54 protein-coding genes, 1 tRNA gene and 4 pseudogenes (2 of these 59 cut by a window edge) are annotated in these 55,851 nt (G+C 71.7%); 32 read left to right on the top strand and 27 right to left on the bottom strand.

Features of this window, described 5'->3' with window-relative positions:
* The 5 genes and pseudogenes from M2302_RS14405 to M2302_RS14385 form a co-directional block, all read right to left on the bottom strand.
* Positions 1-1,414: the 5' portion of a glycogen debranching N-terminal domain-containing protein gene (locus tag M2302_RS14405; RefSeq protein ID WP_280838393.1), read on the bottom strand. Its footprint begins 620 nt before the window's first position; the window shows 1,414 of its 2,034 coding nt (coding positions 1-1,414); the start codon lies at positions 1,412-1,414; its stop codon lies off the left edge, out of view.
* Positions 1,411-1,788 carry an SCP2 sterol-binding domain-containing protein gene (locus tag M2302_RS14400; protein ID WP_280838392.1) on the bottom strand — a complete coding sequence of 126 codons (378 nt, stop codon included), beginning with the start codon at positions 1,786-1,788 and terminating at the stop codon, positions 1,411-1,413. The genes M2302_RS14405 and M2302_RS14400 overlap by 4 nt, the downstream gene beginning before the upstream one ends.
* Positions 1,789-1,909: 121 nt before the next feature.
* A pseudogene (locus M2302_RS14395) lies at positions 1,910-2,041 on the bottom strand (IS3 family transposase); the annotation flags it as partial.
* Positions 2,042-2,513: 472 nt separating this feature from the next.
* On the bottom strand, positions 2,514-3,113 hold the full coding sequence (locus tag M2302_RS14390) for a hypothetical protein (RefSeq protein ID WP_280838391.1): 600 nt from the start codon (positions 3,111-3,113) through the stop codon (positions 2,514-2,516).
* Positions 3,091-3,372, bottom strand: coding sequence for a hypothetical protein (locus M2302_RS14385; RefSeq protein ID WP_280838390.1), 282 nt, complete (start codon positions 3,370-3,372; stop codon positions 3,091-3,093). Before M2302_RS14385 ends, M2302_RS14390 begins: the two co-directional genes overlap by 23 nt.
* Positions 3,373-3,463: 91 nt before the next feature.
* On the opposite strand from M2302_RS14385, the gene M2302_RS14380 reads away from it, so the two are divergent.
* Both M2302_RS14380 and M2302_RS14375 read left to right on the top strand, forming a co-directional pair.
* A complete protein-coding gene (locus M2302_RS14380; RefSeq protein WP_280838389.1) occupies positions 3,464-4,834 on the top strand; it encodes a cytochrome ubiquinol oxidase subunit I in 1,371 nt (456 codons plus the stop codon).
* The gene (locus M2302_RS14375; protein ID WP_280838388.1) at positions 4,831-5,859 is read left to right on the top strand and encodes a cytochrome d ubiquinol oxidase subunit II; all 1,029 of its coding nucleotides are present in this window, start codon (positions 4,831-4,833) and stop codon (positions 5,857-5,859) included. The genes M2302_RS14380 and M2302_RS14375 overlap by 4 nt, the downstream gene beginning before the upstream one ends.
* Before the next feature lie 161 nt (positions 5,860-6,020).
* On the opposite strand, the gene M2302_RS14370 is transcribed toward M2302_RS14375, so the two are convergent.
* Both M2302_RS14370 and M2302_RS14365 read right to left on the bottom strand, forming a co-directional pair.
* The gene (locus tag M2302_RS14370; RefSeq protein ID WP_280838387.1) at positions 6,021-7,196 is read right to left on the bottom strand and encodes a zinc-dependent alcohol dehydrogenase; all 1,176 of its coding nucleotides are present in this window, start codon (positions 7,194-7,196) and stop codon (positions 6,021-6,023) included.
* Positions 7,193-8,113: an SRPBCC family protein gene (locus M2302_RS14365; RefSeq protein ID WP_280838386.1), complete on the bottom strand. Its 921-nt coding sequence runs from the start codon at positions 8,111-8,113 to the stop codon at positions 7,193-7,195. The genes M2302_RS14370 and M2302_RS14365 overlap by 4 nt, the downstream gene beginning before the upstream one ends.
* 753 nt (positions 8,114-8,866) lie before the next feature.
* On the opposite strand from M2302_RS14365, the gene M2302_RS14360 reads away from it, so the two are divergent.
* On the top strand, positions 8,867-9,043 hold the full coding sequence (locus M2302_RS14360) for a hypothetical protein (RefSeq protein ID WP_280838385.1): 177 nt from the start codon (positions 8,867-8,869) through the stop codon (positions 9,041-9,043).
* Positions 9,044-9,393: 350 nt separating this feature from the next.
* On the opposite strand, the gene M2302_RS14355 is transcribed toward M2302_RS14360, so the two are convergent.
* The gene (locus tag M2302_RS14355) at positions 9,394-10,503 is read right to left on the bottom strand and encodes a hypothetical protein (RefSeq protein WP_280838384.1); all 1,110 of its coding nucleotides are present in this window, start codon (positions 10,501-10,503) and stop codon (positions 9,394-9,396) included.
* 290 nt (positions 10,504-10,793) lie between these two features.
* Here M2302_RS14355 and M2302_RS14350 point away from each other — a divergent pair, with 290 nt between their 5' ends.
* A complete protein-coding gene (locus M2302_RS14350) occupies positions 10,794-11,804 on the top strand; it encodes a mechanosensitive ion channel domain-containing protein (RefSeq protein WP_280838383.1) in 1,011 nt (336 codons plus the stop codon).
* Between the two features lie 167 nt (positions 11,805-11,971).
* Here M2302_RS14350 and M2302_RS14345 read toward each other — a convergent pair whose 3' ends face one another.
* Positions 11,972-12,184 (bottom strand): hypothetical protein, encoded by a 213-nt coding sequence (locus M2302_RS14345; protein ID WP_280838382.1) that lies wholly within the window; start codon positions 12,182-12,184, stop codon positions 11,972-11,974.
* A gap of 104 nt (positions 12,185-12,288) precedes the next feature.
* Here M2302_RS14345 and M2302_RS14340 point away from each other — a divergent pair, with 104 nt between their 5' ends.
* The 3 genes from M2302_RS14340 to M2302_RS14330 are packed head-to-tail and all read left to right on the top strand — an operon-like array spanning position 12,289 to position 14,554.
* Positions 12,289-12,684, top strand: coding sequence for a GntR family transcriptional regulator (locus M2302_RS14340; RefSeq protein ID WP_280838381.1), 396 nt, complete (start codon positions 12,289-12,291; stop codon positions 12,682-12,684).
* Entirely contained in the window at positions 12,681-13,580 is a 900-nt protein-coding gene (locus M2302_RS14335) for an ABC transporter ATP-binding protein (protein ID WP_280838380.1), read from the top strand. The genes M2302_RS14340 and M2302_RS14335 overlap by 4 nt, the downstream gene beginning before the upstream one ends.
* Positions 13,577-14,554 (top strand): ABC transporter permease subunit, encoded by a 978-nt coding sequence (locus M2302_RS14330; RefSeq protein WP_280838379.1) that lies wholly within the window; start codon positions 13,577-13,579, stop codon positions 14,552-14,554. The genes M2302_RS14335 and M2302_RS14330 overlap by 4 nt, the downstream gene beginning before the upstream one ends.
* 92 nt (positions 14,555-14,646) lie before the next feature.
* Here M2302_RS14330 and M2302_RS14325 read toward each other — a convergent pair whose 3' ends face one another.
* Positions 14,647-15,564 carry an NADP-dependent oxidoreductase gene (locus tag M2302_RS14325; protein WP_280838378.1) on the bottom strand — a complete coding sequence of 306 codons (918 nt, stop codon included), beginning with the start codon at positions 15,562-15,564 and terminating at the stop codon, positions 14,647-14,649.
* A 128-nt stretch (positions 15,565-15,692) separates the two neighbouring features.
* On the opposite strand from M2302_RS14325, the gene M2302_RS14320 reads away from it, so the two are divergent.
* The gene (locus tag M2302_RS14320; protein WP_280838377.1) at positions 15,693-16,526 is read left to right on the top strand and encodes a TetR family transcriptional regulator; all 834 of its coding nucleotides are present in this window, start codon (positions 15,693-15,695) and stop codon (positions 16,524-16,526) included.
* A gap of 393 nt (positions 16,527-16,919) precedes the next feature.
* On the top strand, positions 16,920-17,273 hold the full coding sequence (locus M2302_RS14315; RefSeq protein WP_280838376.1) for a cupin domain-containing protein: 354 nt from the start codon (positions 16,920-16,922) through the stop codon (positions 17,271-17,273).
* Between the two features lie 43 nt (positions 17,274-17,316).
* On the opposite strand, the gene M2302_RS14310 is transcribed toward M2302_RS14315, so the two are convergent.
* Positions 17,317-18,282, bottom strand: coding sequence for an SDR family NAD(P)-dependent oxidoreductase (locus M2302_RS14310; RefSeq protein WP_280838375.1), 966 nt, complete (start codon positions 18,280-18,282; stop codon positions 17,317-17,319).
* 85 nt (positions 18,283-18,367) lie between these two features.
* Here M2302_RS14310 and M2302_RS14305 point away from each other — a divergent pair, with 85 nt between their 5' ends.
* The 3 genes from M2302_RS14305 (at position 18,368) to M2302_RS14295 (ending at position 21,260) form a co-directional block, all read left to right on the top strand.
* Complete coding sequence (locus M2302_RS14305) at positions 18,368-19,279, top strand: AraC family transcriptional regulator (protein WP_280838374.1); 912 nt, start codon at positions 18,368-18,370, stop codon at positions 19,277-19,279.
* A 194-nt stretch (positions 19,280-19,473) separates the two neighbouring features.
* Positions 19,474-20,406: an SDR family oxidoreductase gene (locus tag M2302_RS14300; RefSeq protein WP_280838373.1), complete on the top strand. Its 933-nt coding sequence runs from the start codon at positions 19,474-19,476 to the stop codon at positions 20,404-20,406.
* A 20-nt stretch (positions 20,407-20,426) separates the two neighbouring features.
* Positions 20,427-21,260: a helix-turn-helix transcriptional regulator gene (locus tag M2302_RS14295; RefSeq protein ID WP_280838372.1), complete on the top strand. Its 834-nt coding sequence runs from the start codon at positions 20,427-20,429 to the stop codon at positions 21,258-21,260.
* 808 nt (positions 21,261-22,068) lie between these two features.
* On the opposite strand, the gene M2302_RS14290 is transcribed toward M2302_RS14295, so the two are convergent.
* The 3 genes from M2302_RS14290 to M2302_RS14280 are packed head-to-tail and all read right to left on the bottom strand — an operon-like array spanning position 22,069 to position 24,652.
* Complete coding sequence (locus tag M2302_RS14290) at positions 22,069-22,632, bottom strand: GerMN domain-containing protein (protein WP_280838371.1); 564 nt, start codon at positions 22,630-22,632, stop codon at positions 22,069-22,071.
* Entirely contained in the window at positions 22,629-23,984 is a 1,356-nt protein-coding gene (locus M2302_RS14285; protein ID WP_280838370.1) for a HAMP domain-containing sensor histidine kinase, read from the bottom strand. The genes M2302_RS14290 and M2302_RS14285 overlap by 4 nt, the downstream gene beginning before the upstream one ends.
* Positions 23,981-24,652, bottom strand: a complete 672-nt coding sequence (locus M2302_RS14280) for a response regulator transcription factor (RefSeq protein ID WP_280838369.1) — start codon at positions 24,650-24,652, stop codon at positions 23,981-23,983. The genes M2302_RS14285 and M2302_RS14280 overlap by 4 nt, the downstream gene beginning before the upstream one ends.
* 194 nt (positions 24,653-24,846) lie before the next feature.
* Between M2302_RS14280 and M2302_RS14275 the strand changes: the two genes are divergently transcribed.
* From M2302_RS14275 to M2302_RS14245, 7 genes and pseudogenes are all read left to right on the top strand, one after another.
* The gene (locus M2302_RS14275; protein WP_280838368.1) at positions 24,847-25,227 is read left to right on the top strand and encodes an STAS domain-containing protein; all 381 of its coding nucleotides are present in this window, start codon (positions 24,847-24,849) and stop codon (positions 25,225-25,227) included.
* A gap of 22 nt (positions 25,228-25,249) precedes the next feature.
* Positions 25,250-25,603, top strand: a complete 354-nt coding sequence (locus M2302_RS14270) for a hypothetical protein (RefSeq protein WP_280838367.1) — start codon at positions 25,250-25,252, stop codon at positions 25,601-25,603.
* Positions 25,600-26,199, top strand: coding sequence for an STAS domain-containing protein (locus tag M2302_RS14265; RefSeq protein ID WP_280838366.1), 600 nt, complete (start codon positions 25,600-25,602; stop codon positions 26,197-26,199). Before M2302_RS14270 ends, M2302_RS14265 begins: the two co-directional genes overlap by 4 nt.
* The gene (locus M2302_RS14260; RefSeq protein ID WP_280838365.1) at positions 26,196-26,483 is read left to right on the top strand and encodes a BON domain-containing protein; all 288 of its coding nucleotides are present in this window, start codon (positions 26,196-26,198) and stop codon (positions 26,481-26,483) included. The genes M2302_RS14265 and M2302_RS14260 overlap by 4 nt, the downstream gene beginning before the upstream one ends.
* A 121-nt stretch (positions 26,484-26,604) precedes the next feature.
* Positions 26,605-26,916: an STAS domain-containing protein gene (locus M2302_RS14255; RefSeq protein ID WP_280838364.1), complete on the top strand. Its 312-nt coding sequence runs from the start codon at positions 26,605-26,607 to the stop codon at positions 26,914-26,916.
* A gap of 254 nt (positions 26,917-27,170) precedes the next feature.
* Positions 27,171-27,299: a hypothetical protein gene (locus M2302_RS14250; protein WP_280838363.1), complete on the top strand. Its 129-nt coding sequence runs from the start codon at positions 27,171-27,173 to the stop codon at positions 27,297-27,299.
* A gap of 106 nt (positions 27,300-27,405) precedes the next feature.
* Positions 27,406-27,589: pseudogene (locus M2302_RS14245) on the top strand (hypothetical protein).
* A 67-nt stretch (positions 27,590-27,656) separates the two neighbouring features.
* On the opposite strand, the gene M2302_RS14240 reads toward M2302_RS14245, so the two are convergent.
* Complete coding sequence (locus tag M2302_RS14240) at positions 27,657-28,229, bottom strand: hypothetical protein (RefSeq protein WP_280838362.1); 573 nt, start codon at positions 28,227-28,229, stop codon at positions 27,657-27,659.
* Positions 28,230-28,637: 408 nt separating this feature from the next.
* Complete coding sequence (locus M2302_RS14235) at positions 28,638-29,900, bottom strand: hypothetical protein (protein ID WP_280838412.1); 1,263 nt, start codon at positions 29,898-29,900, stop codon at positions 28,638-28,640.
* Positions 29,901-30,183: 283 nt separating this feature from the next.
* Between M2302_RS14235 and M2302_RS14230 the strand changes: the two genes are divergently transcribed.
* From M2302_RS14230 to M2302_RS14220, 3 genes and pseudogenes are all read left to right on the top strand, one after another.
* Positions 30,184-30,675 (top strand): hypothetical protein, encoded by a 492-nt coding sequence (locus tag M2302_RS14230; RefSeq protein WP_280838361.1) that lies wholly within the window; start codon positions 30,184-30,186, stop codon positions 30,673-30,675.
* Positions 30,676-30,786: 111 nt separating this feature from the next.
* Positions 30,787-30,975: pseudogene (locus M2302_RS14225) on the top strand (aminopeptidase); the annotation flags it as partial.
* Positions 30,976-31,910: 935 nt separating this feature from the next.
* Positions 31,911-32,402 carry a hypothetical protein gene (locus tag M2302_RS14220; protein ID WP_280838360.1) on the top strand — a complete coding sequence of 164 codons (492 nt, stop codon included), beginning with the start codon at positions 31,911-31,913 and terminating at the stop codon, positions 32,400-32,402.
* A gap of 4 nt (positions 32,403-32,406) precedes the next feature.
* Here the strand turns inward: M2302_RS14220 and M2302_RS14215 are convergent.
* Positions 32,407-32,490, bottom strand: a tRNA-Leu gene (locus M2302_RS14215).
* A 234-nt stretch (positions 32,491-32,724) separates the two neighbouring features.
* On the opposite strand from M2302_RS14215, the gene M2302_RS14210 reads away from it, so the two are divergent.
* The 5 genes from M2302_RS14210 to M2302_RS14190 all read left to right on the top strand — a co-directional run bounded on the left by M2302_RS14210 (position 32,725) and on the right by M2302_RS14190 (position 43,211).
* Positions 32,725-35,838 carry a tetratricopeptide repeat protein gene (locus M2302_RS14210; protein ID WP_280838359.1) on the top strand — a complete coding sequence of 1,038 codons (3,114 nt, stop codon included), beginning with the start codon at positions 32,725-32,727 and terminating at the stop codon, positions 35,836-35,838.
* 218 nt (positions 35,839-36,056) lie between these two features.
* Positions 36,057-38,618 (top strand): fibronectin type III domain-containing protein, encoded by a 2,562-nt coding sequence (locus tag M2302_RS14205; protein WP_280838411.1) that lies wholly within the window; start codon positions 36,057-36,059, stop codon positions 38,616-38,618.
* Between the two features lie 33 nt (positions 38,619-38,651).
* Positions 38,652-39,650: a MoxR family ATPase gene (locus tag M2302_RS14200; protein ID WP_280838358.1), complete on the top strand. Its 999-nt coding sequence runs from the start codon at positions 38,652-38,654 to the stop codon at positions 39,648-39,650.
* A gap of 13 nt (positions 39,651-39,663) precedes the next feature.
* Positions 39,664-40,812, top strand: a complete 1,149-nt coding sequence (locus M2302_RS14195) for a DUF58 domain-containing protein (RefSeq protein ID WP_280838357.1) — start codon at positions 39,664-39,666, stop codon at positions 40,810-40,812.
* Between the two features lie 86 nt (positions 40,813-40,898).
* A complete protein-coding gene (locus M2302_RS14190; RefSeq protein WP_280838410.1) occupies positions 40,899-43,211 on the top strand; it encodes a transglutaminase domain-containing protein in 2,313 nt (770 codons plus the stop codon).
* Positions 43,212-43,372: 161 nt separating this feature from the next.
* On the opposite strand, the gene M2302_RS14185 is transcribed toward M2302_RS14190, so the two are convergent.
* Entirely contained in the window at positions 43,373-44,164 is a 792-nt protein-coding gene (locus tag M2302_RS14185) for an SDR family oxidoreductase (RefSeq protein ID WP_280838356.1), read from the bottom strand.
* Positions 44,161-45,141: an LLM class F420-dependent oxidoreductase gene (locus tag M2302_RS14180; protein ID WP_280838409.1), complete on the bottom strand. Its 981-nt coding sequence runs from the start codon at positions 45,139-45,141 to the stop codon at positions 44,161-44,163. Before M2302_RS14180 ends, M2302_RS14185 begins: the two co-directional genes overlap by 4 nt.
* Before the next feature lie 310 nt (positions 45,142-45,451).
* Between M2302_RS14180 and M2302_RS14175 the strand changes: the two genes are divergently transcribed.
* The gene (locus M2302_RS14175; RefSeq protein ID WP_280838355.1) at positions 45,452-46,375 is read left to right on the top strand and encodes a DUF1028 domain-containing protein; all 924 of its coding nucleotides are present in this window, start codon (positions 45,452-45,454) and stop codon (positions 46,373-46,375) included.
* 163 nt (positions 46,376-46,538) lie between these two features.
* Here the strand turns inward: M2302_RS14175 and M2302_RS14170 are convergent, their stop codons facing one another.
* Positions 46,539-47,219: a maleylpyruvate isomerase N-terminal domain-containing protein gene (locus M2302_RS14170; protein WP_280838408.1), complete on the bottom strand. Its 681-nt coding sequence runs from the start codon at positions 47,217-47,219 to the stop codon at positions 46,539-46,541.
* Between the two features lie 108 nt (positions 47,220-47,327).
* Here M2302_RS14170 and M2302_RS14165 point away from each other — a divergent pair, with 108 nt between their 5' ends.
* Positions 47,328-47,768, top strand: coding sequence for a YbhB/YbcL family Raf kinase inhibitor-like protein (locus M2302_RS14165; protein WP_280838354.1), 441 nt, complete (start codon positions 47,328-47,330; stop codon positions 47,766-47,768).
* On the opposite strand, the gene M2302_RS14160 is transcribed toward M2302_RS14165, so the two are convergent.
* The gene (locus M2302_RS14160; RefSeq protein ID WP_280838407.1) at positions 47,769-48,656 is read right to left on the bottom strand and encodes a phosphatase PAP2 family protein; all 888 of its coding nucleotides are present in this window, start codon (positions 48,654-48,656) and stop codon (positions 47,769-47,771) included.
* A gap of 83 nt (positions 48,657-48,739) precedes the next feature.
* Here M2302_RS14160 and M2302_RS14155 point away from each other — a divergent pair, with 83 nt between their 5' ends.
* Positions 48,740-49,411 carry a DUF3159 domain-containing protein gene (locus M2302_RS14155; protein WP_280838353.1) on the top strand — a complete coding sequence of 224 codons (672 nt, stop codon included), beginning with the start codon at positions 48,740-48,742 and terminating at the stop codon, positions 49,409-49,411.
* A 300-nt stretch (positions 49,412-49,711) separates the two neighbouring features.
* Here the strand turns inward: M2302_RS14155 and M2302_RS14150 are convergent, their stop codons facing one another.
* Genes M2302_RS14150 through M2302_RS14140 form a run of 3 tightly spaced genes read right to left on the bottom strand, consistent with a single transcriptional unit; the run spans position 49,712 to position 51,412 of the window.
* Positions 49,712-49,849, bottom strand: a complete 138-nt coding sequence (locus M2302_RS14150; RefSeq protein ID WP_280838352.1) for a glycoside hydrolase family 48 protein — start codon at positions 49,847-49,849, stop codon at positions 49,712-49,714.
* A gap of 4 nt (positions 49,850-49,853) precedes the next feature.
* Positions 49,854-51,002 (bottom strand): transposase, encoded by a 1,149-nt coding sequence (locus M2302_RS14145; RefSeq protein ID WP_280838351.1) that lies wholly within the window; start codon positions 51,000-51,002, stop codon positions 49,854-49,856.
* Entirely contained in the window at positions 50,999-51,412 is a 414-nt protein-coding gene (locus tag M2302_RS14140; RefSeq protein ID WP_280838350.1) for a hypothetical protein, read from the bottom strand. Before M2302_RS14140 ends, M2302_RS14145 begins: the two co-directional genes overlap by 4 nt.
* Before the next feature lie 23 nt (positions 51,413-51,435).
* Between M2302_RS14140 and tnpA the strand changes: the two genes are divergently transcribed.
* Complete coding sequence (gene tnpA / locus M2302_RS14135) at positions 51,436-51,867, top strand: IS200/IS605 family transposase (protein ID WP_280838349.1); 432 nt, start codon at positions 51,436-51,438, stop codon at positions 51,865-51,867.
* 49 nt (positions 51,868-51,916) lie between these two features.
* On the opposite strand, the pseudogene M2302_RS14130 reads toward tnpA, so the two are convergent.
* A pseudogene (locus M2302_RS14130) lies at positions 51,917-52,675 on the bottom strand (cellulose binding domain-containing protein); the annotation flags it as partial.
* Between the two features lie 861 nt (positions 52,676-53,536).
* On the opposite strand from M2302_RS14130, the gene M2302_RS14125 reads away from it, so the two are divergent.
* Positions 53,537-55,030 (top strand): GH1 family beta-glucosidase, encoded by a 1,494-nt coding sequence (locus M2302_RS14125; protein WP_280838348.1) that lies wholly within the window; start codon positions 53,537-53,539, stop codon positions 55,028-55,030.
* A gap of 124 nt (positions 55,031-55,154) precedes the next feature.
* Here the strand turns inward: M2302_RS14125 and M2302_RS14120 are convergent, their stop codons facing one another.
* On the bottom strand, positions 55,155-55,568 hold the full coding sequence (locus M2302_RS14120) for a roadblock/LC7 domain-containing protein (protein WP_172894634.1): 414 nt from the start codon (positions 55,566-55,568) through the stop codon (positions 55,155-55,157).
* An 8-nt stretch (positions 55,569-55,576) separates the two neighbouring features.
* Positions 55,577-55,851 carry the 3' portion of a nitrate- and nitrite sensing domain-containing protein gene (locus tag M2302_RS14115; protein WP_280838347.1) on the bottom strand. 2,269 nt of this gene lie beyond the right edge of the window, so the window shows 275 of its 2,544 coding nt (coding positions 2,270-2,544); its start codon lies off the right edge, out of view — the gene reads right to left on this strand; it ends in the stop codon at positions 55,577-55,579.

Raw genomic sequence — 55,851 nt, 5'->3', positions numbered from 1 at the left:
TGAGGTCGGCGGCCTCTCGCTCCAGCCGGTCGGCATACGCTGGGTCACCCCAGAACCGTCGGGCCAGCCGGGCACCTCGGAGCTTGGCGTCGTACGCGTAACCCTGCAACTCGCAGGTCGCTCGCGGGAATCCCGGCAGCTGGCCATCGTTGTAGGAGATCGAATCCCAGGAGTCCTTCCAGCCCTGGTTTACCAGGCCGCTCTGCTCGTTGCGGCGCTGATACCAGACGTAACCATTGCCCATGATGTCGGCGTACGTGTCGAGCCAGGCGAGCGCGGCACGTGCCTCGTATTCGAGCTCGTGCACCACGGCGTCGTCACCGGTCCAGCGCTCGTACTCGTCGAGCAATATCACATAGAGCGGGGTGGAGTCGGCGCTGCCGAAGTATGCCGTGTGCGGCTGCTCCTCGAACACGGCCGACTCCCCGTAGCGGAACTCGTGCAGGATTTTCCCCGGCTCCTCCTCGCGGAAATCGTCCAGCCGGCTGCCCTGTGGAACTGCCAACGCGAACAGCGTCGCCTCGGCGAGCTCCGGCAGGAACGGCAGCGCCTGCAGGCTGGTGAGGATGCTGTCCCGACCGAGGACCGTCATGAACCACGGCAGGCCGGCGGCCATCAGTGTCCGGATCCGCCCGCCGGAGACCAGCGGTGTATAGCGCAGCGAGGCGAGATCGATGATGCTCCTTCGATACGTCCTCAACAGCGGCTCGAAGTCGCACACCAGAGTCGGTGCCTGGTCCCGCCAGTGCTGCAGATCCTCCCGCAGCTTCCGCTTTGCCCGGCTGATGGGTTGGCCACGCAAGCTCAGGCGAACCTCCTGCCCATCCGGGCCTAGCGTCGCCACACGCAGTTGGGTGACCCACTTCCCATGCGGTTCGAGTCGGATGGCAAAGGTCAGCCCATTCTCATCGATCTCTGCTGACGCACTGGACGAGATCACCGTCTCTCGGCGGAACGTCTCCCGGTCGTAGCTCAGCCGCAGGCACCCGTCGTCGATACGCGCGAAATACCTGCCTTTCTTTTGTCGCATGTCCTTGATCTCGAACAGATCGGCGAAATCGCTGCCCACCTCCAAGCGGACAGTGAGATCGACGAACTTGTTTTCGTGATTGAGAACCGTCAGCTCCTCGTCAAAACCTGCGCCAACCGAACGCTGACGGATCACTGTCACCTTCGCGTCGACGTAGTGAGTCGGGGCGCCCGGAACGAGATAGAACCGCGTCTCGAAATACTGAAGATCATTGACAGCGAGTGCCGTCAGTCGCTCGCCATTGATACTTAGATGCCATCTCGACAAGAACCTGGTGTCAAACGAGAACAACCCGGTGGGCAGCGACGGCGACGCATCAATGTCGCCATTGCCGTCGCTGATCACGAAAGTATTGCCATCCAGGATACTGACCAAGTCGCTCATCGTGCCAGGCTCCCGGGCCCGCCGGCCAGATTTCGTGGGTCACGTGCCCCAACAGGCCCTGGAAAGAGCCGTTCGAAGGCGCGGAACAGGTCCGTCCTTCCCGCGATGTAAATCCGATATCCCAACCACGCCACCATCGCATTCCCCTCGCCCCTGACAAAGCGGCAGAACAATGTCTTGTCAGCCCGGATGAGACAGTCGGCGTCACGCTTCTCCCGCGATACGCCCATGCCGCCATCTTTGATGTCGACGAACCAATATTCAATCCGCCCGTCCGCAACCAGATCGCAGCGGATAGTGCCCGTGATCTTCCTAACCGCCGTGTCATGCCGCAGGGTGAGCGCGCTGAAGAACTCCGCAATCGGGTCTGCCATCCGCCATCCCCTCCGCCCGCCTCGATCCGATAACCGTTAGTCAAAATCACCTCACCAACGGTAGCGTGGATCACTCGCAGCGGGTGAGATTCGGGCAGGACCAGCGCCGATGATTGTCGGCACGCAGGATGCGGTAGAGGGTGGAGATCGAGGCCAGGCAGGCGGCTTCATCGAGCAGCGTCGCGAATACCTCGGTCACGGTGGTGTCGACGAACCGGTCGCTGTCGAGCACCGCCAGGACGTGGGCGCGTTCGGTGTCGTTCGCCGCCCTCGCCGACCCGTCAGCCGCGCCTACTACGAGCCGTAGCGACCCTGCCCAGCAGCTGACAGTCTGCCCGCAGAGGCCGCTCCGGGCCGGCGACTGCCCACCAGGTGACCTTGGGAGTCCACCAACTCTTTGGGAGCGGGCAGCGCGAAGGCATCGCTCAGCTTCGACGGTAGATCTTCATGTGCTCGCACTCGCCGTCGGGGTTCTCAGCGGCTCCGACCAGGCCCACCGCCGCCAGCACCTCGCGGACACCCGACCGGCACAGCTGATGACCGACTTACAGAATTGGCACTATGCGCGCGTACCGGTCTGCTGGCGGGCCTCCTCGCTGGGCCCGCGCCCCGGCATGCTTTTTCTTCCTTGCACTGACGTCGTCTCTCCAGGAGGTCAAAGCTCCTGGCGGCGAAGTCCGTTGCGTCTCTTCCGGCCGCCTGTTTCGTGGTAGAGCCCATCCGCGTCAGCTCTCTGATGTTGTCGGCAGTCTCATAGATTTCCGCTTGCTGCAAGCGGCCATATTTTCGACGACCCAGCAGTCAATTGCGGGTGGTTGAGCAGCCGGGCCGGGCTCAGCGGGACGAGCCGGCCCGCCGTGGCGGTCAACGCGCCGGTACTCGGCCACGTCCGCGGCCAGGTGCAGGCTGGACTTCGTGTACAGGTTTACCCGGCCGGTCCCGGAAAGCGGGACGACGACCAGGTTCGGGATGACCTGACCGGCCGTCTCGATGTTCAGGTTGGAGGCCATCGGCCGGGGCTGGTCCGCCGGCCACACGGTGACGTAGCCACCGGCTGCGGGGACGACCGCCGTCACGTTCAACGCCACCGCGGTCGCACCGGTCGCCGGTACGCCCCCGCGCCCGGTGACCTGGAGAGTGATCGTCGCCCCTGCGGCAGGCTTGCCGCCCGCGCAGCCGCTCAGCCGGTCGGGCCTGGTGTCCAGGATCCGGGCCGGCTGGAGCCCCACGAACCGGGTCGTGCCGGCCGGCACCACCACCTCGGTCGCCCCCGGCCCCGCATCAGCGGCGGCGAACGTGCGGTCACCCGAGTACCGCGCGCCCACCCGCCAGGCCGGACACGGATGCCGCCCCCTTGCCGCCGGTCAGCTCGACCCGCGCCCCGTACATCGCCCCGTCCACGGTGAACCGCGTGGTGCCCGAGGGCACGTCCGACGGGTGCGCGCCGGTCACCGTGACGCACTCCGGGGCAGTAACGCTCACTGTCACGGCGAGCGGGTCGCGGCGGGGCTTGCGCTGGAACACGACCTGACCGCCCCGCATGTCGGTGGACAATCCCTCCCCCACGTCAGCCACATTGTCCATGATTCTGACTATTTGTTTGATAAGCGTTGCTGGATGCGAAAACTACCCGTTGGATGACGTGGGGTCGACACACGAGGAAGCGGGAGCCTCAATGCTCACGGAGTTTCTGGCTCAGGACGCTGTCCCTGCGGACCTGATGGCGGCACGGGTGCAGATGGCGCTGTCGCTGGGTTGGCACATCGTGATCGCCTCGTTCGGTGTAGGCATGCCCGCCGTCACCGTGTTCGCCGAATGGCGTGGCTTGCGAACTGGCGACGCGGTGTTCACCCGGCTGGCGAAGCGGTGGGCCAAGGCGATGGGTGTGCTCTTCGCCGTCGGCGCGGTGTCCGGGACGATTTTGTCGTTTGAGATGGGGCTGCTGTGGCCTGGTCTGATGGGCCGCTTCGGTGACGTGATCGGGCTGCCGTTCGCTCTGGAGGGCATCGCGTTCTTCGTCGAGGCGATCTTCGTCGGTGTCTACCTGTACGCGTGGGACAAGGTGCCGCCCCGTGCGCACCTGTTCGCCGGCCTGCCGATCTGCGTGGCGGGGGTGGCGTCGGCGTTCTTCGTGGTGTCGGCGAACGCGTGGATGAACCAGCCTCGCGGTTTCGACCTGGTCTCCGGCGAGGTCACCAACGTCCGGCCCTGGGAGGCGATGTTCAACCCGGCTACCCCGCCGCAGACCGTGCACATGATCGTCGCCGCGTTCATGGTCACCGGTTTCGGCATCGCCAGTGTGTACGCGGTGGCGATGCTGCGCGGTCGACGCGACCGTTACCACCGGCTCGGGTTCGCCATTCCGTTCACTCTCGCGGCTCTGCTCACCCCGGTGCAGGTGGTGGTGGGCGACTGGGCGGCACACTTCGTGGCCGAGTACCAGCCCACCAAGCTCGCCGCCATGGAGGGCCTGGCTGAGACGCAGGCCGGAGCGCCGCTGTCCCTCGGCGGGGTTTACGTCGACGGGGAACTGCGCTACGCCGTCGAGGTGCCCAACGCCCTTTCACTGCTGGCGAAGTGGGACCCAGACGCGGTGGTCATGGGCCTGGACCAGGTGCCCGACGACCAGGAGCCCCCCGTGACGGTCGTGAAGTGGGCGTTCCAGCTGATGGTCGCGATCGGGTTCGGGTTGCTGGGCCTGTCGCTCTGGTGGGCGCTGGCCTGGTGGCGACGCCGGGGCCCGCCCCGCTCGCCCTGGTTCCTGCGTGCCGCCGCGCTGGCCGGGATCGCCGCCGCCGTCGCCGTGGAGGCCGGCTGGGTGGTCACCGAAGTCGGCCGGCAGCCGTGGATCGTCTACGGGGTGCTGCGTACCGCGGAGGCGGTGAACCCGGCGCCCGGGTTGGCCACCGGGCTGGCGCTGGTCGCCGGCGTGTACCTGCTGCTCACTGTGGCGACGGTGCTGGTGCTGGTTCGGATGGCCCGGCATCGGGATGCGCCGGTCGCCCCGCAGGAGGGCGTGCCCGAGCCGGTGGACAGCCCACGATGACTGTCGCCGACGTCCTGCTCGGAGTCCTGTTGGCCGGCCTCACCCTGTACACCCTGCTCGCCGGTGCCGACTTCGGCGCCGGGATCTGGGACCTTCTCGCCGGTGGCACCCGCCGCGGCGCCGCCCGCCGAGAGTTGATCGCACACTCCATCGGCCCGGTGTGGGAGGCCAACCACGTCTGGCTGATCCTGGTGATCACGCTGTTCTGGACCACCTTCCCACCGGCGTTCGCCGCGTTCGCCTCCACCCTCTACATCCCGCTGACCCTGGCCGCGTTGGGCATCATCGGCCGCGGCGCCGCCTTCGCCTTCCGCAAGGCCAGCCACACTCTCGTCGAGCAGCGCCTCTACGGAGCCACCTTCGCGATCTCCTCGCTGGCCACCCCGTTCTTCCTCGGCACCATCGTCGGAGCGCTCGCCTCCGGTCGGGTGCCACCTGGGATCGCCGAGGGCGACATCTGGCGTAGTTGGCTCAACCCCACCTCGATCTACGCCGGTCTGCTGGCGATCGGCGTCTGCGCGTACCTCGCCGCGGTCTACCTCATCCACGACGCCCGCCGCGCCAACGCCGACGTCCTCGTCGCACAGTTCCGCCGCCGCGCCCTGGCCACCGGCGTACTGGTCGGGGCGGCCGCCGTCGCCGGGCTCGCCGTGGTAGCCGCCGACGCACCCGACCTGTTCGCCGACCTACGAGGACGCGCGCTGCCGCTGGTGCTGCTCTCCCTCGCCGCCGGAATCGTGTCGCTGGTGCTGATCACCACCGGTCGCTACCGCCTCGTGCGTGTCACCGCCGCACTCGCCGTCGCCGCCGTGCTGTGGGCGTGGGGGGCCGCCCAGTACCCGGTCCTTCTCTCCCCCGACCTGACCGTCGCCGAGGCAGCTGGCGACCCGACCGTTCTCACCACCGTGCTCGTCGTACTCGGCGTCGGCGCGCTGCTGCTCGCACCGTCCCTGCTCTGGCTGTTCAGTATCTTCCAAACCTCCCGGCGGCACGCCGACACCTCGCCACTGAAGCGTGGAACCTGAGCCGGCGTCGACGTTTAGCCCCGGCGGCGCCTGTGTCCTGCTCCGCCTTCAAGGCAGCGGCCTGGTTGCGAATGCCGGGCGGGCACCCGCAGACCAGCGCCTCCGGATAGGCGCCGCATCCGGCCACCGTGTGCGCCGCGGTGGCCGGGTGCGGGTGGTCGTCAGGGTTTGAGGACGACCTTCTCGCAGTCGTCCTGCTTGTTCTTGAAGATCTCGAAGCCGCGTTCCGCCTCGTCGAGCGGCAGGGTGTGGGTGATGACCCGGGTCGGATCGATCTCCCCGCGCTCGATGCGCTTCAGCAGCGGCTTCATGTAGCGCTGCACGTGGCATTGCCCGGTACGCAGGGTCAGCGCCCGGTTCATCCACGCGCCGGCCGGGAACTTGTCGAGGAAGCCGCCGTACACGCCGATCACCGACACGATGCCACCGCTGCGGCACGACAGGATCGCCTGCCGCAGCGCGTGGGGGCGCTCGGTCTCCGAGCGGACCGCCTGCTTGACCCGGTCGTAGGCGTGGACGTGCGCACTGCCGTGGCTGGCCTCCATGCCGACCGCGTCGATGCACTTGTCCGGTCCCCGCCCACCGGTCAGTTCCAGCAGCCGGGACCGCACGTCTACCTCCTCGAAGTTCACCGGCGTGTGGCCCGCCCGTTCCGCCATCTGCAGCCGGTACGGCTCCTTGTCGATGGCGATGACCTTCGCGGCGCCGAGCACCCGGGCGCTGTCCATGGCGAACTGGCCGACCGGGCCGGCGCCCCACACCGCCACCACGTCGGTGGACTGGATGTCGCACATCTCAGCACCCATATAGCCGGTGGGCAGGATGTCGGAGAGGAACAGCACCTGCTCGTCGGTCAGATCGGACTCGATCTTCAGCGGACCGACGTCGGCGAACGGCACCCGCGCGTACTGTGCCTGACCGCCCGCGAAGCCGCCGGTCAGGTGCGAATAGCCGAAGATCCCGGCGACCGGGTGACCGAGGATCTTCTCCGCGATCCCGGCGTTGGGGTTGGAGTTCTCGCAGCAGGTGTACAGCTCGGCGGCGCAGGCGCCGCACGCGCCGCAGGCGATCGGGAACGGCACGACGACCCGGTCCCCGATGCGCAGCCGATCCGGATCGACGCCCGGGCCGACCTCGATCACCTCACCCATGAACTCGTGACCCACGACGTCGCCGTCCTGCATCGTGGGCACATACCCGTCGATCAGGTGCAGGTCCGAGCCGCAGATCGCGGTGGAGGTGATCCGTACGATGGCATCGCGCTTGTTCAGGATCTTCGGGTCCGGCACGTCACGGACCTTGACTTTGTTACGGCCCGCCCAGGTGTTCGCCCTCACGCGGCTGCTCCCTTCGCGAGCTCGGAGTCCGACAGCGGTTGCGCCGGACGCTGCGGGAACTCCTTGCGGGCCCGCTTGCCCCACGGGGCGCCGTCGGACCGGACCACCTCGCCGGTCTCCAGCACCTGCTTGAGCCGGCGTAGGTCGTCGTCGAGCTGCTGGTGCGGTTCCTCGCCGAAGTACTTGGCGACCGCCTTGCCGACCCTGCCGCCCGGGATGTCGTACGTCAGGACGACGTGCACCTCGGTGCTCACACCGTCCGGGACGGGCACGAACCGGACCGTACCGGCGTTCAGCACGTCGGCGTTGCCGGTCGACCGCCACGCGATCTTCTCGCCGGGTGCCTCGTCGACGATCTCCGCGTCCCACTCGACGTTCTTGCCGAACGGGGCGCCGGCGGACCAATGGCTCGTACGGTCACCGGTGGCCTGGACCTCCTCGAGATGCGCCATGAACGTCGGGAGGTTCTCCAGATCGCGCCAGAACGCGTAGACCTCCGGCGGGGGTTTGCGAATGGTTGTCGTGGCTGTCAGCTCCATGGATCCTCCTTTGCGTGAGCCTCGTACCGCCGGCATGGAGCCGATCTCCTTCGCCCGGGTGGCCTGCACGGCGGTCAGCAGGTCCACCACCGTGATCCCGACGACGGCGCCGGTGACAGCGACGAGCCGCCGCCGGCGCCGCCCGCCACGGCGGGCGATGGCCATTCCGAGCGAGGTCAGGTCCATCGCGTCGCCCACGACCCGGGTCCACGCCCAGACGCTCTTCCGCCGGCTCGTCAGGAGCCCGGCCGCGTGTACCAGCTCCCGCGCCCCGACGAGCGGCACCACCGCCCGGGACGTCGGGGAGTCGTCCACGCCGCTGATCCGGCGCACCGTGTCCGGCGCCGCCAGCTGTGCCACGCCCAGACCGAGACTCATCCAGCCGAGCCCGCGCCCCGCCGCTGCACCTCGTCCTGCCTGGCCTTCACCGCCTCTCGGGTTGCCAGTCGAGTCACGGTTAGCCTCCGTATCCGATCGCACCCAGCCGAGCGTCCCGGTCCACGGCGCCCGGGGGCGCGGCGCATTGGGGCCGGGGTACCCCCCGGAAACCACCTGAAGCCGCCAATCGACCGCTGCGTGGAGACTGCACCGCCGACCCGGGCCGGCCGGACGGCGTCCGGAGGGGCACTCATCGTCACGGCAACCGGCCGGCGAACGCCGGGACCGGCTCCCACCACGCGGACGGATGTCCCCAGGGAAAGGTGCCCGTCGGCGAGCTCCACGTAGTCACCGTCGGCTGCCTGCCCGGCGCGGCGGCGGCCCCAGTCCCCGCTGCTCAGCACATCGTCACGGCCGCGGATCACCAGCACCGGTACAGCCAGCCGGGCGACCGGGTCGTCGATCACGTACCTGCGGTGCACCTACACCAGGTGCGCCAGCCGCCGGAGGCCGCCCGCCGCCATCCGGGTACTGCGACCGGAGCAGCCCGGGAACCTCGCCGAGCCCGTCGCGGAGGCACCGCACGCCCAGCGGGGTTCAAACCCTGGCAAATGAGGAGTTTCGGGCGTCAGGCGTAGGTCGAAGATCGATACCTGTGCGCTTGTGCGGTGTGGCAGCGTGACATGAAGAAGGGCCTTCGGTACGAGCAAAGGTGACTAAACCAGCAGCTCGACGTTGTCGAGGTACCGCGGCGTGGGCAAGCATGGCAAGGATGAGTGGCGGTACGACGGCCCCACCTGGCCGAGTGCGACGGCCATGCTCTCCGACGTCGCCAACGCCCTGGCCAACGGCATCGAGATCGGGTGCCGACGCGCCGTAATCGCGGACGGTCGGCTCGACTGGCCCCTCAGCTGGCAACCCCCGCGGTGAATGCGGTTCTGGCACAGGAAGTGTGGAGGTGCATGGCGCCAACCTCAATCGCCTCACGATGCTATGCGCAGGCGTGGAGTTCCGGCGCCGGATGTAGGTAAGTTTGAGCGCCAGCAAGGTCTTGCCGATGCCGATGTTCGTGAGTTCTGGCGCCATGTCTGGCTGCGGCAGTTACGCCTGCCTCGGAACGGACTTTCCTCAAGATTCGCCACAAGGCTGAGGATCTTGTCAAGCGACACTTCCGGCGGGCGGTGGCGACGTTGAACGGCCTGTGCTGGGCAGAAGGCCACTCCCTCGGGCGGTTCGGTGCCGACTCGGGGCATGCGCTGGCTTGACCCGCCCGCGGTGGCTTACACGTCCTTCTCGTCCCGCCAGCCGCCGGGTTCGGGATGGTAGCCGTAAGCGGCGGCCCGCACCGTGTCCTCGTTCTCCAGCCCGGAGCCGATCGCGCCGCCGACGGTGGCCAGCGAGCTGGTGATCCAGGCGAGCGTCAGGTAGTCGGTGAAATCGACCGGCCGCTGCAGGGTCTGTTTCAGCACGGATGTGTCGATCAGCAGCGCTGCGGCGAGCACCGTTCCGGCGAACAGCACCAGGTAGGACACCGCCGTGGCCAGAGTGAGGGTGAGGATCGTACCCAGGTTGAACAGCCGGGCCAGCTCAGCCGGTGTCTCCCGGTCGGGTTTCTCCCATAGGTCGTGCGCGACGATCAGCCAGGCCACCAACGCGGTCAGCCCGAGTACCATGATCACGGCGAGCCGGAGTCCGCCGAGCGCATCGCCCATCTGCCAGATGGTGTCCGTGGTGAGCGCGAACGCGGCCGTGCCGAACGCGCCGACCAGCAGCTTGGACAGGCCCAGCAGGGCGCGCCCCGGGCGGTTGGCCTTGACCATTCCGGTCAACAGCCGCACCCGGCCGGTCAGCCGCGAGGCGACGTAGCGCAGTTCCCCGGCGTCGGCCTCGCCGACGACCCGGTGGATGGCGGGAACCCGGCTTGGCATCTCGGCCGGTGCCCAGCCGGCCGGCGGCACCCGCTGGTCGGAAGCGTCGGTGAGTAGTCGGCTCACCAGATCCGGAACGGCCGCGCGGGCTGCACGCAGCTGGCCCAGTCCCAGCGCGGGCAGGGACACCATCGCGACTCGGCGCCGGGCGGAGGTCTGCGCGACCAGCGGCACCCGCTCGGTGTGCAGCGGCAGGTCGGTCAGGCAGATCGCGACGTCCCACCGGTCGTCGGTGCGCCGTTGGGCAAGATCGTCGAGCAGCGCGTCAACGCCGCCGTCGCGGCGCGGCGCGACCTCACCCCAGCCTTCCCGGACGGTCCACCGCACGTCCGCGTCCACCCGCTCGGAGAGCCGGCCGGCCAGCTCGGCGGTGAGCCGCGCGGCCACCCGGGCCGGGTGGTCCGGCGGGGTCGCCACCAGTCCGACGACGATCTCCGGGCGGTGCTGTTCACTGTGCGTCATCGGTGCTCCTCACCGGTAGCCGGGCTCGTCGTAGGTCTCGTCCGTGGCGGCCCACCCTGCCGGCACGCCGGCGGGCGGCCACCGGCCTTCGACAAGGTGATCTACAAGCAGCGCAACGTCGTGGAGCGCTGCTTCAACCGGCTCAAGCAGTGGGTGTCGCCGGACGTCCGTCACGGCCGTCTGGCATTCCCGATATCCGCCGCTTGCCACCGGATCCGATGACACCCTGAAGCGGGGAGTGCGGTCGAGCTCAGGAGAGGCGGCATCGGGATCACGGTGAACGGCTTCTGATGCGTACCGCGTTGATCGTGTTGGCCGCGCTGACGGCGGCCGTGGTCGTGGACCTGGTCACCGGCGTGCTGATCCGCCGGGCTGCCCGTGGCCGCTACAAGTGGCTGCTGGAGCCGCTGCGGCACGCCTGCCGCCGCCCGGCGGCCGCGGTCCTGCTGGTCGGGGCGCTGTACTACGCGCTGCCGCCCGGACCGGCCGAGTGGCAGCGTTATCTGCGGCACACCATCCTGCTGGTCCTGATCGCCCTCAGCTCGTGGCTGGTGATCAGGACATTGAACGTCGTCGAAGCGGTGGCGTTCAGCAAGCTGCCAAGCGATCTGGTCACCAGCCGGCGGATCCGGCGGGCCCGGACCCAGATCCGCCCCGTGCGGCGGCTCACCGTCGCCGTGGTTACAGTCGTCGCAATCGGCCTGATCCTGATCACCTTCCGGCCGGTACGCCTCGCCGGCATCTCCATTCTGACCTCGGCCGGCGTGATCGGCGCGGTGATCGGCCTCTCCGCCCGAACCGCGCTCGGCAACGCGTTCGCCGGCATCCAGATCGCCTTCGCCGACGGAATGCACGTCGGCGACGTGCTGGTGGTGGACGGCGAATGGGGCCGGGTCGAGGAGGTGAAGCTGACCAACGTGGTGATCCGGCTCTGGGACGACCGGGTACTCATCCTGCCGACCACATACTTCACCGAGCGGCCGTTCCAAAACTGGACCCGGAACGAGTCCCGGGTGGTCGGCAAGATCCAGATCCATGTCGACCACACCGCCGACCTGAACGACCTGCGCCGGGAGGCACGCCGACTGGTCGAGTCCTCACCCCTGTGGGACCGAGACCAGTGGGTGCTCCAGATGGTCGACGCCACCCCGCAGACCGTGGTCATCCAGGTGCAGGCCTCAGCCGCGGACGGCGCCAGCGCCTGGGACCTGCGCTGCGACCTACGCGAGGGACTGATCCGCTACCTGCGCGACCAGCACCCCCAGTGGCTGCCCCGCACCCGCAGCCAGTACCAGCCCTGACCGGCGGGCCGTGTCGGGCGCCAACCGGCCCCCGCCGAGTACACCGGCTGCCTGCCGGGAGTGCGTACGCCGGGAAGCGCCAGCGTGTACCCGGTGATGTTGCGAGGATCGGTGCTGCCGCGTCGGAGTCGGACCAGCGCCCCTGCTCGCGTAGCCGGGCGAAGAACTCATCCTCGGATCCGGCGGCGGCCACGCCCCCCTGCGCACGCGCCGGCGCAGTTCGTCGCGGGGCGTCTGAGCCCGGCCGGTACGCGGGCGTGCCGGTCGGTTTCGGCGTACCAGGCGAGCCGGCCGCCGAGCACCAACTCGACGGCCAGGTCGAGGCCGCCGTACCCGGTGCACAGTGATCCGATGAGCGGCCCGGTGGGACGGCCATTCAACCTCCCTCCCCGGATCCGGTGCCGCGGTCGTGCGGGCGCGTCGGCTCTCTTGACCGCCAACTTACTGCTTTACTATGGTACTAGGAAAGCAGTAAGGGGCTACCGTGTTCGTCTTCCGGCTCGACACCCACTCCGGCGTGCCGCCGTACCTGCAACTCGTCCAGCAGGTCCGCCAGGCGGTGCTGCTGGGCTTTCTCCAACCCGGTGACCGCCTCCCGCTCATCCGCGAGGTGGTCGAGGACCTGGCGATCAATCCGAACACCGTCGCCAAGGCGTACCGGCAGATGGAGCAGGAGAACCTGGTCACCGGCCGGCCCGGCCAGGGCACGTTCGTCAATGAACAGCAGTCGGCCGTGATGTCGGCATCGACGTACACGTCGCTGCGCCGCGGCCTGGCGACCTGGTTGCGCCGCGCCTACGCGGCCGGCCTCGACGAGCAGGCGGTCAACGCGCTTTTTACTTCCGTCCACCAGCAGACGAGGAATGAGGACGTGGCGTGACAGGGACCGAGTTCGCGCTGCGCACCGACGGTGTGGGCAAGCGGTACCGGAGGGGCTGGGCGCTGCGCGACTGCACCCTGGCCCTGCCGGCGGGCGGCGTGATCGCCCTGGTCGGGCCGAACGGCGCGGGCAAGACCACGCTGCTGCGCCTGGTCGTCGGGTTGCTGGCACCGAGCACCGGCACGGTGGAGGTCCTCGGCCACGACGTCACCGCCAGCACCCCGCAAACTCTGTCCCGGGTCGGGTTCCTGGCCCAGGACCACCCGCTGTACAAGCGCTTCACCGTCGCCGAGATGCTCCGCTTCGGCCGGGCCTGCAACCTGCGGTTCGACCAGGGGCTGGCCGAGCGCCGGCTGGCGCAGCTGGGCATCCCGCTCGACCGCAGGGCCGGTACGCTCTCCGGCGGGCAGCAGGCCCAGGTCGCGTTGGCTCTGGCCCTGGCGAAGCGGCCGGACCTGCTTGTCCTCGACGAGCCGGTGGCCAGCCTCGACCCGCTGGCCCGGCACGAGTTCCTGCAGGTCCTCATGGGCGCGGTGGCCGAAGGCGGGGTGACCGTCCTGTTCTCCTCCCACGTCGTGCACGAGCTGGAGCGCGTCTGCGACCACCTGGTCGTGCTTAACCACGGCCGGGTCACGCTCACCGGTGACATCGACACCCTCCTCGCCGAGCACCGGCTGCTCGTCGGCCCGCGCACGGCCACCGACCTCGACCGGGCCGGCGCCGTCGTGGAGGCCGTCCACAGCGACCGGCACACGACCCTGCTGGTACGCGACGGCGCGATCCCGGCGGCGCCTGGGTGGCAGGCCCAGCCGGTCGCGCTGGAGGACCTGGTGCTGGCGTACCTGCGCCGGCCGTCCGAGCCGAGCGCCGCGGTCACGTCGGGGGTGGCGGCATGACGTGGTTGATCTGGCGCCAGCACCGGACCGAGGTCTGCGTCCTGGGTTTGCTTTTCGGCATGTTCGGCATTGCCCTGCTCGTGCTCGGGACGCAGGCCCACGACCTGTTCCCCGGCGGTCCCGCCCGGTGTGCGGGAGAGGCCGGTATCAACGAGGCCTGCGCGGCCTCCTTCCGCCGGCTCGACGAGGAGTACGGGTACGTCGAGAACCTCCTGGCGGGCTTCTATCTGGTCCCCGTCGTCATCGGTGCGTTCCTCGGCGCGCCGCTGCTCGCGCGCGAACTGGAGGACGGCACCTGGCAGCTCGCCTGGACGCAGGCCGTGCCGCGGATGCGCTGGCTGGCGGCCAAGCTCGCGGCACTGGCCGGCGTCACCGTCACGCTCACCGGGATGTTCACCGCGGTGCTCACCTGGTTCCGTCAGCCATTCGACGCGTGGGAAGGGCGGTTCCAGTACGACGCCTTCGACCTGGAGGGACTTGTTCCGGTGGCGTACGCGCTGTTCGCGTTCGGCGTCGCCACCGCCGCGGGGGCGATCCTGCGGCGCAGCCTGCCCGCGTTCGGCGTCGCGTTCGGGGCGTTCCTCGCCGCCCGGATGCCGGTGGCGCTGTTGGCCCGTCCCGCGTACGCCACGCCGCTCACCACCATGGAGCCGGTCCCCGTCGGCGGCTCGAAGGACCAGGCGGGGCACCGGCCCGTGCCCAGCTTCGCTGACTGGATGATCGAACACGGCTACGCAGACGCCACCGGGCGCAGGCTGAGCTGGACCGAGTACTACGAGCTGGAGGGCGCCGCCAACCGGGCCGGCACCAACCTCAACCAGTTCCTGCACGCGCGGGGCATCCAGCAGTTCGGGGTCTACCACCCGGCCGACCGGTTCTGGACGTTCCAGCTCATCGAGGCGGCCCTGTTCATCGCCGTCGCGGCGGTCCTGATCGGTGTGGTGGTGTGGCGGGTACGGCGCCGTATGATCTAGTGCCCTGACCACAAACGTTCGGCGTCGGGTCGGGTGTCGATCTCGTCACTAGGGCGTCAGCATGACGGCGCTGTTGGCCTATTCCAGGGCGCTCAGGGGCGCACGCGAATGACGGTCTTGCCCTTGCGCCGCTCGGTCGGTTTGAGCGCGGGGATGGCGTCGTCGAGAGTCGCGACTGTTCCGATGTGCGTGCGAAGGCGCCCGTCTCGCACCCGGTCGACGATCTCCACCAGCTGAGTCGGAACGGACTCGACGACGAAGTCGACCGCTAAGCCGTCGACAGGGCGAGCCCCAACAGGTCCGACCACCGACACCAGCGTCCCGCCAGGCCGGATGATGCTCGCCGAGCGCCTTTGGATATCACCGCCGATGACATCGAAGACCAGGTCGACCCCGCCGATGTCGTCGAGATCCTCGTGGTCGAGGTCGAGGAACTCGTTCGCGCCGAAGTCGAGCGCCGCCTGGCGGTCCGCCGCCCGACCGGTACCGATGACGTAGGCGCCGAACTCCCGGGCGAGCTGCGTCACCACTGACCCGACGGCGCCGGCGGCGCCGTGTGCGAGGACGCTCTGCCCCGCCTGAAGACGACCGTGCTGGAGCAGGCCCTGCCACGCGGTCAGGCCGGAGATCGGCAGACTCGCACCCACCGTGAAGTCGACGTTCCCCGGCAGCGGCGCAAGGTTGCGTGCCTCCACGGCCGCGTACTCAGCCAGCGTTCCATCGCGGTGCCAGTCCGTGATCCCGAACACCCGCTGCCCGAGCGAGAGTCCCGTCGTGCCGTAGCCGAGGGAGGAGACCACTCCGGCGAACTCGTGGCCGATGATCGCCTGGGCGCGATCGTGACCGGAGCGATCGACCCACGTCGAAGGCCACTCCCACTCCGCGGGGACGAAGCCCGACGCGTGGACTTCAACGACGACGTCGTTGATCGCCGGCGTCGGCTCAGGCCGCTCCGCGAGTGTGATCCCGGCTGCTTCTGCGGCCTGATCCATCGCGACGATTGCCTTCATGGGTGCCTCCGTATATCTCGTGCTCGTCGGCTCTGTGCGCCCGCTTTTTGGGCCTGCTAGCCCACTAATGGCAGCCAACACGACGCGAATGTGGGCTGTCAAGCCCAATCCGGGTTATCGTGTGTGTCATGGAAGCCACAACGGAAGCTCGGGTGCGGCAGAAGCTCACGGACAAGGGGCAGGCGACCCGAGCCCGCATCCTCGAGCACGCCGCGGAGCTCATCTACACCAAGGGCGTCCACGCGACGAACAACGAGCAGCTCCGTCGCGCGGCAGGCATCAGCGGGTCACAGCTCAACCACTACTTCCCGACCAAGGAGAGCCTTGTCCTCGCGGTCATCGAGTGGCAGGCCGAGCGCGTCCTCACGTTCCATCGCAGTGAGCGGTTTACCCACTTTGAAAGCCTCGACTCCCTTCGGGAATGGGCGGGCTTCTACATCGCCTACGAGCGCTCCTACCAGGAAGGCTGCAGCCTCGGCTCGCTCGCCAGCGAGATCATCAAGACGGACCTTGACGTTCGCACGGAACTCGCGAACGCGTTCGAGCAGTGGAGAGACATCTTCCGAGATGGACTCGAACGGATGCAGAGGCTCGGCCGCATCAGCGTTGAGGCGGATCCCACCCGACTGGCCTATCTCCTGCTCTCCGCCTTTCAGGGCGGCATGCTCCTCGCCCAGGTCGCCCGCGACATCGCCCCGCTGAAAGACACCCTGCGGGCAGCCATCGACTACGTGCAGACATTCGCGGTGCCCCCTGCTGCCGGCGCACTCGAAGATCTCACTGAGGCCCAGCGCAAGCAGCCCGGCCGGCCCCGCAAGCTCGACCCGAACCAGTTCGCCACGGCCCGGGCCGCTCTCGCCGCCGGCCAACCGGTCGAGCAAGTCGCAGCGGCCTTCGGCGTCAGCCACGCCACCCTCTACCGCCACCTCGCCGAACACGACGACGAACAAGCCTCCCCCTGAGCAGCAGCGATCAGGGCTGGCCGTGCTCGTTTTGCGGCTGGTGACACGATCCTTACCGGCACCCCCACTCCCACTGATGGCTGCGCAACGGCGGCGGTCACCGCGCCCTCGGCGACGTCGAGCAAACCCGCCAGCACCTCCTGCGCATGACCGCACCCTGACCGACATCCGGTGGGCCGGCGCGAGCGTGGGCGTCGAAAGTTCACCGCCACGGTGGCCGCCGCCACACGCGGCCAAGTCCTGATTCCGGTCCCTCCGCGCGCTCGCTGCGGGCGCTCGCCCGGTTGGCCGCACCCGAGCGGCCGATTCCGTCGGACAGCTTCGGCGAATCGCACTAGAGTCGGCCGCATCTGGACACTTCGGCGCAACGCGCCGGGAATCCGGAGGAGCACCATGTCCCAGGACCCCGGTGCCGCGTCCGCGTCCGGCGTGAAGCGCACCGAACTGCAACGCCATCCGGCCTCGGTACCGGGCAAGCTGATCGTGCAGACGCTCTTCGAGATCCCGGTCGGCCTGGCGTCGGGGAGGCACAGCCACCCCGGCGAGGAGGTCGGCTACCTCTTCCACGGCACCGTTGCGATGGAGTTCGACGACCGGCCGACGTTCACCATCCACGCCGGCGAACCGTTCCTGATCCCGCCGCACACCATCCACAACGCCCGCAACATCACCGACGACACCACCACGCGGATGCTCTCGACGTACCTGGCCGACGAGAACGAGCCGCTGGTCACCCAGTACCACTGACCGGTGCCCGACCGTACGCAGCAACCAGGCCGCCGTCGGCTGTTCAGCGGCGGGCGAGCAGCCCCTCGGCGTACGCCCAGAGCCGGTCGGCCGCGGTCGGGTCCACCGCGTGCTCGGCCACGCCGGTCATCGGCTCGGGTCCACCCGGCACCACCTCGGACTCCTGGTTGTCCTCGAAGTACCGCCCGGTGACCCCCTCGAGCAACGGCGAGGCAGCCAGCAGCACGGTGGTCGCCGCGCCCTGCTCCGGCGTCTTGTAGTGCGGCAGGTCGATGCGGTTGCCCGCCTCGTCCAAGACCCCGAAGGAACGCAGGGCCTCGTCGGAGAGGTGGCGTTGCAGGTTGGTGTTGATGACCCCCGGGCTGAGCGCGTTGGCGGCGATCCCGTCCGATGCCCAGCGGCCTGCGATGCCGACGGCAAGCAGGGCGCCGGCCGTCTTGGACTGGCTGTATGCGGTCCACGGGTCGTACGGGCGCCGGTCGAACTGCGGGTCGTCGAAGTCGACACCGGCCCGCAACTGGGCGCCGGAGCTGACCACGACCACCCGGGCAGAGCCTGCGGCCCGCAGGTTGTCGTGCAGGCCCCGGGCCAGCGCAAAGTGGCCCAGGTAGTTGGTGGCGAGCTGAAGTTCCCAGCCCTCGGGGGTGAGCTGCCGGTCGGAAATCGCCATGATCCCGGCGTTGGCCACCAGCGCGTGCAATGGGCCCTCCCAGCCGGCGACGAAGGCGTCGACCGAGGCCAGGTCGGCCAGGTCCAGGGCGGCGGCACGGACACTGCCCCGCCCCGATCCGGAGAACTCCTCCACCAGATCTGCGGCTCGGGCCGGGTCCCGGGTGGCCACGGTGACCTCCGCGCCGGCGCCGGCGAGGGCCCGCGTGGTCTCTAGGCCGATGCCGGAGGCGCCGCCGGTGACGATCATCCGCCGTTCGGTGAGGTCGACGCCCTCGACGATCTCGGCGGCGGTGGCCCGGGCGGTGAACGGGGTGCTCAGGCGAGCGGTGCTTGTCATGACGCCAACGCTACGAGCGACCCACCTGGACTGCCTATACTCTGGGGTCCGTCACTCTTTAGCGTACGTCCAAGGGAGGGTTCGGATGGACCCGTTGGAGGACGTGCTGTCGCTGCTCGAAGCGAACGTTCACCTGTCGTCGGCCATGTCCGCCGGGGGCCGGTGGGCGGTCCGGTTTCCGCCTCCGGCCGGCGTCAAGTTCAACACGGTGAGCCGGGGCCGTTGCTGGCTGCGGGTTGACGGCGTAGGCGATTCCATCCACCTCGGCGCGGGCGACTGCTTCCTGCTGACCCGGCCGCTGGCGTTCACCCTCGCCAGCGACCTGGACGTGCCCACTGAACCGGCGCACCCGCTCTTCGCGGCGGCCGTCGAGGGCGTCGCCCGCGCGGGCGAGGGGAACGAGGTGTTCCTCGTCGGAGGCGCGTTCTCCTTCACCGGGCGGGCCCGCGCACTGCTGCTGGACAATGTACCGCCGGTCCTGCACGTCTCGGCCGCGACGCCGGAGGCGGCCACCGTGCGCTGGGCGGTCGCCGAGATCGACGCCGAGCTGCGAGGTCAGCCGATGGCGGCCTCTCTGGTCGCCGAGCATCTCGCCGTGGTCATGCTGATCCGGATCCTGCGCCTGCACCTCGCCCGCGACCCGGGCCGGACGTCGGGCTGGCTGGCCGGGCTGACCGACCCGACGGTCGCCGCCGCGCTGCGCGCGATGCACGCCCGCCCGGCGCACCCGTGGACGGTGGCCGAGCTGGCCCGGGCCGCCGCCGTCTCCCGGTCCACGTTCGCGGCCCGGTTCAAGGACGTGGTCGGCAAGGGACCGCTGGAGTACCTCACCGAGTGGCGCATCGAGCTCGCCGCGGACCGGATCCGGCGCGGCGGCGACACCGTCGCCACCATCGCCCGGGCTGTCGGGTACGGCTCGGAGAGCGCGTTCAGCGTCGCCTTCAAACGCACCACCGGCCTCTCTCCCCGCGCCTACCGCAACGGGCCTGCCGCCTGACCACCGTCCGGAGCGGTGAACGCCTGCCGGCTGTGGACCAGCAGCTCGCGCACCGCCGGGCTCACCTCGGTCCCGGGACCGGCCGCCGAGACAGGGATAGCCGGTCCCTGGACAAGCTCACCCTGGGCACGTCGTCCGGTCCCGGGTCAGGCTTGGCCCTGACCGCAGGAACACCGCTGACCAGGGAGTTTGTTGTGCTGGACGTGAACGTACCCGACCTGACCGGGCAGCTCGCCGTGGTGACCGGCGGCAGCGACGGCCTCGGCCTCGGCCTGGCCACCCGGCTGGCCCGCGCTGGCGCCGAGGTGGTGCTGCCGGTGCGCAATCCGGCCAAGGGCGACGCCGCCCTGGAGCGAATCCGGGCCGCCGCGCCGGGGGCCACCGTCTCGACCCGGGAGCTGGACCTGGCCTCGCTCGACTCGGTGGCCGCACTCGCGGACACGCTGCACGCCGAGGGCCAGCCGATCCACCTCCTGATCAACAACGCCGGCGTGATGACCCCACCCACCCGGCACACCACCGCCGACGGCTTCGAGCTCCAGTTCGGCACCAACCACCTCGGTCACCTGGCACTGACCGGACGGCTGCTGCCGCTGCTGCGCGCCGGCCAGGCCCGGGTCACCACCATGTCCAGCAGCGCCGCCCGTTGGGGCCGGTTGGACTGGGACGACCTTCAGGCCACCCGCAGGTACAAGGCGATCCGCGCGTACAACGCCTCGAAATTGGCCACCCTGCTCTTCGGACTGGAACTGGACCGGCGCAGCCGGGCCGGCGACTGGGGCATCATGAGCAATGTCGCCCATCCGGGCACGACCCTCACCAACCTCTACGCCTCCGGCCCGAACCTCGGCCGTTCCCGCCCCTCCCCCAACGAAGCCGTCATGAGGCGGCTGGCCCGGTGGGGCATTCTGGTGCAGTCGGTGGACGCCGGCCTGCTCCCCGCCCTGCACGCGGCCACCAGCCCGCAGGCGCAGGGCGGCCGGTTCTACGGCCCGGACGGGTTCGGGCAGTTCACCGGCAAGCCGACCGAGCTGGCCGTGTACCGCTCGGCCCGCAGCGCGGACGACGCCGCCCGACTCTGGGCGCTCTCCGAGCAACTGGTCGGCGTCACGTTCGCTGGCAACTGACCGTGCAGAGGAGATCGCCCATGGACCGCGCGCAGTTCGCCGGCTTCCTCCGCGCCCGACGGGAGGCCCTGCAACCGGAGGACGTGGGGCTGCCCCGCGGACCGCGGCGGCGCACCGGCGGGCTGCGCCGGGAGGAAGTGGCCGCGCTCAGCGACATGTCGACCGACTACTACAGCCGGTTGGAGCAGCAGCGTGGCCCGCGCCCGTCGGAGCAGATGCTCGCCGCGATCGCCCGGGGCCTGCGCCTGTCCCTGGCCGAGCGCGACCACCTGTTCCAGCTCGCCGGGTACGCCACCCCGAAGCGGGCGCTGCGCGCCGAGCACGTCAATCCCGGGATGATGCGGATCCTGGACCGGCTCCGGGAGACTCCCGCCCAGGTGGTGAACCTGGTCGGCGAGACGCTGGAGCAGACCGGTCCGGCGATCGCGCTGCTGGGCGACGAGCGCCGGCACACGGGGCTGGCCCGCAGCCTGCACTACCGCTGGTTCACCAACCCGGCCACGCGGTTGATCCACCCGGCCGAGGACCGCGCCGCGCAGAGCAGGCTGATCGTGGCCGACCTGCACGCCACGTACACCCGCGACGGCAGGGGCTCGCGGGCGGCGGAGATCGCCGACGCGCTGCTCGCCGAGAGCCCGGAGTTCGCCGAGCTGTGGAACGAGCACCCGGTGGCCGGGCCGTACTGCGCGCCGAAGCGGATCCAACACCCGGAACTGGGGCTGCTGGAGCTGCACTGCCAGACGCTGGTCGACCCGGACCACTCACAGGCCCTGCTCGTCTACACCGCCGCGCCGGGCAGCGAGAGCCAGGAGAAGCTCCAACTCCTCTCCATCATCGGCGGCCAGCGGATGTGACCGACTTCGTGCCGGCGCCGTAGCGGAGATCTCGATGGTTGGTGCCATCCCTCGGAGTCGAGCACCAACGCCGCAGCCTGGCGGCGGAACTCCTCAGGGTGCTTGCTCTGTCGACCGAAGCGTTTCCTCCTCCTCGGCAGGATGCCAAGTCAGGAGGTCTCCGGTCTCAGCGGTCACTTGAGTCTCTCTTCTGTGGGAGCATCTGACCGGTAATCAGACGGATCGGCCGCGAGGCCAGGACGAACCGCCGCAATCCACTGTGGCCAGCGGGCTGGTGTCGGTGGCTGCTGTGACGATCGCCAACGGCGCGGACAACGTCTCCGTCTACACGCCGGTGTTCCGCACGATCGGCTTGACCAACACGCTGATTAACCCTGGCGGTCTTCGCAATCGGCGTCGCTCTGTGGTGCTGCGCCGGCTCCTGGCTGGGCTCGCACCGAAAGGGTCCCTATGGTGCCTCGATCAATGGGAGTCCTCGCTCCACCCTCGAACGGGCTCAGCAATGCGTTCGCCGCGATGCCCGCTGATCGCACGGGTGTAGCGCGACCCCGCCGTGTTGACGAGGCCGCGCAGCATGGCGGCTGGTCACAGCGTTCGTTTCGGTTGCCGTACGGTCCAGAGGGTCGAACGTGTACCTGGTCGTGGCGGTCTTGGTGCCGTCGTTCCGGCGATGCTCGTCAGGGCGACCGCCATCAGCGTAATGGTCAACAGGACCCGCCTCGCCTCCAGCGTCAGTACGGACAACTCGCAGCGGGGCAGGTCGATCAGCTCGAGAACCGGCAGCTGGCGTCGGTTGCCGGATATGCCGTTAGCGAGCCGCCATCAGCGGCCGGTAATCGGCCACGCCGAGCGGATCCGTGGTCAGTGATCCGTCGGCGCGGGGCACCTCCAGCGGTTGACCGTCGCGACGGAAGGAGACGGCGTGTACGTCGGCACGGCTGGTGAGTGTGCAGACGATCTGGCCGAAGGCCAGGATCTCATCGCTGCGCCCGCTATCCTCGGCTGCTCCGGCGACCTCGACCTCGGCGATGCCGCCGGTCAGTCTGGCACCCACCTGCAGGGCGGTACCGGTCAGCGCACTGGTCAGCCTGGCGTCCCGGTCGGCCGGCGCGGGCCCGGCCAGCAGTTGGCCCAGGTGAGTCGCGATGTCGGGCAGGTAGTCCACGGGCCGAACGACACGAACCAGGCGATCGTCTCGCACGAAGCAGAAGGGTTCGGCGACCCGGCCGGCGCTGGTCGGGGCAGTGCCGGCGGCCGGCGCGGCGAACGGGCCGGGCGGTGCCGACACGCGGCGCGGAGCATCGTCGACCGGCACACCGCATCCTGCGGCGAGCATGACGCCGCAAATTATGATCAACCAGCGGTACGTCATCCGACACATCCCGGCAGAAGCACCTGGAACCGGGCGCCGCCGCCGGGACGGTCGGTCACGACCGCTCGACCACCGTGCGCTGCGGCGTGCTCGGCAACCAGTGCCAGCCCGAGACCCGTTCCGTCGGTGCCGGCGCGGGCGTGCGCCGCCCGGCCGCGGACGAACCGGTCGAACACCACCTCCCGGTCCTGCACCCTCACCCCTGGCCCGGCGTCGTCTACCTCGATGACCCCGGTGCCATTGGCGCCGCAGCTCAGGCGAATTGCGACCGGTCCCCCGCCGTACCGGACGGCGTTCTCCACGAGGTTGTGGAGGATCTGCACCACCCGGCGGCGGTCGACCCGCCAGGCCGTGCCGGCGGATGGCGACGCGTGCACCAGGCGTTCGGGCAGTCCCTGGTTGCGGCAAACCTCCCTGGAGAGGTCCGCGACGTCCACGCGTTCCCGGTTCGCGGGCTGCTCGGTGCGGGCCAGTTGGATGAGGTCGTCGACCAGTCGTTGGAAGCGGCTGATCTCATCGGCGACCAGACCGGCCGCCATCGCCGTCCGCTCGTCGTGGTGCTCTCGGCGACGCTGCAGCACGCTCGCCGCCGCCGCGAGGGTCTGGAGTGGCGAGCGCAGCTCATGACTGACGTCGGCGGCGAAGCGCCGGTTCCGTTCCAGGTGCCGGGCCAACTGCTCGACCATGTGGTTGAAGGAGGTGGAGAAGCGCGCGAGGTCCGGGTCGGTGGCGGTGTCCAGCCGAGTTTCCAGGTCACCGGCGGCGATCCGCTCGGCGGCGTCCGCGACGGCGGTCAGTGGGCGCAGGCTGTGCCGGGTGGCATACCAACCGAGGGCGGCGCCGGAGCCGGCGACCATGATGGCGACGGCGGTGAGGGTCAGCGCGACCAGCTGAAAGGTCTGCTCGACCTCGCGAAGCGAGGTGATCTCGTAGTAGCTGACCGTTGACGAGAGCGGCACACCGACGAGCAGGACGGGCTGGCCGTCGGAGCGGACCCGTTGGACGGCGGGCGTGCCGGAGGCGACCGTGCGCCGCAGGTCATCGGGAATGATACTTCCGCCGATCTCGGCGCTCCGCGCATACCACTGCCCGTCGCGCTGCAACAGGGGTCGTCGGGTGCTGCCGGTGTCCAGGGAGCCGAGCACCGCGGCGATGTCGGGCGCGTCGGTGTTCAGGCCGGACCGGACGACCGCCGCGTCGAAGAAGGCCGCCCGCACGGCGGTACGTTCGCGCTCCTCCAGCAGCGAGCGGCGGGTCAAATCGTACGAGAAGAGGGCCATGGTGGCGGCGAGTAGTGCCGCGCCGACGGCGAACGCGGCGGTGACTCGGGTTCGTAGTCCGAGCCGGTTCATCGCTGCAGCTTGTAGCCGAGACCGCGCAGGGTCACCAGGTGCCGAGGGTTGGCCGGATCCTGCTCGATCTTCTGTCGCAGGCGGCCGACGTGCACGTCGACCAGCCGCTCGTCGCCCGTGTCGTAGCCCCAGACCCGTTGCAGCAGCTGCTGGCGGGACAGCACCTTGCCGGCGTGCAGCGCCAGCTCGCAGAGCAGGCGGAACTCCGTCCTGGTCAAGGCGACCGGACGACTACTGACCCGCACCTCGCCGGCCTCGGCGCTGATCTCCAGATCACCGAAGACCTGGACGGACAGCGGGGACGTAGCCCGTGCCCGTCGGCGCAAGGCCCGTAGGCGGGCCGAGAGTTCCTTGATCGCCACCGGCTTGACCACGTAGTCGTCGGCGCCGGCTTCCAGCGCCGCCACGATGTCGTGCGTGTCGTCCCGGGCGCTGACCACCACGATGGGTACGTCGTCGTCTCGGCGCAGCTGCCGGATGCACTCGAATCCGTCGAGTCCGGGCAGCATCAGATCGACCAGGATGTTGTCGGCAGGTTCCTGCTGGTGCCGCCGAAGTCCCTCCTCGGCGCTCGCCGCTCCGTACGCGGCGTAACCCTCTTCCTCCAGCGCGAGCAGTAGCGCCAGCCGGATCCGGTCGTCGTCCTCGATCACCAGTACGGCCGTCATAGCGGAATCATCCCTGGTCCGCACTTGGATGCCCAACCCAGCGCCAGCACCGGCGGTTTTGTCACGCAACTGTCATGGACCTGCGGAATGACCTCCACGATCGGCACGCAGAGTGGTGGGTGATTCGGACGCAACGGACCGAACCAGAGGAGCCGTCAGTGAGTGCCCATCACCCACTCCCACCGGAGTACCGGGTGCCCCGAGTCGAGCTCGACATCGTCGAGGATCTCGACCTGCCCAACCTGTCCGAGGTCGGCGCGGTTCTGGACCGGGTGCTGTCCCTGCAGCCAGCGGAGGTGGTGATCGACTTGTCCGAGTGCCGGCACATCGACGCAGCGGCCATCGGCCTGCTTCTGGACATCCAGCGCCGGTTGAGCCGTGGCGGCGGTGTCCTCACCCTGCGTGCCCCGCATCCGCGGATACGGCGGATCCTCGACATCGCCCACCTGAATGAGGCGCTGGGAACCGTCGCGTCGCCTTCGCCTTCGCCGTCACCGCCGCCGCGAGGCCGGACCTCGGTCGGCCCGCTCGGCACGGTGCGGGGACGGGCGCGGGTCACCACGGCAGCGTCCTGACCGTGACGGAGAGGAGATTTTCGTGAGTGTCAGCGCGCTCCTCAGCGCTCTGGGCGTCGGTCTCGGCATCGGCCTGGTGGGGCGGCTCGTTTTGCCTGGTCCGAAGGCCGCTCCGGTGTGGCTGACCGTTGCGCTCGGCGTGGCTGCGGCGCTGCTGGGTTCCGTCACCGCCCGGCTGATCGGCGTCGACGTCGAACAGTGGGCACCGCACCGGTTGGTGGCCCAGGCGGGCTTCGCCGTTCCCGCGGTCGTCCTCGGGGTCGTTACCGCCGGACGCCGGCGGACGCAGGACACGACGGTTCATCCGGCCGACCGACCCGAAGACTTCAAGGGCGGCCGGATGCGGGGAGGTCGGCCGGTGAAAGGACAGGCATGACGGTTGTACCAGCGGAGAACCAGATGAGCATGATCTGCGACGGCTGCGGTGACACGGTCACCGGCACGGCCAATGTCCTGCCCGACGCCGAGGTGGTCTGGACGCTGGTCTTCGACAACGGCTGGACCGGCTCGGCCTTCGCCTCGGGACCGCACCACTGCCCCCGATGCTCCCTGAGCCCTCAGCTCAGCGGCAGTCAGTCGCACCTGAGGAACCCACTGGGCATCGATGACCTGGACGAGCATGAAGATCGGCCGGTGGCAGAGGTGGACGTGGCGGAGTCCGTGCGGCGGGCATTGTCCGAGGCGCTCACCCTCAGCCCGCACGTGCTCGTCGATCTGAGTGAGGTGGCCACGATCGACTCCGTGGGCCTGGGCCTGCTCGTTCGGGCCCTTCAGGAGGCGAGGCAAGAGGGGAGAGCGCTGTGTCTGGTAGCGCCCTCCCGGTTCGTCCTGACCGTGCTGCACACCATGCGACTGGAGCACGTCTTCCCCGTCTTTGCCACCCGTACCGCCGCCTTCCAACACTGCACCCGAGCAGTCGGGGCACAGACCCGGCCGGCCCCGCTGGCCCCGACGACGGAGGCGGCACGGTGACGCCCTGGCCCTATCCTGAGCACAACCCCTTCCCCAGCGCCGACCACCCGCTGGACGAGGACCTGCGCCTCGCGGCGTTGGTTGCCCAGCGGCTGAGCATCGACTGGTCCACCCGCCGGCAGCAGATCGCGGTGACCGTACAGAACCGAGTGGTCATCCTGACCGGCCTGGTCGCCGACCACGCCACCCGGCGGGCCGCCGCGGAGCTGGCCTGGGACGTTCCCGGGGTCGTCGACGTGTGCAACGCGCTGACGCTGTTCGTCCGGGGTCGTGGCCGCCGGTGAATCCTCGCCGTCCACGGAGGATCATCCCGACTGGCCAGGTGGCGACCTCCGGTGCCACGCCCGTCGACCCCGCTTGCCCGCTCGTCCGGGCCCGGGACAGCCGTCACGGCGAAGGATGCTGATGTCGTCACTCTCGATCACGCCCACCATCAGGGCCGCCGGCGCCGTGGTGCTGATATTGCGTGGCTCGCTTGGTCGGACCGACATCAGCAGTTTCGCCGGTGCCGTCGGCCGCCTGCTGCGCGCACACCGCCCGAGGCGCATGGAAGTGGACCTGTCCGGGCTACTGGAGCTGGAGCCGGGTACCGCCGAGGCAGTGCTCGCGGTGATACGGACAGCATCGCGGGAGAGCACGGAGATCGTTCTGAGCCACGCACCATCGGCAGTTCGACAACAACTACGGGCAGCCGGTGGGGAGCCCTATCTGACCTGATCGGCCACAGCGACCGGCTGACGACTGGGACACGTCCTGAAGGCGAGGGCAGGCACCGCCTGAGGCAGCGTCTCGGCGGTTTTACTCGGGCCCGGCGGCGGTCGGCGCAGGCGCGCAGGTTCGGGCTAACTCACGCGGTAGCGCCCGGCATGTCGGTGGCTTCCGCACGCCCGGCATCGTGAGTACGGTGAGCGGTGGTGCGCCGGGAAGCCTGGTCGGCAGTCCTGATCCGCATACGCGTCGGAAGGCCCGCCGTGCCCATCCCCGCCATCCGCACCGACCAGCTGAGCAAACACTACGGAGCGGTCCGCGCTCTCGACGGGTTGAACCTGACCGTGAACGCGGTCGTTGCCACCGACCACCACGACGTCCACATCGCCTGACTATCAGGACAGCGGCGGCAGTCCAGAGGCTCGCCGACCGGCTCGCACTCCCTCGACCAGCCGTGGTCGTGGAGCTGTCGGCGTGGCTCGCCGGCCGCAGTGAAGCCTGGCCTCTACCGGCCGCGGTGATGGCCAGGTCGTCAACGGTGGTGGGGATCGTCGTGTGGGTGCCTGCCTGTGCGAGCGGGCCCCGTTCCTGGAGTCATGGGACTGCCGATATGCGGGTCTACCGCCACCGCGCGAGCTGTGGAAAGAGGTATGGGCGGGGATCCGAAGACAGATGCGAGTAGCACAAGGGCATGACAAATGGCCGGCCGCCCTCGACTTCTGGGCGACCGGCCCGACGCGTCCTGGCAGCTACTTCTTGTTCAGGTTGACGATCACGCCCTGGTCGGCGCAGGCGGTCTGCAGTCCGGACATGTGGGTGGTCAGCGGACCCATGTAGGCCAGCGCCCCCATCTCCTCCCCCTTCGGCAGCTGCGACACCTGCCAGACGACGTCCATGAGGGCGGTGCCATGCTTGCGGATGTCTTCGTGCCGGGAGTCCTCGAACAGTTCCCGCACCTCTCGGTACTCGGCCTCGGTCATCTTGTCGTCATCGCTGCCGTCGGTGCTGCCGTCGACGTTCTTGCCGTCACGCATGGCTTTGCACGCGGCCAGACCCGAGTCTTCCTTGATGAAGCCGTCGTACACGGCGTAGCCGGCGACCGCGAGCATGAGCGTGGCGACGGCTGCGGCGGCGGCCACGATGACGGGCTTCCGGTTCGGGTTGGCGGGACCGGGACCGGGGCCGGGGGTGATGAAACCGGCGGGCTGCGGGTGCGGGGGCTGCGGCTGGTTGGGGTCGGTGGGCTGATACTGGTGCGGGTATCCGGGCGCGCCCTGCTGGTAGGGATCCGGCTGCTGCTGCGGCGGGTACGGGTTGGTCATGGTTCAGCTCCCCACGCGGTGATGGCTTGTCGATGCTGCTCGGGCGGAAGAGCCGGCTCCACCTCTTGTCGGGTAGGCGACTGTAGGTGTGCCCGGTCAGGGGACGCGGCGCTGGCCTTTCTCGGTGGCCGGGTTCTACTTGTCCAATCGGGGATGAGCAGAGGGCGGCCCGAGGACGATCCGCCACAGACAACCTCGGCAAGAGCGCCGCACGGCAATGAGCGAAGGTCACGGGTATCAGGAAGCGGAAGAGCGAACGCGGGCTGCGCGGTCACGTCTGCTAGTGGAGGGGCGTGGAGCCGGTCCGCACCGCGCCCCGACCGCCGGGAGCCAGGGGTGTGCGCTGTCACTCATAGGACACGAAGGCGGGCGGGCGCCATCGGCGCCCGCCCGCTTCTCGCAGTTGTGTCAGCGGAGCAGGAACGTCTGGGTCTGCGGGTTCAGCAGCGGCAGTTTTCGGGCCCCGGCCGTCTCGGGCCCGCTATAGCGGAGCACGTCCACGCCGCGGGAGATGTCGTTGGCGATGATTAGGCCGTTGTACCAGTAGGTCGACCACTGGTTGGACTGCATGTCGTAGTAGCCGATCTCCTTCGGGTGCCTCGGGTCGGTCAGGTCGACCACCGAGGTCCCCGAGCCGTACGCCGAGGAGACCAGGATGTTGCGGCCGGCGACCGGCACGTAGTTGAAGTTGTGGTAGGTGCTCGGTTCCGCGCGCGGGATACGCAGGTGACTGAGCGGCGTGCTCGGGTTGTCGACGGCGTACGTCCAGATCGCGCCGAACGGCTCCTGCGCGGGCCCGAAGTACTCATCGCCGAACGTGACGTACTTCCCGTCGTGGGTGAACGCCGCGCTGTGCCAGATGTCGACGTCCGGCGTGTCGATGTCGGCGATCACGTGGGGCGCCAGCGGGCTGCTGATGTCCCAGAGCTGGCCCTGGGACAGGCAGGCCGCGGCGGCGAGCTTGCGCGGGGTCAGTACCTGGATGTCGTGGCAGGCGAAGAAGTCGCCGGACGCGCCGGAGAATGGGTCGATCCCCTTGATGGTGGGCTCGGCGACGACCTTCGCGGCGAGGCCGGCGTCAGCGTCGCCACCCGGTACATCGATCACCGAGATCCGCTCGAAGGGAGCTTGGCAGTCCGGTCCGATGTTGCTGGCGCTCAGCGGGTACGACGCGACGTAGATGTAGGTGCCGCCGTCCTCGCGGGGCACGAGGGTGTGGGTGTGTGACCCGCAGTCGGTACGGATCGCCTGGAGGAACTGGGGCGCGGTCGGGTCACTGACGTCGAAGACCCGTACCCCCTCCCACGCACCGGGGGTAGACGCGGTGACGTTGCGGGACCCCTCGCAGCCCGGCGTGCTCTGTGGCGTGTCCACGGACAGGAACAGCAGGTCGCCCCAGACCGACACGTCGCCCTGGGGGCCGTTGCAGTGCACGTCGGCGAGTTCAATCGGTGTGCCGGGCTCAGAGATGTCGATGACGCGGAAGCCACCGTAGTGGCCGGCGAAGACGAGGTTGCCGGAGAAGGCGAGGTCGGAGTTGACGCCACCGGTGTGCTCGGCGGTCGAGAGCAGGTGCATGTTGCGGCTGTAGCCGTCGGCCGGGCTGCTGGGCGGAGGCGGCGGAACGGACCCGTCGTCCCACGGCTCGTGTGCCTGGGCGGGAGATGCCATCACGGCGAGCAGGATCGACGCGCCAGCGACGGCGAGTGATCGGGTTCGGGAAGGTCTACGCACGGCGTCCCCTCACGTCGGACGTGTCGCCATATGACGCGATCACGCAGGTGAATGTCACACTGTCAAAAATCTTCACCTATCGCTAGACCCTCGGCGAAAACGAACCCCACCCTGGCTGACGGCCCCGGGCCAGATCGTCGCGTTGCTGACGACACGCACCGGGCGAGGCGAGTAGGAACACCGGTCGCACCCACCGACGTCCGACGGAGGACACCTGGCCATGAACTCGTCGACAAGCTCCGCGCTTCCCCCGTACGCGGTGCCCGGCATCCAGCCGCTCCGGGTCAACGAGGAAGGCCGGCATGTCGAATACCGGGGTCACCAGCTCATCCGGACACCGCCGGTGGCTGCGGTGTTCGCTCGCGTACCCGAGACCTTCCTTCCTCTCACCGAGGGGGAGCCGCTCCGTCGCGAGGAGCTCTGCGCGGCGCTCGACGTCAGTTCCCGCGACGGCCTGGCCTGGATCGTCGGCCTCGGCGACGCGGTGAAGTGCATGGTGGACAGCGGCGGTGATTTCGTCGAGGACGACCTGATCGAGGAGGCGCTCGCCGCCCAGCCGGACGTGGTCGAGGTCTACCACGTGGACCGAGAGGTCTTCGACGTGGTGCTGGCGCGCTTCCTGCGGGCCGACGAGATGTTCGCCCGCTGGCTCGACGCCATCACCGCCGCCCACCGGGAGTTCGCCCGGCTCGGCGTGGAGCTGCCCTACTGAGCTGACCCTGCCCCGCCACCGAACTGGGAAGACGTTCGGTTGGTGGGTCCCCCGGCCGAACGACTGTCCCGATCATCCGTTGTGGATGAGTTCGCCCAACTACATGTCGGCGTCTACGACGGTGACGACTCCGCCGGCGAAGGCGCCGGTCCCGGTCCGGCCGGCTCCGCCCAGATCGAGGACCTGTTCGAAGGATTCTTCGCTGGCCGCGGCCTGCCGACGAACGCCGCCGACTTCACCGGCCGCTCGGACTACGGGCCGTTCATCGTCGTCGGCATACCCGCCGGAGGCCTGTTCACCCGAGGCCTTCAGCACACCCACGGGCGTCGGCTCCACGCCCAAACTAGCCGTCGCCGTACGCCCCCTTGACGAATTCCGCTCAGCAACCAGCCGCCACTCTGCCCACGTCACCATCCTGTTCGACGCGTTCGCCGGCGAAAGCCTTGGGGTCGGGCCGCGCCACCCCGACGCCCCCGCCCCCGTGCACGGGCTCGTACAGCAGATGAGCGTCGACTACATCGACACTGACGACGGCACCGTGGCATGGCACAAACAGCCCCGCCACGGGCGAGGCCGTGGCCTCCTCGGTGCCGAGGAGTACAGCGGCCTGCTCGCTATCCTGCCCGCAGCCATCGCCGCCGCCGCTGCGGCTGTCACCACCGGCGAAGCAGGCACGGGCCTGGTCCCCGCACGACACTCAGCCGCACGCCGAGGACAACACGCTGCTGCACCAAGCTCACCGCAGCAGCGACTAGGTCATCACCGTCGATCGCACCCTCGGCGTGGAGTACTTCGACAGCCCCAGTAGCCCCTGGAACTGACCCGGTTGACGAGTACCCTCGACCGACGCTGCTCCACCGCTGTGACCGCTTGATCTGGTCCGCCTGCACGCGCACTGTCATCGGCACATCTGGGCGTCGGCGACTGGCGCCGACGTCACATGCGTTGGAACGCCCACGACAAATGGGTGATCTCCAAGGAGATCACCCATGAACCACTCATCGACGACGCGACCTTCGAGCAAGCCCAAGCGATCTTGCCGCGGCGTGGACGGGGAACCGGCGGTCAACACGTGAAGCAGCGCACCCGCAACCCGTACGTCTTCCGCGGCCTGATCTACTGCACCGCGTGCGACCCAGGCATGCAGGGCCAGTACAACCACGGCGACGCCTACTACCGCTGCCGCTTCCCCCAGGAATACGCCCTCGCCAACCAGGTCCCACACCCCCCGCAATGTGTACCTACGCGAGGACGCTCTCACCGACCCGCTCGACACCTGGCTGGCCTCCGCCTTCGCGCCCCACCGGATCGAACAGACGATCACCGCGATGGCCGACGCCCAGCCCCTGGATCATCCGTCCGCAACCGCCACCGCAGCCCAGACGATCATCACCGAGTGCGACGCCAAGTTGGAGCGCTACCGCGCTGCCCTCGACGCTGGTGCCGACCCGGCGGTGGTCACCGGCTGGATCGCGCGGACCCAGGCCGAACGCGCCCGTGCCGAAGCAGATCTCCACGCGAATGCGGGCACCACCCCGCGCCGAATGAGCCGAGCAGAAATCACGACCCTGGTGACCGCGCTCGGCGACATCGCCGCCGTGCTCCGCGACGCGGATCCTGCCGACAAGGCTGAGGTCTACCGGCAACTCGGCCTCCGGCTGAATTACCACCTGAAGCGCAAACGGTGCGCGCTGCAGTCGATCTCAGCGCGCACCGTGGGGTTATGAGTCGTGTCCGAGGGGGGACTTGAACCCCCACGCCCTATACGGGCACTAGCACCTCAAGCTAGCGCGTCTGCCATTCCGCCACCCGGACCTGCTCGTCCAGCCTACCCTGTCGGCGTCGCCGGCTCTCCCGCCGGTCAGCCGCGCCTGGTGGGCCGCACGGGGCATTACTGTACACGGCCGAGATGGATCATGCACATCGCCGCCGGCCCGGTGCAACGTCGCGACATCTGCCCAGGTCAGAGGCACGAAGCGGACAGCACCGGCGGGGCGCGCCGTCGGGGCGGGTAGCGTCAGGGCACCGTCTACCGGCAGCATTGCTCACGTGTCACAACCCTCCCCCCTCGTCGCCGCTCAGCAGCGGGCGCTCGCCCTCCGTTCCGCCGGTGATCTGCCCGCCGCCCGCCGGCTGCTGGCCGACACGATCGCCTCGGTCCGGCCGGCGTACGGCGAGGACCACCCGGAGGTGCTGGGCACCGCACACCTGCTGGCGCGGATGCACCGCGAGGCCGACGACCCGACAGCCGCCCGGCGGGTGCTGGAGGAGGCGTACGCCGCGGGCGAGCGCCGGTGGACCGGCGCCGAGCCGCTGATGCTGGCCATCTCCTTCGATCTGGGGTCGGTGGCCGAGGAGCTCGGCAACCGCCACGAGGCCCGCCGCAACTACACCCGGGTGGCCACCGCCGGGCCCGCCGTGCTCGGTGAGCACCACCCCGCGGTACGGGCGGCCCGGCAGTACCTCGGCGCTGCGGCACCGGCGATGCCCCCGCCCGTCGCCCCGCCTCGGCCGGCCCCGCAGCCCGGGCCGGTTCCGCTCCGGCACTCCGGGCCGCCCGCCGTCCGGCAGGCCGGACCGCCGAGCACCGCGCCGAGCACTGGCGGCGCGTTGTCCGCACCCACGACCGGTATGCCGCAGCAGAGGCCGGTCGTACCGCCGGTGCGGCAGCAACCCACGGCGCCGGTGCCCCCGCCGCGGACCGTGCCGCCGGCGCCCCAGGCGCCGCCCCTGGCCCAACAGGTCTCCGCACCACCGCAGGCCCCGCCCGCACGGCAGGTGCCGCCCGCGCCGGCACCACCCGCGCCACCGCCGCCCGTCGCGGCCTCGCAGCTGCCGCCCGGGCCACACCGGCAGTTCTCCGTGCCGCCGGCACCCCAGGTGCCGGTGCCCCGGTCGGCCCCGCCCGCGCCGCATCCGCCCGCCCGGCCGACCCCGCAGCCGCCCGTGGTACCCGCTCCCACTCCGCCCCGACCCGGGAAACCCGCGCACGTCAACGCCGCCGCCCCCACCACGTCACCGTGGGCGCCGCCGCACCTGCGGGCCCCGGCCGTGCCCTCGACCACGCCGCACCAGGCGACCGGGCCGGCGGATGCGCGGTCCGGAGCCGACGCCGCGTCGACCCGGCCGCCGGCGCCCGGGCCCGCCGTCGCGACGCCGCCGGCTTCACAGCCCGCGCCGACCCGGACGGCGGTGCCACCACCCCCGGTTCCTCCGCGGGCACAGGTGCCGCCCGGTCCGGTGACCGTGCCCACGGTCGTCCCACCGGCGCCCCAGGTGCCGAGCCGGAATCCGACCCTCCCCGCGCCGCCGGCCGACGCGGTGCCGACGCCACTTCCGCCTCCGCCGGACCACCGGGCGGCCACGGGTACGCCGGTGACCACCGGAGGCACCACGCCGAGTCCGGTGACCACGGCAGGTACGCCGAGTCCGGTGACCACCGGCGCCACCGCGTCGCATGCTTCGCCGGTCACGCCGCCCAACAGGTCGACCGAGCCGCCCGCCAAGGAGGTCCCGCGGCCGGCGGTCCCGAAGGCGCACGGCTGGGACCGGCCGACCATCCAGGTCCAGCAGATAGATCCGCTCCTGCGCGAGGAGGCACAGCGCCAGGCGACGACGCCGCGGGCGACGACCCGACCAACGAACGCCCCGGTCAGCACGCCGCCCGTCAGCGCCCCACCGGTCACCGCAGGCACCGTCAGCGCAGGCCCGGTCACTGCCGGCCCGATCAGCGCGCCGCCGCACGCCGGGGCATCCCAGCCCGTCAGCGCGCCGCCGGTGAGCGCACCACCGGTGCCCCCACCGCCCACGACCGCCCGACCGGTACCCGCACCGCCGGTCGTCAGCGCTCCCCCGGCCACCGCGCACCCGGTCAGCGCTTCCCCCATCCCCGTGCGGCCGGTCAACGCGGCCCCCATCCCGCCGGTCAGCACGCCACCGTTCAACGACACCCCAACGGTCAGCGCGCCACCCGCACCGCCGATCAGCGCGCCGCCCGCACCACCGGTCACGCCGCCGCCCCCACCGCCGGTCGCGCCGGCGCCCGCGCCGCCGATCAGCGCGCCGCCCGTCCCGGTTCCCACGCACCCGATCGGCGCCCCGCAACCACCGCACCGTCCGATCGCCCCGCCGACCCAGCCCGTCAGTGCGGCCCCCGCGCCCAGCACCCCGGCCAACCCGGTGAGCGCCCCGCCAACCCAGCACCATGCGGTCACCCCGCCGGCCCACCAACTCAGCGCGCCCCCCGTGACAAGCGCCCCGCCCGCGCCCTCCTACCCGGTCAGCACCCCTCCGGCGCCGAACCACCCCGTGACCACCCCGCCAGCCCACCAGGTGCACCGTCCGCCGATGCCGCCAGTGGCCAGCGCGCCGCCGGCACCCCATCACCCGGTGAGCGCCACGCCGGTGAGCACCCCGCCCGTCAGCGCCCCACCGTGGGGACTGACCGCGCCCCCGTGGAGCAGCGTCGCGCCGCCGCAGCCACTGACCACCTCCCCGGTCCGCGACGAGCCGGCCGAGGACGAGGGCGCCAGCAGCCAGACCGACACCGATGGGCCGCTGGAACTCGTCGACGAACCGCTGGTCGCGTACGACATGCCGCCCCGGGTGGTGGAGGAGGAGGCCGGCGCCCCGGTCGAGCAGCCGCGCCAGGAGGCGACGTACGCGCCGGTCAGCCCGGTGTATCAGCCGCCGCCGGTGTACCAGGTCGAGGCGCCGCCGGAGCGGCGCGGACGGGGTCGCGTGATGCTGGCCGTCGTGGCGGGCGTCGTGGTGCTGGGGGTCGCGGGGGTCGTCGGCGCGGTGGCGCTGGACCGCGACGAGCCCGGCGTGCCGCCTGCACCGACCGGGGGCACGCCGGGGGCGGCGAAGGCGACCGGTGCGCCGCCCACCGGCCTGAAGCTGCGCGACGACGGGACGAGCGTCACGATCACCTGGTCCGACCCGGCGGGTGGCGGAGCGCCGTTCATGGTCGCCGGCGGGCGCGCCGGTAAGGCGCTCGGCGTGATGGCCACCGTCGACCCGGGACAGACGATCTACACCGTGAACGGCCTCAGCTCCACGGTGGACTACTGCTTCACCGTGCTCGCGGTGTACTCCACGGACGCCTTCGCCACGTCGGGACAGGTCTGCACGGACCGGGAGCGGCGGACGCCGGCGGGCTGACCGACCACGGCGCACACGCTGGGTGTCCACAGGGAGACCCAGCGGGTTCCCCGGTGCCGGCGCGGCCCATATGATGTCCCACGGCTCAGGGGAGGGTCGCCGGGGACACGGCGCGCCACCTGGACAGCCAGACGGGGAGGCAGCCGGACGTGGCCACCATCGACGACTCGGGGCGGAGCACCGTGACCGACACCGCCGCACCGCCACACCGCTCCCGGATGCGCGGCGGGCTGGTCACCATCGGCACGGTGGGCGCGCTGCTGGCGGCGATGGGGCTGACGGTGCTCGGGCTGGGCGCCGCCGACAACGCGGTGGCCAACTACGACGCGAGCAGCTGGTTGTGGAGCGCGGCGCGCAGCGAGATGGCCCGGGTCAACGGCGTCACCGCGCGGGTCGACACCCGGATGGAGATCCCCGGCGCGCGGCGGCACCCGATGCAGGTCACCCAGACCGACCGGCTGCTCATCCTGCGCGACCTGAACACCGGCCAGGTCAGCTCGCTGGACCTGGCCACCCTCCAGATCACCGCGACCACCCGGACCACGCCCGGCCTCGGGGTCAACGTCGTGCTGCACGAGGACGCGGCGTTCGTCGTTGACGCCGTGCAGGGCATCGTCCGGCAGCTGGACCCGCGCTCGCTCACCCCGGTCGGTGAGCCGGTGCACTACCCGCCGGGCATCACCGGCGGCGCGTTCGACGGCAAGGGCCGGCTCTGGATCGCGATCCCCAGCGAGGGCACCGTCTCGGCGGTCACCGCGGCGGAGCTGCCCTCCGCCCCGGCCGATGGCGGCGGCCTCAGCCCGAAGCAGGTCGAGACGTACACGGTGGCGGAGCCGAGCCACGAGCTGGTGGTGTCCACGCTGGACGACGGGGTGGCGGTGCTGGATCGCACCTCGGCGTCGCTGGTCACGGTCCGCGCCGGCGAGACGGTGCGCACCCCGCTGGCCATGTCGTCCGCGGGCACGCTGCCGGCCCGGACCAGCGGCCCGGCCGTGCCGGTCACGGTGGGCGGCGAGCGGCGGGTGCACGTGGTGGCCGACGGCAGCGAGGTACGCCAGTTCACCGTGCCGGGCAGCGGTGACGGGCTCAACGCGGCGGTGGCCTGGGCCGGGCGGTTCTACTGCGCCGACGAGGCCAGTGGGACGGTCTACGCGTTCGACGGCGCCGGCAAGCTGGTCGACACCATTCGGGGTAAGGGGATGACCGGCCCGCTGGAGCTGGATGTGCGGGAGAACCACCTGTTCATCAACGCGCCCGACTCGTCGACCGCCCGGGTTGTCGACGACAAGCACCAGGTGCGCGAGGTCAACAAGTACGCGAACGACGTGCTCGGCGGCGACCCGCCGCCGGTTCCCCCGCCGCCGCCTCCGCCGAAGAAGCCGAAGGTGGGCAAGCCGAGCGCGCCGCGCGGCGTCACCGCGTCCGCCGGCAACGCGCGGGCCCGGGTGAGCTGGAAGCCGGCGGCCGCGAACGGCGCCGAGATCACCAGGTACGTGGTGGAGGGCGGCGGCCAGAAGCACGAGGTGGGCGCCAACCAGCGGGCGGTGGAGATCACCGGCCTGACCAACGGCGAGTCGTACACGTTCGCGGTGCACGCGGTGAACGCCAAGGGCGCCGGCCCGGCCCGGCGGAGCAACCCGGTCACCCCGACGGCGGCGGTGCCGGACCCGCCGGCCGGCGTGACCGCCGAGGCCCGGCCGGACGGCACGGTGCTGGTGAAGTGGCCGGCCGCCAACGGGCAGGGCAACACCATCGCGAAGTACGCGGTGACCGCGACCTCGGCCGGCACGAACGCCCCGGCCGGCGAGTCGGCGAAGACGGAGCTGGTGGTGCCGGCCGGTGAGCTGGAGTACGGCACCCAGTACGCCTTCACCGTGGTGTCCGTCAACGACAAGGGCGCCGGCTCGGCGGCCTCGCCGGTGAGCAACACGGTGGTGCCGTTCGCCCCGCCGGGACAGCCGGCCGGGCTGCGGGCCACCACGGTCGCCGACCAGCGCGGCACCGTCGCCGTGCAGTGGTCGCCGGCGCTCGACAACGGCCGCCCGGTGACGAAATACCTGGTCGACGTCGGGGGCAAGGTCAGCGAGGTGACCGACACGCAGACCACGGTGCCCGGGTTGGACGACGGGCAGAGCGTGACGGTGAAGGTGAAGGCGGTCAACGAGGCCGGCCCCGGCCCGGAGGCCAGCACCACCGCGCGGACGGTCGCGGCGCCCCGGGTGACGGTGACCGGCTCGTCGGCGACCGCCACCGCGGCGACCGTCACCTTCACGGTCGACGCGGGCGGCGGGCAGGCCACCTGCTCGCTGAGCACCGCCGGTGAGGCGGCGAAGCCGGGTCCCTGTTCCAGCATCACGATGCCCGGCCTGACGCCGGGGACGGCGTACACGTTCACGGTCACGGCGAGCAACGCCGCCGGCAAGGGCACCGCGACCCGGGCGCAGACCACCGACCCGCTGTACGGCGTCGCCACCTGCAACAACGGGCCGGACGGAGACCAGCGCACCTACTGCAACGCAGAGGTCGACGGCCGCAACGGCAACGAGGTCTTCTCGGTCCCCCGGCAGGACAACAGCAAGCAGGTCGGCTGGGCCAGGCCGGGGACGCGGCTGAAGGCGTACTGCAAGAAGTCCGGCGACAACGTCGACTCCTGGATCTACAACAGCCAGAAGCAGAGCACCTGGTGGGTGCAGGTCGAGTACTCCGGGCGCAACTACATCCCCTGGGCGTGGCTCAACCTGGAGGGCGGCGACAACATCAACGTCCTGCCCACCTGCTGACGCCGCACCAGCCAGTCGAGGAGCACCACCACCGTGAACAGCCCCCAGGAACCGCTCACCCACCCGGAGGTGCAGGGCTTCGCCGCCCTCGCCGCCCGGCTGGCGGAGAACGTCAACGCGGTCGTGCTGGGCAAACCGCAGGTGGTACGGCTGGCGCTGACCGCGCTGTTCGCGCAGGGGCACGTCCTCCTGGAGGACGTACCCGGCGTCGGCAAGACGACCCTGGCCCGGGCGATCGCCGCGACGGTCAAGGGTGAGTGGCGCCGCATCCAGTTCACCCCGGACCTGCTCCCCTCGGACGTCTCCGGGGTGACCATCTTCAACCAGGCCACCCGGGGCTTCGAGTTCCACCCGGGGCCGGTCTTCGCCAACATCGTCATCGCCGACGAGATCAACCGGGCCTCGCCGAAGACCCAGTCGGCGCTGCTGGAGGTGATGGAGGAGCGCACCGTCACCGTGGACGGCGTCCGGCATCCGGTGCCGCAACCCTTCCTGGTGGTCGCCACGCAGAACCCGGTCGAGATGGACGGCACCTACCGGCTGCCGGAGGCGCAGCTGGACCGCTTCCTGGTAAAGCTGTCCGTGGGCTACCCGGACGAGGCGGTCGAGGTGGAGGTGCTGCGCGGCGCGACGGTCCGCTCCCCCGACTCGCTCAGCGCGGTCACCGACACCGCCACCGTCGGGGAGATGGTCCGGATGGCCCGCCGGGTGCACATCGCCGAGCCGCTCTACGCGTACGCGGTCCGGCTGGCCGCCGCGACCCGCAACCATCCGCAGGTACGGGTCGGGGTCAGCCCCCGGGGCGTGATCGCGTTGACCCGAGCGGCGTGCGCGTACGCGCTGATCGACGGCCGGGGCTGGATCATGCCGGAGGACCTGAAGACCCTCGCCGAGCCGGTCTTCGCCCACCGGCTGCTGCTCACCCCGGACGCGCAGGTGCGCGGGGCGACCCCCGCCGAGGTGCTGCGCCAGGCGATCGCGTCGGTGCCGGTGCCGCTGCCGTCGGGCCAGCCGGCCCCGGCGCACAGCTGACGGCCGTACGCCGATGGGAATCACCGCCCGCGGCGTCGGGCTGCTCGTCGCCGCCGTGCTGCTGCTCGGCGTCGGCTTCCGCTTCGCGTACCCGGAATTGGCGCTGCTCGGCGCGGCGGGCGCAGTGGCGGTCGGCTACGCCGTGGCGACCGCCGCCTGGCGGCCCCGCCTGGAGATCTCCCGCAGCGCCGACCCGGACCGGGTGGCCCGGGGCGAGCCGGCCCACATGACGGTCACGGTCCGCAACGCCGGGCGGCTGCGGGCGGCGAACCTGCTGGCCGAGGACCGGTGCGGCGCGGCGACGGTGCCCGTGCCGGTGCTGCGGCTGCGGCCCGGGCGGGACACCACCGCCCGGTACGAGGTGCCGACCCGACGCCGGGGCGTGGTGCCGGTCGGCCCGCTGCGGGTGACCCGGCGCGACCCACTGGGGCTGGTGGCGCTCTCCCGCTCGTACGGTCGGCCGGTGCCGGTCTGGGTGCACCCGCGGATCCACCCGCTGACCGCGGTGCCCACCGGCGCGGGGCGCAGCCTCGACGGCCGGTCGGACAGCGTGCCGCACGGGTCGATCACCTTCGACTCGTTGCGCGAGTACGTCGTCGGCGACGAGCTGCGCCGGGTGCACTGGCGCACCAGCGCCCGGGTCGGCGAGCTGATGGTGCGGGAGAACGTGGACACCAGCCTGCCCCGGATCGTGGTGCTGCTGGACAACCGGTCCGGCGCCCACCCGCAGCGGGTGGACGGGGTGGCCGAGTCCTTCGAGTCCGCCTGCGAGGCCGCCGCCTCGGTGGTCACCGCCGCCGTCCGGGAGGACCTGCCGGTGGCGCTGCTGCTGGTGGCACCCGGGGAGGACCGGGCCGGCGAGCCGCCGCTGGACCGGCTGGCCGCCGTGGAGCTGACCGACGGCGATGCCGACACGTTGCGCACCTCGGCGAGCCGGCTGCGGCAGGACCGGGCCGGCGACACGCTGGTCTTCCTCACCGGGCCGGGCGGCCGGGGTGACCTGGGGCAGGTGGGCGCGCTGCGCGGGGCGTACCCGTCGGTGGTGGTGGCGGTCTTCGGCGCGGACGGGCCGACGCCGGCCGCCGCGGCGGGCCTGGTCGTGCTGGACGTGGCCGACGGCGCCGGGTTCGCCGCCGAGTGGGACGGGGTCCGCCGGTGGTGACGACGCAGGCGCGCCCGGCCGCGCCCGGTCCGGCGGCGCCGCCCGGCGACGGTCGGGGCGCGACGGTACGGCGGGGGCTGCGCGCGGTGCCGGTGCCGGTGGCGCTGGTCGTGCTGACCGCGCTGGCCGGGGTGGTGCTCGGTCGGGTGTACGCCGACGACCTGCTGACCCGGCTCATGTTCGGCGCGGCGATCGGCTCGGTGCTGGTCAGCGTGGCCGCCCGGCGGCTGCCGTCCTGGCTGGTGGCGCCGGTGTCGGTGGCCGCGATGGCCGGCTGGACGGCGTTCTCGCTGCACCTGGCCGCCCGGCACGCCGACCTGCCGGGCAGCTTCGGGCCGATCGTCGCCGACGCGGCCCGCAACGGCATCCCCCGGCTGCTCACCGCGATGATCCCGGTCGAGCCGGCGCCGGACACCGTGCTGGTGCCGCTGGTGGCGGCCTGGCTGGCCGGGCTGACCGGCGCGGAGGTGGCGCTGCGCGCCGGCCGGACGCTGCTCGGCTTCCTGCCGCCGACGCTGCTCTACGCCGGCGCGCTGTACGTGGTGGGGCCGAACGCGGACCCGGCGACCTGGCCGTCGGTCGCCTTCGCCGGCGCGGTCGCGCTGGGGCTGGCCGCGTCCGACCGGCGGGGCACGCCGGGGACCGCCGACCCGACGGCCGGGCTGGCCCCGTCGGTCCGGGCGGCCGTGCGGGCCCGGCTGGTGGCGGGCACCGCGCTCGGCCTGGCGGTGGTGGTAGGGCTGGCCGCCCTGCTCGGGCCGCTGCTGGCCGCCCGGGTCGACGACCGGCCGGTGGACCCACGCCGCTACGTGGAGCCGCCGCGGGTGGAGTCGCTGGACGAGAACCCGCTGATCCGGATCTCCGGCTGGGCGCTCAACCCGGAGCAGAAGCTGCTGGACGTGACCACGCGGGCGCCGGCCGGGACCGAGAGCCGGATCCGGCTGGCGGTGCTCAGCGACTACGACGGGGTGACCTGGCGGGTCGGCGCGACCTACCGCAACGCGGGTCGGATCCTGCCCACCACGGCATCTGACGCCGGGCCGGTGGAGACCGTCCGGCAGGAGATCACCGTGGCCGACCTGACCGGACGGCTGCTGCCGGCGGTGGCCACCCCGCGCGAGGTCACCGGGGCGCGAGTGGCGTACGACCCGGCGACCGGGACGCTGATCCGCCCGGAGGGGCTGAGCCCGGGACTGCGGTACACGGTCACCTCGGCGCGGGAGCGGCCGGACGCGAACCTGCTCGCCACCGCCGACGTGCCGGCCGGTGCGGAGGTGGCGCGGGTGCTGCGGGTCGCCGACGGTACGCCGGAGCCGCTGCGCAAGCTCGCCGGCCAACTCGCCGAGGACAACGGCGCCCCGTACGCGCGGGCCGCCGCGATCGAGCAGTTCCTCGCCGAGCACTACCGGGTGGTGGCGGACGCGCCGAGCGGGCACGCGTACCCGAACTTGAACTTCTTCCTCTTCGGACCGCGCGGTGGCGGCGGGCAGCGCGGCACGTCGGAGCAGTTCGCGGCGGCGTTCGCGGTGCTGGGCCGGCTGACCGGCCTGCCGACCCGGGTGGTGGTCGGTTTCGAGTCGCGCGGCGACGGTCCGGTCCGGGCCGCCGACGCGTTCGCCTGGCCGGAGGTGCTCTTCTCCGGCGTCGGCTGGGTGCCGTTCGACCCGCTGCCCCGCCCGGACACGGAGCCCCGCCCGGTGGAGGAGGACTTCCGGCCGACGCCGGACGACCCGCCCCCGTCGGAGGTGCCCGAGCCGACCGTGGAGCCGACCGCGACCTCGCCGGCGGTGGCCGCCGCGGACGGTCCCGCCGGTGACCGGGGCGTGTCGACGCCGGTCCTGGTCGCCGTGGCGGTCACCGGCCTGCTGCTGCTCATCGGGGCGGCGCTGGCCACGCTGGCCGGGATGCGCCGGGCGCAGGCCCGGGCCCGCCGGGAACGGGGTGACCCAAGCGAGCGGATCGCCGGCGCCTGGCGGGAGGTCACCGACGCGCTGCGCCTGGCGGGCCGGCCCGTCGGCGGCGACCTGGCCGCCACGGAGGTAGCCCGGCACGCCCGACGAGCTCTCGCCGACGCCCGCGCCACGACGACCGCCGACCGGACCGCTCCCCCGACCGCTCCTGCGACCGCCGACCCGACCGGCGAGACCGACCACGCCGGATACGCCGGGTACGGCCCGGCCGTCGCCACCGCACCGGCCATGGTGGACGGACCCGACGTGGACGAGCTGGCCGTCCTGCTCAACCAGGTCGCCTTCGCGCCCGGTAGCGCCACCCTGGCCCACGCCGACCGGGCGTCGGCACTCGCCGAGCAGTACGTGGCGGCCCTGCGCGCCGCCCGCCCCCGCTGGCGCCGCCTGCTCTGGTCGGTCCACTTCGGCCCCCTCCGCTGGCGCCCCTGACCCCACCCAGGCACCCCGCCCACAAGGGGCGAGCCGGGCAACGCCAGCGCGGGCTCCGGCCTCGGTGATCAAGAGGTTTGCGTCGGGAAACCGGCCCGCCGAGACGCAAACTTCTTGATCACCGAGCAAGCCGGGCGGGAGGGGGCGGGAGGGGAAAGCGGTCAGGCGCGGAGGCGGCGGACGAGTTTGCGGAGGCCGGCCTGCCAGCCGTCGGGGTCCTGGGCGCGGCGCAGGGCGTACGCGGCGACCTCGGGGTGCGGCAGGATCAGGAAGCGCTCCTCGGCCAGCCCGGCGATCGCCGCGTCGGCCACCTGGTCGGGCGTGAGCACCGCGCCGGAGGCCGCGATCACCCGGGCGCCGAGATGGCCGGCGGCCAGCCCGTCGGCGAGCATCGGGGTGTCCACCCCCTGCGGGCAGAGCGCGCTGACCCGGATGCCCTGGTCGCGGTAGGTGATCGCCAGCCACTCGGCGAAGCCGACCGCCGCGTGCTTGGTGGCGGTGTACGGGGCGTCGCCCACCGCGGTCAGCACGCCGGCCGCCGAGCACGTGTGCAGCAGGTAGCCCTCACCCCGCGCCAGCATCGCCGGCAGCACCGCCCGGGCGGCGTACACGTGGGACAGCACGTTGACCCGCCAGGACCGGTCCCACTCCGCGTCGGCCGCCTCCACGCCCCCGCCGGTGGCCACGCCCGCGTTGGCGCAGAACAGGTCGATCCGGCCGTACCGTCGCTCGGTGTCGGCGACCAGCTCGCGGACCTGGTCCTCGTCGGTGACGTCCACGGCGACGGCCCGGGCGATCGGGCCGACGCTCTCGGCCACCGCGCCGGTGGCGGTGGCGTCCAGGTCGGCCAGTACCAGCGCCGCCGCGCCCTCGGCGGCGAACCGGCGCGCGAGCGCCGAGCCGATGCCGCCGGCCGCTCCGGTGATCACCGCCACCCGGTCGGTCAGGTTCACGCCTGCTCCTCCCCCGCCGGCCCGAGCCGAGCGATCAGGTCACCCAGCGCGGCGGCGCCGCCGGACGTCAGCTCCGGGGTGGGCAGCAGCGCGAGCACCGGCACGTCCACCCCCGCCTCGGCGTAGCGGCGCACCTCGGCGCGGCACCGCTCGGGCGAGCCGTGCAGCACCAGCGCGTCGACCACCTCGTCGGGGACGGCCGCGCCGGCGCCCCGCCGGTCCCCGGCGGCCCAGGCCGTCCACATCGGGCCGAGGGCGCTCTCCCGGCCCAGCCAGCGGTGGAACTCGGCGTACGCCGGCACGGTCAGGTAGCTGGTGATCAGCCGCCGGCCGAGGGTGCGGGCGTAGCCGGCGTCCTCGGTGGGGCAGACGAAGATCCGGGCGACCACCTCGAAGCCGGGGCCGCGTCCGCCCAGCTCGGCGAGGGCCTTCGGCACGTCGTCGGCGGCGAGCCAGTTGAGGATCACCCCGTCGGCCTCCGCGGCGGCCAGCCGGAGCATCCCGGGGCGCAGCGCGGCCAGCAGCACCGCCGGCGGCACCGCCGGTGGGCGTTCGAGGGTGAACCGGCGTACGGCGAAGGTGTCGAACGCCCCGTCCACCGTCTCCCCGCGCAGCGCCGTCTTCAGGAAACGCAGCACGTCCCGGGTACGCCGGAACGGCTCGGTGAACGGGATCGCGTTCCAGTCGTCGACCAGCACCGGCGAGGAGGCGCCGATGCCGAGCGCGAAGCGCCCCGGGGCGGCCTCGGCGAGCGCGGCGGCGCTCATCGCCAGCAGCCCGGGCCCCCGGGTGAAGACCGGGGCGATCGCGGTGCCGAGGCGCAGCCGCGGCTGCCAGGCGGCGGCGAGGGCGAGCGGGGTGAACGCGTCGGCGCCGTTGACCTCCGACGACCAGACGTCGGTGAACCCGGCCCGGTCGAGGGCGGCGTAGACCGCGGCGTGGTCGGCGAGCGGGACGCCGCCCAGCGGCACCGTCATGCCCCATCGGTTCGTCATCCGGTCGATCGTGCCCGCTCGCCGGCACGGGAACAAGAGCCGGGAGCACCGCGGCACTCGACGCGTTCCGCGCGCCCGCCGGGACGGACGGCGGTGCCCCCACGAGATCTGCGCTACCGGCCCGGGCCATCGCCGGTCGGACCGGGCCAATGGCCAGCAGGTGGTGTGGGCCACTGCGGTCGGTGGCGTGAGCCATCGCCGGTCGGTGGTGTGGGCCACTCCGGTCCCGGGCGCCAGCGCACCGCGCTCGGCGGGACTCCCGGGTGCCCCACGGCGACGCTAACCTTCACCGGTGACCTTCTCCCTCGTCGCCCGGTCCGCCGACGGCCGCCTGCACGGCGTCGCCGTGGCCAGCAGGTTCCTCGCCGCCGGCGCCCTGGTGCCGGGGGCCGAGGCCGAGGTGGGCGCGGTGGCCAGCCAGGCCCACGCCAACCTCTCCTACCGGCCGAACGGGCTGGCGCTGCTGCGCGCGGGCGCCCCCGCCGCCGACGTGATCGCCCAACTGGTCGCCGCCGATCCGGGCCGGGACGACCGGCAGCTCGGTGTGGTCGGCGCCACCGGCCCCGGCGCCACCTGGACCGGCCCGCGCTGCGGCGGCTGGGCCGGTGGCCTGGCCGGCGACGGCTGGGCGGCCCAGGGCAACATCCTGGCCGGTCCGCAGGTCGTCGAGGCGGTGCGCGACGGCTGGCTGGCCGGGGAGTCGCTGCCGTTCCCGCAGCGCCTGCTCGCCGCCCTGCGCGCCGGTGAGCAGGCCGGGGGCGACCGGCGCGGTCGCCAGAGCGCGGCCCTCCTGGTGGTCGAGCTCGGCGGTGGGTACGCGGGCACCGGTGACAACCTGGTCGACCTGCGAGTGGACGACCACCTCGACCCGGTCGGGGAGCTGCACCGGCTGCTCGACATCCACACCATGCTCTTCGGCAAGCCCGACCCGGCCACCCTGCTGGAGCTGGCCGGCCCGCTCGCCGACGAGGTGGCCGGTCTGCTGGCCGCCGCCGGCCACCCTGTCGACGGCGCCGGGCTGACGGCCGCCGTCCACCCGGTGGGCGCCGCGGCGCCCGCGACGGTCGCCGGGCCCGCGCTCGAGGAGGCGCTCGCTTCCTGGGCGGGCTGGGAGAACCTCGAGGAACGGCTGGTGCCGGGGCACATCGACCCGATCGTCCTGGCGCACCTGCGCCGCACGGTCGCCGCGATCCCCGCGCCCCGCATCGGCGACTGACCGGTCCACGGCGACCGCTGCCCTGCCCGGCACGCCGCTGCCCTGCCGGGCACGGCGACCCGCTGCCCTGCCCGGCAGGCGACCCGCCTGCCCTGCCGGCGCGGCGACCGCCCTGGGCGCGAGCCGGCCGCGGAGCCGGCGACCCGGCCGGCCGGCGGACGGGTCAGCCGGCGAAGGAGAGCCAGCGGAAATCCGCCGTCGCGATCTCGGCGCGCTCCGCCTCGGTGAGCGGCAGCCTCCCGGTGGTCTTGCGGATCAGGGTGAGCGGGTCCCAGCCCAGCCGCGCCGGGACGGGCCGGCCGCCGGTGAGCAGGTCGGCGACCACCTGGGCGGCGGTCGGGGTCAGCCACGGCCGCCGGTCCAGCGCCCGGGCCAGGTCGAGGCCGTGCACGCCGACCTCCACCACCCGGGTGACCAAAAAATCGGACAGGGTCATCGCGTCGCCGTGCCGGGTGCGGACCACCCGGTCGGCGGGCTGCGCCGCGACGGCGGAGTCGGTGCCCCGCCAGGCGGCGGTGAAGGCCTCGGCCATCGCCGCCGCGTCGGCCGGTCGACGGGCCTCCCGGCGGGCGCTGTCGACCCGCGCGGCGTCGACCTCCGGGGTGAACTTCGCCACGCCGAAGTAGCCGGCGGGGTCCACCTCCGCCCGGGGCGGGGCCGGCGCGGCGAGCATGTCGACCAGACGGCCGGCGCCGGTGCTGACGTGAGCGACGAGGTCGCGGACGGCCCAGGGTGGGCAGGGGGTCGGGCGGTCCAGGTCCGCCTCGGTCAGGGTGCGCAGCACCCCGTCGAGCCGGGCGCACTCGTCCCGGAACGCCGTCCGTACCGTCTCCACCGGGCCGATCCTCCCCCGCCGTCGTGGTGCTCGTACCCTGCCACGTCGGTTTCGGCCGGCCGGTCGCGGGTACGCGCCGGGCCGACGAGAGGGGGCGGGCGACAGATGGCCGGCATCATGCTGCGTAGCACCGCGTTCAACGACCACGACCAGTTGCCGGGGCGGTTCTCGCGAGACGGCGGGAACGCCTCACCGCCGTTGCAGTGGTCCGACGTGCCGGAGTCCGCGACCGAGCTGCTGCTGTTGGTCGAGGACCCGGACGCCGGGCGGAGTCCGTTCCTGCACTGGCTGGTCACCGGGATCTCCCCGACCTCCGGCGGAGTCGGGGAGGGCATGGTCCCCGAGGGCGGCCGGGAGTGGCCCAACGGCTTCGGCACCACCGGGTGGGGTGGGCCGCACCCGCCGCAGGCCGACGAGGCGCACCGCTACTTCTTCCGGCTGTACGCCCTGGAACGCCCGGTCGACCTGCCCGACGCCCCGCAGGCCGCCGACGTGCACGCGGCACTGGCCGGCCGGGAGCTGGCCAGCGGCACCATGGTCGGGACGTACCGGCGCTGATCAGCCCTTGTAGCGGGGCACCAGGCGGTGCATCGGGAGCAGCACCAGCGCGGCCACCACCGCCATCGTGCCGGCGATGCCGGCGGCGCTGCCCGCGTACCCGATGAAGAGCGGACGGCGGCTCAGCTCGTCGACCGGCACCTGCTGCTGGTCGAGCAGCCAGGACAGGGCCAGCCCGCTGGCGACGACGGCCGCCAGGCCGCCCAGCCCGAGCAGGGCCGCGGCGAGCCGGTGGGCGTCCTCGGCGGAGACCTGCGCCTGCTCCCGTTGGAAGACCAGCAGGAGCAGCCCGGCCAGCGCGGCCCAGACGCCGACCACGAGGAACGCCGCCACGGCGTCGCTGGGCCGGTGCCAGCCGGCGGAGAGGGTGGCCACGCCAGCGATGGCGGCGTACGCGACGCCGAGGAACGCCCCGAGCGGGCGCACCTTGGGCGGCAGCACCAGGATCAGCGCCAGCGCCACCGAGGCGGCGATGGTGGCGTGCCCGCTGGGCAGGCTGTTGCCGGCGGCGTCCCGTTCCGGGTCGATGCCCAGCGCCGGCCGGTCGAGGACGTACTTGAGCAGCTGGGTGCTGACGTTCGCGCCCGCGATCAGCAGGGTGGCCGCGACGGCGAGCGCCTTGCGGCCACGGATCAGCGCGATGAAGCCGATCACGGCGGTGGCGGCGAGCAGCGACACCACCGACATCGCGTTGAGGATCCGGTTGACCGGCCCGTCGATGCGGTCCTGGCCGATCTGGTTGCCGGTCAACGCGACCGTGTCCAGCCACTGGCCGGTCCCGGTGTGCACGGCGAAGCGCCACAGCACCATGAGAGCGGCCGCCTGGACCAGAGCCAGTACGACCAACCAGACCGCGGTCCAACCTCTTGCCGTCGCGCGCACCCGCACACCGTAGCGGCACTCCCGGCAGGTCGCTCGGCGAGACACCGGTGCGTCCCGGCTAGGTTGGGGCCGGACCACGGGAGGTGACGGTGGGCGGTACGACGGAACGGGAGCCGGCGGTCGCGGAGCGGCCGGAGTCGCTGGCGGACCTGCTGGGCGGGCGGCGCGGTGCGGTGGACGCGACCCTGCCGCCGGTGGCGTTCACCCTCGGCTGGCTGCTGACCGGGCGGTCCATCGCCGGCGGGGTGGCGGCGGCCGTGCTGGTCGGCACGGCGGTGGCCGGGTGGCGGCTGCGCCGGGGCGACCGGCCGAGGTCGGTGCTGGTCGGGCTGCTCGCCGTCTGCGTCGCCGCGTTGATCGCGCTCTACACCGGACGGGCGGCCGACTTCTTCCTGGTGCAGCTCTTCTCCAACGCGGCCAGCGCGCTGGTCTGGGTGGTCAGCATCGTGGTGCGCCGGCCGCTGCTGGGGGTGGTGGTCGGGGTGGCACTGCGGCAGCGGGGCCGGTGGCGGCGGGACCGGGCGCTGCTGCGGGCGTACTCGCGGGGCAGCTGCGTCTGGGCGGCGACGTACGCGTTGCGGGTGGCGGTGTTCCTGCCGCTGTACCTCGGCGGTCAGGTGGTCGCGCTGACGGTGGCCCGGGCGGCGCTGACCTGGCCGCTGGTGGCGGCGGCGCTGACGGTGAGCTGGCTGCTGATCCGGCGGTCGCTGCCGGCCGGCCACCCGGGGCTGCGGCACCCGGTCACCCCGGACGGAAGCTGAACCGGGGGGAAAATTAAGGGAGAGGCCGCCACGGGGGGAGCGGCCTCTCCGAGAAACACGGTACTCCGTCGCACGGCGTCGTGTGATCCCGCGACGCCCTCTTTTTTCGCGGCTTTTCCCCGACGCACGCCGCGGCGGGCGGTGGGGTGGGTCGCCCGATCCGCTGCGTCGACCGAACCGTCGACCCACCCCCGGCCCGACCGTGGGAGTCGGGCCGCCCGCCGACCGGGCGGTCCACTCCCCCGGGCCCGGTCGGCCGCCGGACGGGTGGCGCCGCGCCACCCATCCGGGAGGGTCACCTCACCCGTTCGGGAACAATTTGCCGTAGTCGGCGTACGCCATGGCGACGTCGGCCTGGGCCCAGAACCGGTGGTAGGTCAGCTTCTCGACCCTGAAGGGCCGAGCTTGCGGATCGTGACGGCTCGTGGTGATGAGCACGAGGTCACGCCGCGTTCGGCAGGCTGACGGCTGCCCAGCCCGTAACACCGCGTGTGGCGACGTTGCGGGCTGCGTTCCGGTCGGCGTGCTCAGCGAAGCCGCACGACCGGCAGTGGAAGGTGGATTGGTTGGGCCGGTTGGCCTTGGCGACGTGTCCGCAGGCGGAGCATCCCTGCGAGGTGTACGCCGGGTCGACGTGCACGACCGCCACTCCGGCCCGCTTCGCCTTGTAGGCGATGTACTGGCCGAGTTGGTGGAACGCCCACGAGTGCAGCGTGACCCGCTGGGGCCGTCGGAGCCGTACCCGGTCACGGATGCCGCCCAGGTCTTCCAGGGCGATTCCGCGGCCGGTGCGTTCGGCCTCGGTCACGATGCTCTTGGCGATGCGGTGGTTGGTGTCGGCGGCGAACCGGGATTCCTTGCGGCGGCGTTTCTTCAGCAGCCGCTTGGCGGATTTGGTGCCGATGGCCTGGAGTTTCGCGCGGAGCCGCTGGTTGCGGTGCCGGACCCGGTTTGTGGCTTTGCCGCTGTGGTGGCGGCCGTCGGAGTCGGTGGCGAGGTTGGCGATGCCGAGGTCGACGCCGAGGAACCCGTCCGGTTCCTTGGTCGCCGTGTCGGGGATGTCGCAGGTGGCGTACAGGAACCACTTGCCGTCCCGGCAGACCAGGTCGGATTCGCCGCGGCGGTGCGCGACCAGGGTGGCGTGCTGCTGGTCGGAGCAGCCGAACCGGATCGGCCCGGATCGGCCAGCGACCGTCCAGATCGACACGGTGCGGGCAGCCAGTTGCCAGGACAGGCAACGGTCGTCGAACGGCTGCGCCGCGTCGCGACGGAACCGGATCGATTTACCCTCGGCGGCCTGGCGCCTCTTCGACCCTGGCTTGCCGAGGTTGCCGGCCTGGATGTTGGTCTTCAGGGTGGCGTACGCGCCGGATACCTTCCGGGCGACGTGGATGGCGGGCTGCGCGGACAGACCCATGTCCTTCAACTGGCCGTAGGTGAGCCGCTGCAACGACTGCTTGGCGAACACCCGCCGCTGGTACGCCAGCCCGGAGGCGACGTTCGCGGCGTCGTTGCACAGGTCCAGGGTTGCCCGCAACGCCGCCTGCTGAGCGGCGTCCGGGAACAGCCGGACCTGCACGACAATCTTCACCGGGCGTCCTCGTCGTCCGCGTAGCCCTCTTCGGCTGCCATCGACTTCGGCCAGCGGCGCCACGCGGCCCGGTCAGCTTCGTCCTCGGAGCAGCGTGTCTCGATCATCAGGTGGGTCATGGCGCCGTCGATGTACAGCACCGCCTGGTCGACCGTGCCGAGGTCCGGCGCGTCGTACCCGAGACGTGCCAGTGCGACGTCCAGCTCCGCTGCCCGCGCCTCGCTGGCCTGCTGCACGCTGGCCGCGTGGCGGCGTCGCGCTTCGGTCAGCCAGTCCGGCCTGCTGTCACGCAGCGACCGCACGTCCCGTTTGGTCCAGGGGCGGTCGAGTTTCGGCAGGTCCGCGTAGTCGATGCCGAGGACCTTGGCCGCCCAGCTCGGCTTCACGACCTTGTCCAGTTTCGCAGGCATGCCCACACCGAATCATCTTATCTATGTCACCACGATGGACCCCGGACCCGAATGTTCGCAGAGGTAGAAGCGTTGTCTACAACCTGCACGTACATCTTGTCTTCGTCACCAAGTATCGGCGGGACGTCCTCAACGACGCGATGCTCACCCACTGCGAACAGGTCATGCGGCAGGTCTGCGCCGACCTGGGCGCCGAGCTGCGCGAGTTCAACGGCGAGGACGACCACGTCCACCTGCTCGTGCACTACCCGCCCAAGCTGCCGATCTCCACGCTGGTCAACCGACTCAAGGGCGTCTCGGCGCACTACCTGCGCAAGGAGTTCACCGGCCGGATCAACCGGCACACCATGCACGGGCACCTGTGGTCCCCTTCGTACTTCGCCGCGTCCTGCGGCGGCGCCCCACTGGAAGTAGTCAAGGACTACATCAAAGGGCAGAAACGTCCCGGTCCGTGACGCGATTCCTCCCGGCCCTGAAGGGCCAGGATTCGTCGCTAATCCAGTTGACCGTGCCGGTGCCGCCCTCGGTCACGCTGACCGCCGACGGAGTGGCCACCAGCACCGGACCGGAGGCGGGGTTGACGGTGAACGCCTTCTCCGCCACCGCGACGCCGTTGGCGTTGTCGTACGCCTTGGCCTGCACGGCGTAGCTGCCGGCCGGGAGGTCCTCCAGTGTGTAGCCGTACGGGGCGGTGGTGTCGGTGTTGACCAGCAGGCCGTTGCGGTAGAACTCGACCTTGGCGATCGTCCCGTCCGGGTCGCCGGCGGTGGCGGTGAGCGGTACGTCAGCCGGCGCCTCGAACGGTCCGGTCGGCAGCCCAAGCGACACCGTCGGCGGCTGGTTGGCCGGGGTGCCGTTGCAGGCGATTCCGTTGAGGGTGAAGGCGGTGGGCTTCGGGTTGCTGCCGGCGTACGCGCCGTTGAACCCGATGGTGGTGGAAGCGCCGGTGCCGAGGTTGCCGTTCCACGACTCGTTGGTCGCGGTGACCTCGCTGCCGGTCTGGCTCCACTTCGCCGACCAGCCCTGGGTGACGCGCTGGGAGCTGTTCGGGAAGGAGAACTTGAGCGTCCAGCCGGTGAGTGCGTCGCCCAGGTTCTTGACGGTGACGTTGGCGGTGAAGCCGGTGTTCCAGTCGTTGGTCGCGTAGACCACGTCGCAGGCGGGGGCGGCCTGCGCGGCGCCGGCCGGCAGGGTCACCCCGCCGTTGGCCAGCGCGGTGGCGGCGAACATCGCCGTCCGGCGACGTCTTGCCCAGAGTCTCATGTGCGCGGTGTCTCCTCGGAGGAGGGCCGGAGCCTGACGGGCCGCCGGCGAGGCGCCTCCACGCGAGCAGGGAACGCGGGGGGACGGAGGCGCCCGGGAAGGTGGTCGGTGCGGAACTGCGCCGGTCTGCCGCCCCTGGGGCGGCGGCGGTTCCTCGGGGTGCCGTCCGGAGATCCGGATGCCCTCGGCGACCCCCGCTCACGCGAGCTGGCTCCGTTGCGTCGATTCGACAGTCTGCCATGGAAGCGCTCCCACGCCAACACCGCAGGTGGGACACCGATCGATGTTTCGATCTCGTTTTGGGGCTTTCACAAACCCGTGACGGGCGTTACAGTCGCTGCATCGTCGATGGGAGCGCTTCCATCGACGGAGATGCAATTGTTCGACGACCGTGGTCGCCCGGCCGCGGTGCAGGCCAAGAGGCTGACGACGGGCCAGCCCGGACACCGTCGCCAGCCGACACCCGCCAGTGACGGAGGGAGGTGGAACCAGAGCCACTCGCGTGGCCCGGCTCCCGCGCGACACGCACGGCGGACGCCAATTCGACTCGTGCGTGTGTGCACCAAGGTGGGGACGGGGGTTGCCCTCCTCCGTCCCCACACTAAACCCCTGTAGTCGACGGGAAAAGAGGCCGACGGGACAGGCGCGTACGCCGCCCGGCCGGCCTCGCTCGCTATCTGCGCCCCGCCCGGCGCGTCGGACGACCGACGGCGCCCGTCACATCTCACTTCCCCCATCCCGGCCGCCTCCGCGCGGCCCTCTAGGCTGGCGGTCCGCCCCCGAGGCGGCCGGAACGCCGCATGCCGGTGTTGGGAGCGCTCCCGGCCGTCGGGGTGGCCCGCACCCTGAGGAGAAACACCGATGTCGATACTCACCCGACGGCGACTGCTGCACCCCGCCGCGCTCTCCGCCACCGCCAGCGCCGGGATCTCCCCGGTCGGGGCCGCCGTGGCTGGCGCGGCCGCCGCGGCCGGCGCCGTGACGGCCGGCTGCGACACCCCGCCGGACGGGAACCCGACCGCCACCCCCGGCGCGGGCACCCTGCGCTTCCCACGCGACTTCGGCTGGGGCGCGGCCACCTCGGCCTACCAGATCGAGGGCGCCGCCAAGGAGGACGGGCGCGGGGAGTCGATCTGGGACACCTTCAGCCGTACCCCGGGGCGGACCCGCAACGGCGACACCGGCGACGTGGCCGCGGACCACTACCACCGCTGGTCCGAGGACCTGGACCTGATGCGCGACCTCGGCCTGCGCAGCTACCGGTTCTCCGTCTCCTGGCCCCGCATCCAGGCCGACGGCACCGGCCGACCCAACCAGCGCGGCCTCGACTTCTACCGCCGGCTCGTCGACGGCCTGCACGAGCGCGGCATCGCACCCATGGTCACCCTCTTCCACTGGGACCTGCCCCAGTCGTTGCAGGACGCCGGCGGCTGGGAGAACCGGGACACCGCGTACCGCTTCGCCGACTACGCCGACGCCGTGTTCCGGGGCCTGGGTGACCAGGTGCCGGTGTGGCTGACCGTCAACGAGCCGAAGACCGTGGTGCAGAACGGCTACCTCTGGGGCCACCACGCCCCGGGCCGGCAGGATCCGGACGCCGCGTACCTGGTCGCCCACCACCTCCAGCTCGCACACGGGCTGGCAGTGCGCGCCCTGCGGGCCACCGGCTCCACCGCGCGGATCGGGCCGGCGTTCAACCTGCACCCGTGCTACCCGGCCGACGACACCCCGGCCGCGGCGGCCGCGACCCGGCTCTACGACGGCTACGAGAACCGGCTGTACCTGGACTCCGTGCTCACCGGTGCGTACCCGGCCGACGTGCTGGCCGACCTCGGCGGGGACAGCCGGCTGGTCCGGGGCATCGCCGACGGCGACCTGGAGATCATTTCCAGCCCGGTCGACCTGCTGGCCGTGCAGTACTACACCCCGATCTACGTCACCGCCGACGGCGGCACCGTGCAGCGCTGGGCCACCTCGGAGGCGGAGTGGCAGCAGATGTACCCCGACGGGATGTACGACATCCTGACCCGGGTCACCCGGGACTACGGCCCCGTCCCGATCACCGTCACCGAGAACGGCCTGCCCTGCCCGGACGTCCTGGGCGCCGACGGCACCGTCGACGACGCCGGCCGGATCGCCTTCCTGCGGGACCACTTCGCCGCCGCGCACCGCGCGATCGCCGCCGGCGTGCCGCTGGAGAGCTACCACGTCTGGTCGCTGCTGGACAACTTCGAGTGGGCCGAGGGCTACGACCAGCGCTGGGGACTGGTCTACGTGGACTACGCCACCCAGCGCCGCATCCCCAAGCGCAGCGCCCACTGGTACCGGCAGGTGATCAGCGACAACGGCCTCTGAGCCACCCGCCGGCCGGGACCGGCGCACCGGACCGCGTGGGGGGCGGTCCGGTGGTCCAGCCCGCCGGGGCGGGCGGGTCCGGCCGAGCGGGATCGGCCCGCCGGTACGGCGGGAGCGGTCGTCGTCAGCGGGGCAGCGCCTGCTGCAACTCGGCGCGCAGCGCCGGGGTGAGCATCTCCCCGGCCTGCTTGGCGAGCCGGGCCATCTCGTAGCCGACCACGCCGATGTCGGCGTCCGAGGCGGCCAGCGTGGCGAGGATCGAGCCGTCGCGGATCTGCATCACCAGGAAGTAGCCGCGCCCCATCTCGACGACCGTCTGCTTGACGATGTCGCCGTCGAACATCTGGGCCGCCCCCGCGGTGATGCTCATCAGGCCGGAGGTCACCGCGGCGAGCTTGTCGGCGTGGTCGCGGGGCAGGTGCGCCGAGATCGCGACCAGCAGCCCGTCGGAGGAGACCACCACGGCGTGGGCCACCCCCGGCACCCGCTCCGCGAACGCGTTGACCAGCCAGCTAAGGTCCCGCGCCTCCTGGCTCAAGGTCGTCGTCACTGTCGTCCCCCTTCGCTGTGCCCACCCGACGGCGGCAAGATTATCTCCCGGGTCTCCTCGGCCTCGGCCCGGCGGACCCCGCTGTACAGCCGCGACAGCATCCCACCGACCGCCTCCGGGTCCGGGTCGTCCCGGGTGGCGGCAACCTCCGGACGGGCCGGCTCGGTGACCGCGGAGAGCTGCGCCATCGGCACCCGCACCGGCAGGCCCCGTTCGTTGGTGCCCCCGATGACAGGCGTCGCGGGCGGCGCGGGCGTCACATCACCCGCCG

It is taken from the genome of Micromonospora sp. A200 (genome assembly GCF_029893845.1).
GTDB classification, from domain to species: Bacteria; Actinomycetota; Actinomycetes; order Mycobacteriales; family Micromonosporaceae; genus Micromonospora; species Micromonospora purpureochromogenes.
Note: the sequence above shows the minus strand (reverse complement) of the source record. Positions and strands in the feature narration are given on the sequence as shown.

What these genes read in the sequence shown, in the direction of transcription:
- M2302_RS14400 (WP_280838392.1), bottom strand. Translation starts at nt 1,788, where the DNA reads ATGGCAGACCCGATTGCGGAGTTCTTCAGCGCGCTCACCCTGCGGCAT.
- M2302_RS14385 (WP_280838390.1), bottom strand. Translation starts at nt 3,372, where the DNA reads ATGGACAATGTGGCTGACGTGGGGGAGGGATTGTCCACCGACATGCGG.
- M2302_RS14380 (WP_280838389.1), top strand. Translation starts at nt 3,464, where the DNA reads ATGCTCACGGAGTTTCTGGCTCAGGACGCTGTCCCTGCGGACCTGATG.
- M2302_RS14375 (WP_280838388.1), top strand. Translation starts at nt 4,831, where the DNA reads ATGACTGTCGCCGACGTCCTGCTCGGAGTCCTGTTGGCCGGCCTCACC.
- M2302_RS14365 (WP_280838386.1), bottom strand. Translation starts at nt 8,113, where the DNA reads ATGAGTCTCGGTCTGGGCGTGGCACAGCTGGCGGCGCCGGACACGGTG.
- M2302_RS14355 (WP_280838384.1), bottom strand. Translation starts at nt 10,503, where the DNA reads ATGACGCACAGTGAACAGCACCGCCCGGAGATCGTCGTCGGACTGGTG.
- M2302_RS14350 (WP_280838383.1), top strand. Translation starts at nt 10,794, where the DNA reads ATGCGTACCGCGTTGATCGTGTTGGCCGCGCTGACGGCGGCCGTGGTC.
- M2302_RS14330 (WP_280838379.1), top strand. Translation starts at nt 13,577, where the DNA reads ATGACGTGGTTGATCTGGCGCCAGCACCGGACCGAGGTCTGCGTCCTG.
- M2302_RS14325 (WP_280838378.1), bottom strand. Translation starts at nt 15,564, where the DNA reads ATGAAGGCAATCGTCGCGATGGATCAGGCCGCAGAAGCAGCCGGGATC.
- M2302_RS14320 (WP_280838377.1), top strand. Translation starts at nt 15,693, where the DNA reads ATGGAAGCCACAACGGAAGCTCGGGTGCGGCAGAAGCTCACGGACAAG.
- M2302_RS14315 (WP_280838376.1), top strand. Translation starts at nt 16,920, where the DNA reads ATGTCCCAGGACCCCGGTGCCGCGTCCGCGTCCGGCGTGAAGCGCACC.
- M2302_RS14310 (WP_280838375.1), bottom strand. Translation starts at nt 18,282, where the DNA reads ATGACAAGCACCGCTCGCCTGAGCACCCCGTTCACCGCCCGGGCCACC.
- M2302_RS14305 (WP_280838374.1), top strand. Translation starts at nt 18,368, where the DNA reads ATGGACCCGTTGGAGGACGTGCTGTCGCTGCTCGAAGCGAACGTTCAC.
- M2302_RS14295 (WP_280838372.1), top strand. Translation starts at nt 20,427, where the DNA reads ATGGACCGCGCGCAGTTCGCCGGCTTCCTCCGCGCCCGACGGGAGGCC.
- M2302_RS14290 (WP_280838371.1), bottom strand. Translation starts at nt 22,632, where the DNA reads ATGACGTACCGCTGGTTGATCATAATTTGCGGCGTCATGCTCGCCGCA.
- M2302_RS14285 (WP_280838370.1), bottom strand. Translation starts at nt 23,984, where the DNA reads ATGAACCGGCTCGGACTACGAACCCGAGTCACCGCCGCGTTCGCCGTC.
- M2302_RS14280 (WP_280838369.1), bottom strand. Translation starts at nt 24,652, where the DNA reads ATGACGGCCGTACTGGTGATCGAGGACGACGACCGGATCCGGCTGGCG.
- M2302_RS14265 (WP_280838366.1), top strand. Translation starts at nt 25,600, where the DNA reads ATGACGGTTGTACCAGCGGAGAACCAGATGAGCATGATCTGCGACGGC.
- M2302_RS14255 (WP_280838364.1), top strand. Translation starts at nt 26,605, where the DNA reads ATGTCGTCACTCTCGATCACGCCCACCATCAGGGCCGCCGGCGCCGTG.
- M2302_RS14240 (WP_280838362.1), bottom strand. Translation starts at nt 28,229, where the DNA reads ATGACCAACCCGTACCCGCCGCAGCAGCAGCCGGATCCCTACCAGCAG.
- M2302_RS14235 (WP_280838412.1), bottom strand. Translation starts at nt 29,900, where the DNA reads ATGGCATCTCCCGCCCAGGCACACGAGCCGTGGGACGACGGGTCCGTT.
- M2302_RS14230 (WP_280838361.1), top strand. Translation starts at nt 30,184, where the DNA reads ATGAACTCGTCGACAAGCTCCGCGCTTCCCCCGTACGCGGTGCCCGGC.
- M2302_RS14205 (WP_280838411.1), top strand. Translation starts at nt 36,057, where the DNA reads ATGCGCGGCGGGCTGGTCACCATCGGCACGGTGGGCGCGCTGCTGGCG.
- M2302_RS14195 (WP_280838357.1), top strand. Translation starts at nt 39,664, where the DNA reads ATGGGAATCACCGCCCGCGGCGTCGGGCTGCTCGTCGCCGCCGTGCTG.
- M2302_RS14180 (WP_280838409.1), bottom strand. Translation starts at nt 45,141, where the DNA reads ATGACGGTGCCGCTGGGCGGCGTCCCGCTCGCCGACCACGCCGCGGTC.
- M2302_RS14165 (WP_280838354.1), top strand. Translation starts at nt 47,328, where the DNA reads ATGCTGCGTAGCACCGCGTTCAACGACCACGACCAGTTGCCGGGGCGG.
- M2302_RS14140 (WP_280838350.1), bottom strand. Translation starts at nt 51,412, where the DNA reads ATGCCTGCGAAACTGGACAAGGTCGTGAAGCCGAGCTGGGCGGCCAAG.
- tnpA (WP_280838349.1), top strand. Translation starts at nt 51,436, where the DNA reads ATGTCACCACGATGGACCCCGGACCCGAATGTTCGCAGAGGTAGAAGC.
- M2302_RS14125 (WP_280838348.1), top strand. Translation starts at nt 53,537, where the DNA reads ATGTCGATACTCACCCGACGGCGACTGCTGCACCCCGCCGCGCTCTCC.